Source organism: Rufibacter psychrotolerans, assembly GCF_016924645.1.
In the GTDB taxonomy this organism is placed as follows: Bacteria; Bacteroidota; Bacteroidia; order Cytophagales; family Hymenobacteraceae; genus Nibribacter; species Nibribacter psychrotolerans.
In genome coordinates this window covers 115,344-173,014 of record NZ_JAFFJV010000009.1, presented here as the reverse complement: position 1 = coordinate 173,014, position 57,671 = coordinate 115,344, and the positions used below count along the sequence as shown (strand labels likewise).

Annotated in this window: 46 protein-coding genes (2 of these 46 cut by a window edge); 18 read left to right on the top strand and 28 right to left on the bottom strand. The window is 57.6% G+C overall.

The window, feature by feature from the left end; translation table 11 throughout:
* The 3 genes from JT718_RS09805 to JT718_RS09795 all read right to left on the bottom strand — a co-directional run.
* Nucleotides 1–45: the 5' portion of a sensor histidine kinase gene (locus tag JT718_RS09805; protein ID WP_205502181.1), read on the bottom strand. It extends 1,464 nt beyond the left edge of the window; the window shows 45 of its 1,509 coding nt (coding positions 1–45); the start codon lies at nt 43–45; its stop codon lies beyond the left edge, outside the window.
* A gap of 339 nt (nt 46–384) precedes the next feature.
* Complete coding sequence (locus JT718_RS09800) at nt 385–1,470, bottom strand: FUSC family protein (RefSeq protein ID WP_205502179.1); 1,086 nt, start codon at nt 1,468–1,470, stop codon at nt 385–387.
* 156 nt (nt 1,471–1,626) lie between these two features.
* The gene (locus JT718_RS09795) at nt 1,627–2,286 is read right to left on the bottom strand and encodes a hypothetical protein (protein WP_205502177.1); all 660 of its coding nucleotides are present in this window, start codon (nt 2,284–2,286) and stop codon (nt 1,627–1,629) included.
* A 226-nt stretch (nt 2,287–2,512) separates the two neighbouring features.
* Between JT718_RS09795 and JT718_RS09790 the strand changes: the two genes are divergently transcribed.
* Together JT718_RS09790 and JT718_RS09785 are read left to right on the top strand one after the other, a co-directional pair.
* Nucleotides 2,513–3,769: a PQQ-dependent sugar dehydrogenase gene (locus JT718_RS09790; RefSeq protein ID WP_240337018.1), complete on the top strand. Its 1,257-nt coding sequence runs from the start codon at nt 2,513–2,515 to the stop codon at nt 3,767–3,769.
* Nucleotides 3,770–3,878: 109 nt separating this feature from the next.
* Nucleotides 3,879–4,832, top strand: coding sequence for an alpha/beta hydrolase (locus JT718_RS09785; RefSeq protein ID WP_205502175.1), 954 nt, complete (start codon nt 3,879–3,881; stop codon nt 4,830–4,832).
* A 196-nt stretch (nt 4,833–5,028) separates the two neighbouring features.
* Here JT718_RS09785 and JT718_RS09780 read toward each other — a convergent pair whose 3' ends face one another.
* The 6 genes from JT718_RS09780 to JT718_RS09755 all read right to left on the bottom strand — a co-directional run bounded on the left by JT718_RS09780 (nt 5,029) and on the right by JT718_RS09755 (nt 9,422).
* Nucleotides 5,029–5,922 carry a DUF5777 family beta-barrel protein gene (locus JT718_RS09780; protein ID WP_205502173.1) on the bottom strand — a complete coding sequence of 298 codons (894 nt, stop codon included), beginning with the start codon at nt 5,920–5,922 and terminating at the stop codon, nt 5,029–5,031.
* Entirely contained in the window at nt 5,919–6,491 is a 573-nt protein-coding gene (locus tag JT718_RS09775; RefSeq protein WP_240337017.1) for a YceI family protein, read from the bottom strand. The genes JT718_RS09780 and JT718_RS09775 overlap by 4 nt, the downstream gene beginning before the upstream one ends.
* 14 nt (nt 6,492–6,505) lie before the next feature.
* Nucleotides 6,506–6,898, bottom strand: a complete 393-nt coding sequence (locus tag JT718_RS09770; protein WP_205502171.1) for a cytochrome c — start codon at nt 6,896–6,898, stop codon at nt 6,506–6,508.
* 52 nt (nt 6,899–6,950) lie between these two features.
* On the bottom strand, nt 6,951–7,415 hold the full coding sequence (locus JT718_RS09765) for a CHRD domain-containing protein (protein WP_205502169.1): 465 nt from the start codon (nt 7,413–7,415) through the stop codon (nt 6,951–6,953).
* A gap of 107 nt (nt 7,416–7,522) precedes the next feature.
* Nucleotides 7,523–8,404: a porin family protein gene (locus JT718_RS09760; RefSeq protein ID WP_205502168.1), complete on the bottom strand. Its 882-nt coding sequence runs from the start codon at nt 8,402–8,404 to the stop codon at nt 7,523–7,525.
* A 451-nt stretch (nt 8,405–8,855) separates the two neighbouring features.
* Nucleotides 8,856–9,422 carry an RNA polymerase sigma factor gene (locus tag JT718_RS09755; protein WP_317195497.1) on the bottom strand — a complete coding sequence of 189 codons (567 nt, stop codon included), beginning with the start codon at nt 9,420–9,422 and terminating at the stop codon, nt 8,856–8,858.
* A gap of 446 nt (nt 9,423–9,868) precedes the next feature.
* On the opposite strand from JT718_RS09755, the gene JT718_RS09750 reads away from it, so the two are divergent.
* Nucleotides 9,869–12,211: a TonB-dependent receptor gene (locus JT718_RS09750; RefSeq protein WP_205502165.1), complete on the top strand. Its 2,343-nt coding sequence runs from the start codon at nt 9,869–9,871 to the stop codon at nt 12,209–12,211.
* 3 nt (nt 12,212–12,214) lie between these two features.
* Entirely contained in the window at nt 12,215–13,309 is a 1,095-nt protein-coding gene (locus JT718_RS09745; protein ID WP_205502163.1) for a PepSY-associated TM helix domain-containing protein, read from the top strand.
* 64 nt (nt 13,310–13,373) lie between these two features.
* On the opposite strand, the gene JT718_RS09740 is transcribed toward JT718_RS09745, so the two are convergent.
* From JT718_RS09740 to JT718_RS09700, 9 genes are all read right to left on the bottom strand, one after another.
* Nucleotides 13,374–16,304 (bottom strand): PAS domain S-box protein, encoded by a 2,931-nt coding sequence (locus JT718_RS09740; protein ID WP_317195501.1) that lies wholly within the window; start codon nt 16,302–16,304, stop codon nt 13,374–13,376.
* A gap of 390 nt (nt 16,305–16,694) precedes the next feature.
* Nucleotides 16,695–18,479, bottom strand: a complete 1,785-nt coding sequence (locus JT718_RS09735; protein ID WP_205502160.1) for a cytochrome c peroxidase — start codon at nt 18,477–18,479, stop codon at nt 16,695–16,697.
* Between the two features lie 99 nt (nt 18,480–18,578).
* The gene (locus JT718_RS09730) at nt 18,579–20,081 is read right to left on the bottom strand and encodes a PhoX family protein (protein ID WP_205502158.1); all 1,503 of its coding nucleotides are present in this window, start codon (nt 20,079–20,081) and stop codon (nt 18,579–18,581) included.
* A gap of 282 nt (nt 20,082–20,363) precedes the next feature.
* Nucleotides 20,364–21,671: an amidohydrolase family protein gene (locus JT718_RS09725; protein ID WP_205502156.1), complete on the bottom strand. Its 1,308-nt coding sequence runs from the start codon at nt 21,669–21,671 to the stop codon at nt 20,364–20,366.
* Nucleotides 21,672–21,728: 57 nt separating this feature from the next.
* Entirely contained in the window at nt 21,729–24,782 is a 3,054-nt protein-coding gene (locus JT718_RS09720; RefSeq protein WP_205502154.1) for an amidohydrolase family protein, read from the bottom strand.
* Nucleotides 24,783–25,086: 304 nt separating this feature from the next.
* On the bottom strand, nt 25,087–27,792 hold the full coding sequence (locus JT718_RS09715) for a T9SS type A sorting domain-containing protein (protein ID WP_205502153.1): 2,706 nt from the start codon (nt 27,790–27,792) through the stop codon (nt 25,087–25,089).
* 297 nt (nt 27,793–28,089) lie between these two features.
* Nucleotides 28,090–29,640 (bottom strand): amino acid permease, encoded by a 1,551-nt coding sequence (locus tag JT718_RS09710; protein WP_205502151.1) that lies wholly within the window; start codon nt 29,638–29,640, stop codon nt 28,090–28,092.
* 184 nt (nt 29,641–29,824) lie between these two features.
* Entirely contained in the window at nt 29,825–30,442 is a 618-nt protein-coding gene (locus tag JT718_RS09705; RefSeq protein WP_205502150.1) for a hypothetical protein, read from the bottom strand.
* Between the two features lie 132 nt (nt 30,443–30,574).
* A complete protein-coding gene (locus tag JT718_RS09700) occupies nt 30,575–31,333 on the bottom strand; it encodes a hypothetical protein (protein WP_205502148.1) in 759 nt (252 codons plus the stop codon).
* Between the two features lie 33 nt (nt 31,334–31,366).
* Here JT718_RS09700 and JT718_RS09695 point away from each other — a divergent pair, with 33 nt between their 5' ends.
* Nucleotides 31,367–32,620, top strand: a complete 1,254-nt coding sequence (locus JT718_RS09695) for an exonuclease SbcCD subunit D C-terminal domain-containing protein (RefSeq protein WP_205502147.1) — start codon at nt 31,367–31,369, stop codon at nt 32,618–32,620.
* 58 nt (nt 32,621–32,678) lie between these two features.
* Here JT718_RS09695 and JT718_RS09690 read toward each other — a convergent pair whose 3' ends face one another.
* Nucleotides 32,679–32,969 (bottom strand): GNAT family N-acetyltransferase, encoded by a 291-nt coding sequence (locus JT718_RS09690; RefSeq protein WP_205502145.1) that lies wholly within the window; start codon nt 32,967–32,969, stop codon nt 32,679–32,681.
* A 14-nt stretch (nt 32,970–32,983) separates the two neighbouring features.
* A complete protein-coding gene (locus JT718_RS09685) occupies nt 32,984–34,438 on the bottom strand; it encodes an NAD-dependent succinate-semialdehyde dehydrogenase (RefSeq protein ID WP_205502143.1) in 1,455 nt (484 codons plus the stop codon).
* A gap of 454 nt (nt 34,439–34,892) precedes the next feature.
* Here JT718_RS09685 and JT718_RS09680 point away from each other — a divergent pair, with 454 nt between their 5' ends.
* The 4 genes from JT718_RS09680 (at nt 34,893) to JT718_RS09665 (ending at nt 39,939) form a co-directional block, all read left to right on the top strand.
* Nucleotides 34,893–36,503 (top strand): catalase, encoded by a 1,611-nt coding sequence (locus tag JT718_RS09680; protein ID WP_205502141.1) that lies wholly within the window; start codon nt 34,893–34,895, stop codon nt 36,501–36,503.
* A 188-nt stretch (nt 36,504–36,691) separates the two neighbouring features.
* Nucleotides 36,692–37,552 carry a metallophosphoesterase gene (locus JT718_RS09675; RefSeq protein WP_205502140.1) on the top strand — a complete coding sequence of 287 codons (861 nt, stop codon included), beginning with the start codon at nt 36,692–36,694 and terminating at the stop codon, nt 37,550–37,552.
* 203 nt (nt 37,553–37,755) lie between these two features.
* On the top strand, nt 37,756–38,691 hold the full coding sequence (locus tag JT718_RS09670) for a pyridoxal-phosphate dependent enzyme (RefSeq protein WP_205502138.1): 936 nt from the start codon (nt 37,756–37,758) through the stop codon (nt 38,689–38,691).
* Nucleotides 38,692–38,880: 189 nt separating this feature from the next.
* The gene (locus tag JT718_RS09665; RefSeq protein ID WP_205502135.1) at nt 38,881–39,939 is read left to right on the top strand and encodes an NAD(P)-dependent alcohol dehydrogenase; all 1,059 of its coding nucleotides are present in this window, start codon (nt 38,881–38,883) and stop codon (nt 39,937–39,939) included.
* Nucleotides 39,940–40,036: 97 nt separating this feature from the next.
* On the opposite strand, the gene JT718_RS09660 is transcribed toward JT718_RS09665, so the two are convergent.
* Both JT718_RS09660 and JT718_RS09655 read right to left on the bottom strand, forming a co-directional pair.
* On the bottom strand, nt 40,037–40,996 hold the full coding sequence (locus JT718_RS09660; protein WP_205502133.1) for a WD40 repeat domain-containing protein: 960 nt from the start codon (nt 40,994–40,996) through the stop codon (nt 40,037–40,039).
* Between the two features lie 234 nt (nt 40,997–41,230).
* Nucleotides 41,231–42,082, bottom strand: coding sequence for a M28 family peptidase (locus tag JT718_RS09655; RefSeq protein WP_205502131.1), 852 nt, complete (start codon nt 42,080–42,082; stop codon nt 41,231–41,233).
* Nucleotides 42,083–42,260: 178 nt separating this feature from the next.
* Between JT718_RS09655 and JT718_RS09650 the strand changes: the two genes are divergently transcribed.
* Nucleotides 42,261–43,043 carry a transporter gene (locus JT718_RS09650; RefSeq protein WP_205502130.1) on the top strand — a complete coding sequence of 261 codons (783 nt, stop codon included), beginning with the start codon at nt 42,261–42,263 and terminating at the stop codon, nt 43,041–43,043.
* 162 nt (nt 43,044–43,205) lie between these two features.
* Here JT718_RS09650 and JT718_RS09645 read toward each other — a convergent pair whose 3' ends face one another.
* The 3 genes from JT718_RS09645 to JT718_RS09635 all read right to left on the bottom strand — a co-directional run bounded on the left by JT718_RS09645 (nt 43,206) and on the right by JT718_RS09635 (nt 45,881).
* Nucleotides 43,206–44,060, bottom strand: a complete 855-nt coding sequence (locus tag JT718_RS09645) for a universal stress protein (RefSeq protein ID WP_205502128.1) — start codon at nt 44,058–44,060, stop codon at nt 43,206–43,208.
* Between the two features lie 339 nt (nt 44,061–44,399).
* Nucleotides 44,400–45,458, bottom strand: coding sequence for a DUF6687 family protein (locus JT718_RS09640; RefSeq protein WP_205502126.1), 1,059 nt, complete (start codon nt 45,456–45,458; stop codon nt 44,400–44,402).
* Between the two features lie 114 nt (nt 45,459–45,572).
* Nucleotides 45,573–45,881, bottom strand: a complete 309-nt coding sequence (locus JT718_RS09635) for an HNH endonuclease (RefSeq protein ID WP_205502125.1) — start codon at nt 45,879–45,881, stop codon at nt 45,573–45,575.
* A gap of 121 nt (nt 45,882–46,002) precedes the next feature.
* On the opposite strand from JT718_RS09635, the gene JT718_RS09630 reads away from it, so the two are divergent.
* Entirely contained in the window at nt 46,003–47,232 is a 1,230-nt protein-coding gene (locus JT718_RS09630; protein ID WP_205502123.1) for an MFS transporter, read from the top strand.
* Between the two features lie 152 nt (nt 47,233–47,384).
* Here the strand turns inward: JT718_RS09630 and JT718_RS09625 are convergent, their stop codons facing one another.
* Nucleotides 47,385–47,627 carry a hypothetical protein gene (locus JT718_RS09625; RefSeq protein WP_205502121.1) on the bottom strand — a complete coding sequence of 81 codons (243 nt, stop codon included), beginning with the start codon at nt 47,625–47,627 and terminating at the stop codon, nt 47,385–47,387.
* Between the two features lie 274 nt (nt 47,628–47,901).
* Here JT718_RS09625 and JT718_RS09620 point away from each other — a divergent pair, with 274 nt between their 5' ends.
* From JT718_RS09620 to JT718_RS09595, 6 genes are all read left to right on the top strand, one after another.
* Nucleotides 47,902–48,261 (top strand): hypothetical protein, encoded by a 360-nt coding sequence (locus JT718_RS09620; RefSeq protein WP_205502119.1) that lies wholly within the window; start codon nt 47,902–47,904, stop codon nt 48,259–48,261.
* A 115-nt stretch (nt 48,262–48,376) separates the two neighbouring features.
* A complete protein-coding gene (locus tag JT718_RS09615) occupies nt 48,377–48,583 on the top strand; it encodes a hypothetical protein (RefSeq protein WP_205502117.1) in 207 nt (68 codons plus the stop codon).
* Between the two features lie 158 nt (nt 48,584–48,741).
* Nucleotides 48,742–49,101: a SpoIIAA family protein gene (locus JT718_RS09610; RefSeq protein ID WP_205502115.1), complete on the top strand. Its 360-nt coding sequence runs from the start codon at nt 48,742–48,744 to the stop codon at nt 49,099–49,101.
* Between the two features lie 166 nt (nt 49,102–49,267).
* A complete protein-coding gene (locus tag JT718_RS09605; protein ID WP_205502113.1) occupies nt 49,268–50,032 on the top strand; it encodes an oxygenase MpaB family protein in 765 nt (254 codons plus the stop codon).
* Between the two features lie 273 nt (nt 50,033–50,305).
* Nucleotides 50,306–51,295 carry a TIGR03885 family FMN-dependent LLM class oxidoreductase gene (locus JT718_RS09600; RefSeq protein ID WP_205502111.1) on the top strand — a complete coding sequence of 330 codons (990 nt, stop codon included), beginning with the start codon at nt 50,306–50,308 and terminating at the stop codon, nt 51,293–51,295.
* Nucleotides 51,296–51,586: 291 nt separating this feature from the next.
* Complete coding sequence (locus JT718_RS09595; protein ID WP_205502109.1) at nt 51,587–54,412, top strand: M16 family metallopeptidase; 2,826 nt, start codon at nt 51,587–51,589, stop codon at nt 54,410–54,412.
* Nucleotides 54,413–54,616: 204 nt separating this feature from the next.
* On the opposite strand, the gene JT718_RS20485 is transcribed toward JT718_RS09595, so the two are convergent.
* Nucleotides 54,617–55,213, bottom strand: a complete 597-nt coding sequence (locus JT718_RS20485; RefSeq protein ID WP_240337016.1) for a YqaE/Pmp3 family membrane protein — start codon at nt 55,211–55,213, stop codon at nt 54,617–54,619.
* Between the two features lie 537 nt (nt 55,214–55,750).
* On the opposite strand from JT718_RS20485, the gene JT718_RS09585 reads away from it, so the two are divergent.
* Nucleotides 55,751–56,959 carry a sensor histidine kinase gene (locus tag JT718_RS09585; protein ID WP_205502107.1) on the top strand — a complete coding sequence of 403 codons (1,209 nt, stop codon included), beginning with the start codon at nt 55,751–55,753 and terminating at the stop codon, nt 56,957–56,959.
* A 124-nt stretch (nt 56,960–57,083) separates the two neighbouring features.
* Here the strand turns inward: JT718_RS09585 and JT718_RS09580 are convergent, their stop codons facing one another.
* A protein-coding gene (locus JT718_RS09580) for a PAS domain S-box protein (protein ID WP_205502105.1) crosses the window boundary here: on the bottom strand, nt 57,084–57,671 show its final stretch. The gene runs 1,992 nt beyond the window's last position; only the last 588 of its 2,580 coding nucleotides appear in the window; its start codon lies off the right edge, out of view — the gene reads right to left on this strand; the stop codon is at nt 57,084–57,086.

Below are 57,671 nucleotides of genomic sequence, written 5' to 3'. Positions count from 1 at the left end.
CTCTACCTTGTTCAAAAAGCCTGGTTTATGCAGAAGGTCTTTCATTGCCATGTTAAAGGACACACTAGTTAGTTAAAATAAATGGGTTTGCCAGTTGCCTGGCGGCATTCTCTAAGGCAAGGTTAACGAGCCTGCTGCCCAACCCAAACTAAATGTGACGGATGCCCCTAAAAATGTGACGGACCAGCAGCTACCTGCCCAGAGCACAACTTTACCGGCGCAGATTGAGTTATTTCCTGTGCCTGAGAGCCAGCTACCTGTTCAGGGAAAGGCTGTTTCAGGCCTGTTTTCTTGAAAACTGCGCAAAAACAACAGCACGCGGGCCCACTAGAGAAGGCGAATGAAGAAAAGAGTAAATGCGCCGCTGATGCGGAAAAGAAAAGATTAGGCGGCGGTGGCGTTGGCCGAAGCGGTTGGGTGGGGCTGCGTCTCGGAGATAATCCGGCCCAGGTCGGTGAGGATGCTGCCGGTGTCGCGCAGGGTGGTGAGGGAGGTGATGGTGTGCAGGCTGTCCAGGCAGCGGGCCTGTTCGGCCTGGGCCAACCGGATGGCTTCCTGCAGGGCCGTCAGGTTGTCGGCGGAGCCCTGCACTCCCAGCAGACCGTACGCGGCAATGCACCGGGCGGTGGCTTCCATGGCCCGCTTGAGTTGCGCCACATTGGGCAGGCCCGGCTGAAAATGCTCGCTCACCTGCATGTCGGCCAGGCTGCGCCTGATACCCCTGATCTGGATGGTGATGCTCTCCAGCTGCAGAATGGTTTCGGTCAACTGGCCCAGCCGCACGCGCTTGTGGGTGAGCAGCGGGTTGTATTTCAGGCTCTGTTCGGCCAAACTAAGCGTTTTTCGGCAGTCCTGCGCTTCCTTGATGAGGGCGTCTACCTCAGAGCGGCCGGTTTTGCGGCTTACCCCCAGGTCATCCAGAATGGCCGCCAGGCTGGTGAGCGTTTGGGCCGAAAGGGCACTGTAGGTAAGGATACTGCGCTCCACGTCGGGCACGGCGTTCTGGGGCACAATGAGGGCGTTGATCAGCACCGCAATGCCCGAGCCCAGGATGGTCTCAATGATGCGCTCCACCGCGTACCCTTCGCGGGCCTGCCCAAACGCCAGCACCAGGAGCGAACTGATGGCCACCTGCGAGATTACCTGCGGGTTCAGGCGCAGGGCCTTGGCCAGGCTCATGCCCACCAGGATGATGAGGAAAATAGAGACCGCCCCCACGTTGAACCAGTGCCCCAGCAACATGCTCACCAGCACCCCGCCAATAATGCCAATGATGCGCTGACTGGCTTTGTCCACCGAGTCGGCCACGGTGACCTGCACCGTCAGGATGGCCGCCACCGCGGCGAAGTACGGATAGTCAGAGTCCAGCACGGTAGTGGCCACAAACCACGACAAAGCCGCCGCGAAGGCCGTTTTCACAATCTGGAGCGTGAGGCCAAACCTGGCCGCTATGTCTATTACTCTGTCCACAGCTTCTCTTACTCAGGCGCCGGGGGAAGGGTTGGGTCAGCAGCAGGGCTGCCCCTTTGTAAGCGGTGGCGCAGTTGCCCCGAAAGGCTCCCCCAAGGCTAATAAGTTCTGGCTTGCTGCGCCACCGCTGTTCAAAAGAAATGGGTGCTCAGAGCCTTACCGCTGGCGGCGGTAGCCAAACCCGAACAGGGTATGCACGGCAATGTTGGGAACGGTCACCGAGCCGCCACCCGCCAGAGGCATTCTGGCCCAGGCTGCGGTTAGTTTCGCCTCGGGCCGGAAGAACCAGTGCTCGGCTATTCCCAGGGGAGGCCCCACGGCCGCCTGCAGGCAAATCCCCGAGATATGGTACCCGCCGCCCAACAGACTTTTCACCGGATTGATGGTTTTCCCCCTGATCCTGCCCTCCGGATGCCCAATGACCAGCCCCAGCCCCACCCGGAACACCCCTGGGTTGCCACTGGCGGGAAAGGCGCGGCTCACCAGGGCCAGATTGTACCCATGCGACACCTCAAAATGCTCTATCTCCGGGGGCGGGTTTTGCAGGTACAGCTTGTGGTGCACCAGTTCGGCACTCCATTGCCGGTAGCCCAGCCGGTAGGCGTAGTACGGCGAACCTACCCAGGGGCGGGTACGGTACCGGGCCCGGAACTTGAGGGTGGCTTGGCCGGGCTGCTCCACCCTAAGCGTGGTGGGCACACTCCAGGCGGTACCGGCAAACACCTCGGCCGTCAAGCCCTGGGCCTGACCAGGTCCTCCCAAGACCAATGAGAGTGCCGCTGTGGCAATCAGCCCTTGTATCCGCCGTTGCTGCATCTGCTTTAACTAAACGTGTCTGAACCTTACAAGTTTAACGGCGCCGTTCAGGATCTGTTTTCTAAAAACGGGCCAGAAACCGGGGTTCCTCCCAACTAAACCACCGCCTGCGTTACCGGTTAATCAGAAGACAGGGCTGAACATTCTGCGCGCCTGCAGAGTAAAAGAAAGGCAGGGAAGAAGATGGAGCAGAGCGCCTTAGCACCACATTAAACCAACCAATACCATGGGTAAAACATCAATCTTCGCGCTAACGGTAGGGCTCATGGCCTGGGCCGCCACCGCCTGCCAACAAAAAGACATGCCGCAGGACGACCTCACGCAGACGCCTCCCACCTCGCCCAACTGCTCGCCCCTGGAAACACGCACCGCCAATGCCCCTGAGCAGAAACCGGCTTTTGCCGGGCAGACCCGCGCCTGCGCCATCACCACCACGGCCACCGTGCAGGTAGAAGTGCTGGCCAGGGGCCTGGAGAAACCCTGGGCCGTGGAGCCCCTCCCCGACGGCTCTTTGCTGGTAACCGAGAAACCCGGCCGCCTGCGCGTGGTATCGGCGGCGGGGCAGGTGGGACAGCCCATCACCGGGGTGCCGGCGGTGGATGCCCGGGGCCAGGGCGGCCTCCTGGACGTGGCCCTCAGCCCCAACTTCGCCACCGACCAGACCATTTTCTGGAGTTTCTCTGAGCCCCGGTCGGGTGGGAACGCCACCAGCGTGGCCCGCGGGGTCCTGTCTCCTGACCGCCGCAGCCTGAGCCAGGTCAGGGTCATTTTCCGGGCCCTGCCCACCTTCAACGGCACCATGCACTACGGCTCACGGCTGGCCTTTGGCCCCGATGGCATGTTGTACGTAACCCTGGGCGAGCGCTCCGATACCCAGATCAGGCCGCAGGCCCAGCACCTGGACAGCCACATGGGCAAGATTGTGCGCATCACGCCAGAGGGCGCCGCCCCGCCCGACAACCCGCTGGTAGGCCAAGCGGGCGCCCTGCCCGAGACCTGGACCCTGGGCCACCGCAATGTGCAGGCCGCCGCCTTTGACCCGCAGGGTCGGCTTTGGGTGGTGGAAATGGGCCCGCAGGGCGGCGATGAACTCAACCTCATTGAGAAAGGCAAGAACTACGGCTGGCCCCTGGTCACCTACGGCGAGGAATACTCGGGCAGGCCGGTGCCCAACGCCGTCACCGCCCGCGAGGGCTTTGAGCAGCCCGTGTACTACTGGGACCCCGTGATTGCTCCCTCCGGCGCGCAGTTTTACACCGGCAACGCTTTTCCTGAGTGGCAGGGTAACCTGTTTGTGGGCGGCATGAAAGACCGGGTGCTGGTGCGGCTCCGGCTGGAGAACGGCAAGGTGACCGGCGAGGAGCACCTGCTCAAAGACCGCAACCAGCGCGTGCGCGACGTTCGGCAGGGGCCCGACGGAGCCCTCTACCTGGTCACCGACCAATTGAACGGGGAACTCTGGAAAGTTACGCCCCGCCCGTAGGACCCATGGCCAGCCCGGCTGCCCTGGCTTGGGTAGTTTTCCGTTTACCGGCCGTTTTTCTCATTTGGGGACTAAACCCCACTATTATCCCACACTTAGCAACGAGCGCATGAAGAAGAGCACCACCCTTGCGGCGGCCGGCGCGGCCTCCCTCCTTTTATGGTCTGCAGTGGCGTACAGCAAGGGCCCCAAGGGCAAAAAGCAGCGGGAAAAACTCAAAGACTACCTCCGGAAGCAGATCACCCAGCGGGCTGCCCGCATCAAGAACCTTTCTGATCCGCCCAGGAGCCTGGCCAAGAAATACCCTTTTGAGAAGCTCATCGCCAACGGGGTGCCCGGCTACTGGATCAACAAAGCCAATGCCGGCAACGGCGTGTTGGTGTACCTGCACGGCGGCGGTTACCTGTTCGGGCCGGTAGCGCTGCAGTGGAAGTACATCGCGCGCCTGAGCAACCTCACCAACCAGGCTGCCCTGGTGGTAGATTACCGCATGGCCCCCGAGCACCCGTTCCCGGCGGCCCTGGAAGACACCGTGCTGCTGCTCACCCACCTGCAGGAAACCGGCCAGTTGCCCCACCACTACACCCTGCTGGGCGACAGCGCCGGCGGCGGTCTGGTGGTAGCCACTACCTACCGGTTAAGGGAGACCGGGAAGCCCCTGCCCAGGAAGCTGCTGCTCATTTCGCCCTGGCTGGACATTACCCTAACCAACCCGGCCTCGCAGCTGACCGCGCCCAAAGACGTTATCCTGGGCTTTGACTCGGTGAGGGCCGCGGCGCGCAAATACATCCAGGACCAGGACCCCAGAAACCCGCTGGTGTCGCCGGTGTTTGGGGATGTGAGCGGTTTGCCGCCTACCCTGGTGCAGATCGGCACCGCTGAGATTTTCCTGTGGGACAGCCGCAGCTTTGTGCAGAAACTCACCAACGCCGGGGTGCCGGTGCAGTATGAGGAGTATGAGAACATGTTCCATGTGTTCCCGCTGGTGCCGTTCCTGGCCCAGAGCAAAAAAGCGCTCAAGTCACAGATCGCTTTCCTGAACGATGATTCAGCCAATGCCTGAAAGTCCGCTTCCTCGTCCCCAAGGCCTGGGCCGTTTTGGGCCTGTTTTCCTGAAATCCGCTGAAAAACGGGCCAGGTGGCGCGCGCTTTTTCTCCGCCACCTCTCAGTAGAGCTGCATCTCTGGTAGGTTTACGCTGATCCGCGCAAAAAAAGGCCCCTGAACATCAGGGGCCCTTTCCACAACAACCTTTGTTCATCACCAACTCTGCTTGTCTTTGCCCAGCTGGAACACCCGGGAGATGTTGAACCCGAAGTAGATGTCGCCCGAGGACCAGCTGCCCGGGTTGCGCGGAATGAAGAACTTTTCTACCATGCCCTGTGCGTTGGTGAACATCAGTTGGAACACGTGGCCGCCGGTCTCCACGTCAACCCCCACCGACAGGCTGTTCTTGAACGCATCGGCAGCGCCGCCCGGCACCAGGTAATAGTACTCGGCGTTGAACGACAACCGCTTGCTCAGCTTGAAGCGCCCGCCTGCGCCCACGGCGAAGACATCGGGCTCCCCGAAACCGGTTTCCGCCAGGTTGCGGTGCACCAGGGTGGGCGCTACTTGCAGCGACAGCCGCTCAGAGAACTTGCGGGCCACCAGGGCCTGGTAGGTGTAGGTGAGGCGGTGCGCAAACTCGTAGTTGGCCTCAGAGGCGGGCCAGTCCAGGGTTCTGAGCGCCACGCTGGAAAACAAGGTGACCGTGAACGGAAAACCGTTGGTCTGCTGCGGCAGGAGTTTGTATTTCAGGAAACCGTCGTACGTCTTCTCCAGCGAGCTTCGGCCCGCGCCCACGGTAAACCGGTTGGTGATGCCGTACTCCAGCGCCAGCCGGATGGTAGACTGGTCCAGGCCCCAGAAGTTGTAGGCGCCGCTGTTGAGGGTGCCAAACCGGTGCGAGATGAGGAACAGCAGGGCACCGGCGCCGTTGGTTTCCACGGTGTGCCCGTTCACCAGGCGGGTGGCTTTGAAGGTAGCCGAAACGCTCTCAGGCTGTAGCGTATCTCCGGCCTGGGCCAGTTGCAGCAGGTCATCCTGGGCTGCCGCGTTTCTGGCCCAAACGGAGAGAAAAGCCACCAAAACAAGTTTTCTCCACTTCTTCATAGGCTCTTCTCCACGTAAGGGACATACACTACATTCACGGTAATAGCAATGCGCTTGGCAATGTGCTCGCGCACCAGGAACGGGATCTCAATGTTGAACTCCTGCGGGGTCACCGAGAAGGTAGACTTGCCCAGCAGCTGCTTGCCCTTCACCTCCAGGGTACCGTCGGTCCGGATGGGGCGGTCCACCCCATGAATGGTCAGCACGCCTTCCATCTGCACCTTGTACAGGCGGTCCTGGGCCAGGTTAACGGCCTGTATGTTCAGCACTTTGCCCTTGAAGGTGGCCTTGGGGTACTTGTCAGACTCCACGTAGTTCTCGTTGAAGTGCTCCTGCATGAGGGCTTTCTTGAACTGAAAGGCCTTCATGGGCACCGAAAAGACCATGTCGCCGGTTTTAAGGTCCAGGAAAGACACCACCTGCCGGTTCTGCGCCTCAATGTCTTCCAGGGGGGCCTTGGAAAAGAAGGAGATGAACCCGGTGCGGGTGTAGTACCTGGACTGACCGGTGGCTGGGCCGCACCAGCCCCACAGCACCAGCCCCAGCAGAAAAAAGCCTCTTGCCATCATAAAAACCGGTTACGTTAGTTGTTGGGAGCCCCTGCGTCTACCCATTTCTTGATCTTGGCAATGTTGCAGTCAGACAGCTTGGGCCCGCCCTGCGGCATGGCCGGGAAACCGCTGGCGTGCGTGATCACCCCCATCAGTTTCCCGTTGTCGGCTACCTGCTTCACGCGGGCGTAGGTGTCCAGGATCATTCCGCCGTTGGCCTGGGTGGCATTGTGGCAGGCAAGGCAGTTGGACGATATGATCCCCGACACCGTGCCGGAGTAAGTGACGGAATTGGTATCACACTGCTGCGGCTGCTGGTTGGGGTTATTGGGCGTGATCTCTTCTTCTTTGTCGTCTTTACAGGCCGACAACCCCGTGAGCAACAGCGTGAGGCCCAGGAGGCCAGAGCGAAGGTTCTTTTTCATAGGAACAAGTGGTTAGAAGTTCAGGAACTGATGACAGGGCCCAGACGGGTTGTTACTGGCGCACCACCTGCCCCCTGATCTCACCCCCTTGGAATGCGGCACTGTGGATGTTCACGAACCACCGGCCGGCCAACAGATCGGCTTCCTGGTCTTGGGTAAGGGGCGGCGTCTGGGCATTGATGGGGCTGGTGTAAGGCGCTGAGCCAATGGGAATGACCACGGGCCCGGGAGACCCCACCTCCCCTTTATGGAAGTGCATGTTGGTGGCGGTGAGCCCCGTCCAGGTGATGGTGTAGGTAAGAATCTTGGTGTCCTGGTTGTAAGTGCCCGAGAAGGTGCCGGTGGCGGTGGAATTGTTGGCCGGCACTTCCTTGGCCCCGGTAAGGGTGGTGTTCTGGAACTGGACCAGGTTGGTTGGTTGGGTGTCCTCGTCATCATCGCCGCAGCTTACCAGGGCAAAGGGCAGCACGAACAATAGCCCAAGGGCCAGGCGGAAAAATACAGTTTTGGTTTTCATGGTTGTTTTGGTTTGGTGAATGGAAAGTGCGCAAAAAAGCAGAGGCAATGCCGTACAACCCAGCACCTTGAGCGGGTGCTGCCACGGAGAGAAGAAATGGGAACAATCTAAGGTTTTAGCCTAAGGGTATAACCTGCCGAAAAGAACACGCCGGCACTGGTAAGCCTAACTTTTCCTGCCCCAATCCCCGACAGGGGAACTTTCACAAACGGCTCCACTCCCACTGAGAACAGCGGCGAAAGGGCCCGGGTGTACACCAAAGAGACATTCTGCACTTTAAACCAATGCTGGTTCTGGTTCTTCACCTGGTAGCGGTAGCCGTAGGCGCCGTAACCGCCGCCCGAGGTGTACTCTTCCCGCAGCATGAGGTAAGAGGAAAGCCCGGCCTGTACCGCCACGGCATTTTTCCCAGATTCCAGCACCGTGTACCGCAGGTTGAGCGGCAGGTCCAACACGGCACAGGTGGCGTCAATAGGGGAATATGACGTGTACCCGCCCGCGAAACTATACTCCTGCGGACTGGCCGAGTACTTCTTATTGGCCCACACTGCCCCGGTCACCAGGCTCAGCCGCCTGGTCAGCGGAAGCCCCACCAACACGCCGGCATTGGCACTCAGGCCCTCCGGCTGCCTGAACTTAACCGTAGTCAGGTCAGGGGCCACGGCTACCGCGATCTGAACAGACCGCAGGAACCCCGGCCCTTCTTCGGCCTTGTCCTGGCTGGACTCTTTGGCGGTAGTGTCCTGGGGCGCCAGTAGCACACTTTCCGCAAGAGGTGCCAGGGTAAGCTGCTCAGGTCTTCTTGCCTGCAGCTCATCCAGGAACAGGTGGCCTCTGGTTTGCATCAAGGGCTCTTCATGTACCAGAAGAGCGGCGGGCACAGGGTCTCTTTGGGTGCTGGTTCCATCAGCCTGCCCTCTGGCGCTTACGGCCAGGTATTTCTTCGTCTGGGTACCTCCGCGTAGCCCCGGCCGGGTTCCTGCAGCCACTGTACCAGATGTAGAGGCAGCTGGTTTCCTGAAGCTGTTCGCTCGGGGACTAGCGACTACCGCCTCCACCCTAATTGGCCGCTCCGCTGCTTTCGTCTGGCCGAGTTCCGGTGAGTTTCTCTCGATACTTTCCTCTCCGCTTCTGTGAGGGGCAGTGGAAATTTTCCTTGCAACGCTTTTTTCAGGCTGCGCCTGGGGAACGGCGGCGGACTGGGCGGAACTGGTTGCTGTAGGCTGTTTTTGGGGTGTTTTTACAGATTCAGGGGCAAACCGGTGAACAACAATCAGGCTAAGGAAGGTGAGCAATACCACCGCCGGATAGAATCTGGTGAACCAGCTGGGGCGCGGTTCCGCCTGCTGCAGCCGCTGCTCCATCGCCTCCCAGGCCTCGGGGTCAAAGGGAGGGTCGAAGCTCTCTGCCGAGTCCTTGAAAAGGCGGTCCAGCTCTTCGTCAGATATATTGTTCAACTTCATCTACTCTATTTTTTTTTAATACTTCCCGCAGGTTGGCCCTGGCTTTTGACAGATTAGACTTGGAGGTGCCGGGCGAGATGCCCAGCATTCCGGCTATTTCCTCATGGGTGTAGCCGTCAATGACGTACAAGTTGAACACGGTGCGGTAGGCCGGCGACAACTGCTGGATCAGGCCCATCAGGTACTCGTAGTTCAGGTCGCTGACCACGTCGGCGGTGGCTGCCACCGGCGGTGAGGTGTCCAGGTCGGCCGCGTGGTAGTGCTTGAGGTTGTGCCGGTAATTATCCAGCGCAGTGTTGATCATGATGCGCCTGATCCAGCCCTTGAAGGGTTTGTTGGGGTCATACTGGGCCAGCCGGGTGAAGACCTTCATGAACCCGTCGTTCAGCACTTCGCGGGCTTCTTCCACGTCTGCCGAGTAGCGCACACAGACACTCATAGCATACCCGTAGAAACGCTGATACAGCTTTCTTTGGGCTTCCCGGTCGTTCCTCAGACAACCGCGGAGCAGCTCTACCACTTCTATGCTTTCCGTCCCTATCACGTGTTCCGATTTTGCGTCCCCATCACGCACCGTTTAGAAAAAGGGTTGCCTTGCTTTGTAAAATTTAATGAAAATTTTTAACACCCTTTGCTAAAGCCAGCGAGAGACCAAGGTATGCTCAGGGAGAAGGCAGAACTGTTGAAATGATACTCTATTTAATAAGGAGGAACAGGGAGGATTGTGACCGGCCCGCCCTGCTTCTGCCCGGCTGATACGGACTGTGATTTTGCGCCCTTTCCACCAAAACAAGCCAAAAACGGTACGGCTTCTTCTCCATAACTTGTTAAGCACCCGAATGATAGCTTATTACCCTAGGATTTAACCACTTACCCCAGGAAGTATTCGCATAACATCTGTTTAGAATTATTCTTAATAAGCCTTGGTAATTCTAGATTCCTACACTAGGTTTGTGCCCTTGGTTAGAATTTGTCTAAATAAAAATAGTAATGAATGTAAAAATACTCTACGCCACTTTACTAGCCTTCTTGGTTCCCTTTGCCCTGTTAGCGCAACAAGGAGGCCGGTCTGTATCTGGGTTGGTGACCAACCAGGCCGGTCAGCCGGTGGAGTTTGTAACGGTAGCCCTGGAAGGGACTGTTCTGGGTACCAACACTAACGCAGATGGCTCTTTCCTTATCTCAGGGGTAAAACCCGGCACGTACACCTTACGGGTGGGCGGCGTAGGCTTCAGCGCTGTCACCCAAACCGTGGATCTTACCGGCCAGAACGCAGTTGTTTCCATTACTATCAAGGAAAACAGAAATGCCCTGCAGGAGGTGATCATCTCGGCAAACCGCTCGGTGGAGGCGCTTGATGAGACTCCTGCCTCGGTGCACGTCCTGGACCACCGCACCCTGCAAACCCAGTCTTTGGTTTCCTCCAACATTTCTAACATTCTGGCAGCTACCGTACCGGGCTTAGCGTTAAACAGCAACACCACCAGTAACGTTGGGCAGACCTTACGGGGCCGCAACGTGCTGATTCTGGTAGACGGCATCCCGCAGTCCACGCCCCTCAGGGCCGGGGGCCGGGAGGTGAGAACCATTGACCCTTCTGCCATTGAGCGGGTGGAAGTAGTGAAAGGGGCCACAGCCGTGTATGGCAACGGCGCAGACGGCGGTCTAATCAACTATATCACCAAGAAGCCCACCTTAACCCAGCCCTTTAGCGCCACCACCACGGTGCTTGGGACGGGCATGCTGTTCCATGGCGGCGATACCTTTGGCGGCCGCATCTCCCAGCAGGTGTCGGGTCAACTGAAAGCCTTTGACTACGTAGCCACCGGGGCTTTTGAAAGAACCGGAGTGTACAAAGACGGCGAAGGACAGGTAATCTCTCCCCTATATGGCCTGGGTGAAACCAACACCTACAATGCCTTTGCCAAACTGGGGTACAACCTAGGCACCAAACACCGCGTGGAGGGCATGTACAACTACTTTGGCAGCCGGCAGCAGACCGAATATGTGCTGCAGGAGGGCAAATATGCCCAGGCCCCCTCCATTGGGGTAAAAGGGGAGCAGCAGGGCGAAGATGAAGGAACCCGCTACAACCACAACGCCCAGCTAAGGTACACCGGCAAAAGCCTGTTTCTCAACACAGACCTAGACCTGAGCGCTTACGTGCAGAGCTTCTACACTATTTACGGCTATACGCCTTACTTTGAGAACGGGGGGCAGTCTACCATCCTCTCCAACAAGAAAGGCCTGCGCCTAAACCTGAATACGCCGCTCAACTTGGGCCCGCTGAAAACCAGCATCACCTACGGCGTAGACTACCTGCAGGATGTTACTTCCCAACCCTTGGTAGACGGCCGTATCTGGGTACCGGAGATGGACATGGTGAACCTGGCTCCTTACGCCCAATTGCAGGTGAACGCATTTGAGCACTTTATCTTCAAAGCCGGCTACCGGTACGACAATGTTTCCATTGACGTGCCTGACTTCCAGCAACTGCGCTTAAGCGCCGGGGGCGGTGGCAACGCCGTGCAGGGGGGCACGCTTGACTTTGATGCCCATACCTTCAACCTGGGCTTGCGCTACACCGCCATAGCGGCCTTTAAACCCTTCATCAGCTACTCCCAGGGCTTTTCCATCATTGATGTGGGCCGCTACGTGCGCGGGGCCAGGGAAAACTACATCTCCCAAATGGACATTGAGCCAGTCATCGTGAACAACTATGAGGCGGGTTTCCACAGCAGAATCGGCAAAGTGGCCTTCAGCGGCGCTTACTTCATCAGCACCTCTGAGCTGGGCGCCAACCTCAAGGCCAATGAGCAAGGCACTTACACCATTGAACGCGCCCCTGAGCGTATTGAGGGCTTTGAGGTAGTGGCCGATTATTTTGTGACTGACAAGATCACCATAGGGGCCAATGCCGCTTTCAGCGAAGGACGGGTAGACCTCAACAACAACGGAGCCTTCCATGATGAGGAGAACAACTACCTGAACGGCACCAGGATAGCGCCCCTGAAGATCGCCTCTTACCTCAGAGTGGAGCCGCTGGCCAAACTGAACCTGAACCTGCAATGGATCTACTCCGGCGAGAGAGACCGTTTTGCCCCTAATTCCAAGGGCGGGTATAACTCCGGCGAGGGGCCCGTACAGGATTTCCATGTGGTGAACCTTTCCGGCAACTACCAACTTACCCACAAACTTGGTTTTAACCTGGGCATTGAGAACCTGCTGGACGAAGCGTATTACCTGCCGCAAGCCTACTGGTACGGCCGAGACGATAACTTTACCCGGGCCAGTGGCGCAAGATTTCAAATAGGGGCAACTTATAAATGGTAAACCTTGGCTAAAAAGTTAAAACAGACCTTTGCCATTCACCATTGGTGCGGGCTGATTGCCGGAATCTTTATTCTGGTGATCAGCCTTTCCGGCGCGGTGCTGGTGTTTGATGACAATATTGACGAGGCCAGCTTTAGGCAGGAGTCCACGTTAACGGCTCCGGCCAATTCCTTGCGGATAGATGCTTCCTTTGAGCGGGTAAGGCAGCAGAACCCTGGCTGGGAAGTGAGAATCCCGTCATTGCCTGCTGCCCCTACCCAGGCGTTGCACTATGAGCTTCGGCAGGGCCAACTCAGAAAATGGATTTTTGTGCACCCGGTAACCGGCTCTGAGCAAGCCACGGTAGCGCAAGCCCACAACCGGTTCTCTTACCTTCTCCTGAACCTGCACTACAACCTGCTGGCGGGTACTGCCGGTAAAATAGTGGTGTTGCTGGCCGGTCTGGCCCTTCTGCTGCTCACCATTACCGGCTTTCTGCTGTATAGGAAGTCTATTCTCAAGGTACTTACTTTTAAGAAGCGCGTTTCCGGCAAGAACCGCCGGGCTTTCTTTTCCAGCCTGCACAACATAGTGGGGGTTTGGTCTTTGGTCTTCAATCTCTTTATGTGCGTCACGGGGCTGTCACTGGCCATTACCGTGGTAGGAAATGCCTTCAAGGGCGGCAAAAAAGAGATTGTCTCCCCGGCAATTCCGGTCTCCATTGATGCAATGCTCCTACACGCCGGGCAAACGTACCCAGCCTTTCAGGTGACTACCATCAGGTTTCCTAAGAATGCAGAGGGCAAGCTGCAACTGTTGGGCAGGCAGGCGTCAGACCCTGCCTATTACGGAAAGTATTACAGCTCTCTGCAGTTCAACTACAAGACCGGAGAAATGGGAAAGGCTGACTTCCTGAAAGACCAGCCGTGGTCCAAGCGCTTCCTCACCGTGCTGCATCCCCTTCACTTCGGCGATTATGCAGGGCTTTTTGTTCAGTTGCTGTATTGTGTGGGAGGTATTATGCCAGGGGTACTCTCCATCTCTGGGTTCATTCTCTGGCGGTTCCGCCCAAAGCGTACCACCCGCAAAGCGCCTGCCGCAGCTTATAAAACGGCATAAAAGCAGCGGGCTCGCCCTGTGCTCTTTTGAGGCTGTTCGATAAGGCAGGCAGACCTGCCGTTTCTTATGAATTCCTGATCCAGACGCGGAAGGTGGAGCCTTCGTTGAGGGTGCTTGTTACTTCCACGTAGCCGCCCAGTGCCTCGGCCTGGGTTTTGACCAGGTACAGGCCCAGGCCCCGGCCCGAGACATGGAAGTGGAACCGCTTGTACAGCCCAAACAGGTTTTTGCGCTCTTTTTCCAGATTAATGCCCAAACCGTTGTCGGTGACTGACAGGCAGACCAGGTTGGCCTCGGGGTGAAGCTGGACCGTGATGGAGAGGTGCAGCGGCCGGTGCGGCGACTTGTACTTCACGGCGTTGGTGAGCAGGTTGTTGAGGATGCTGCTCACGTAGCTTCTGATGGAGCCAATCTCCTCTACCCCGTTCAACTCCACGGTGGCTACCTCATAACTGTTGGCGGGCAGCACTTGTAAGGCCTGCTCCACCACCTCGGGCAAGAAGACCCGCTCGGTTTCCTGCAAAATTCCGGTCTGCAGGCTCAGCATCTCGTTCAGGTCTCGGATGATCTGGTCCAGGTTCTGCGCCGTTTGCCGCAGCTTGGGGGCAATGCTCGCCAACAGCTCGGGGTTCTTGCCGGCGCTCATCAGGTCGGTCAGGCCCAGGATGTTGGCCACCGGTGAGCGCAGGTTATGGGAGACAATGTAGGTGAACTGCTCCAGGTGGCGGTTGCGGCGCACCAGTTCCTCGGTGAGCTGCTGGCGTTCCTGCTCGGCCTTCTTCTGCTCGGTGATGTCGGTCTCAATCACAATGAACTTCTTGCCCTGGCGGCTGCCTTCCTCCAAAATGGGCGTCACGTCCAGCTTGGACCAGTACAGGTCCCCGTTCTTGTTGCGGTTCTGCACTTCCTGGGTGAACGGCAGGTCCAGCTGCAGCTTGCGGCGGATCTCGGCAACTTTCTCGGGGCCAGTCTCGGGCCCGGCCAACAGGTCTCCCGGCCGCAGGCCTTTTATTTCCTCCAGGGTGTAGCCCGAGAGCCGGGTAAAGCCATCGTTCACCCACTCAATGCGGGCAAACTCATCGGTGATGTACACTGAGTTCACCGTTTTGCTGGCTACCCAGGAGAGTTTTTCCAGCTCCTCCTCGGCCTGCTTGCGGGTGGTGATCTCCTTGAAGAACACTGAGAACCCTTCGTCTGAAGGGTACACGCTCATGTCCAGCCACTCCCCCACCTGCGCAGAGAACTGCTCATAGTGCACCGGTTCCTGGGTGGCCAGCGCCTGGCGGCATTTCTCCTGAATCACCGCCACGTCCTGCGCCACAAAGACATCTTGGAGGCTCCTGCCAATCAGCTCTTCCCGGCTCACCTGCATAATGGCCTCGTACTTGGAATTGACGAAGGTGAACCGCCCGCTGTGGTCAATGGCAAAGAACGCGTCCCGGATGCTCTCCAGGATGGTGTTTAGCCGTTGGGCAGTGGCCTCCAGCAGTTTCTGCTGGCGTTTGTTCTCGGTGGTTTCATGGGCTAGGCCGTGCACCCCCACCACTTCGCCGTTGACCTTGATGGGGATCTCCGTGAAGGTGTAATGGCGTTCCTGGTGGTCTGGGCTGAGCAGGGTGGTCTGGGTGGTCACGGGCTCACCGGCCAGCACCCGCCGGAAGCAAAGCTCATTGTGCTCCTTGGCGGCCGGGTGGGCAAACGCATTGAAATGCCGGCCCAAGATCTGCTCCTGGGGCAGGCCCACCATTTCTATGGCGTTTTTGTTCAACGAGGTGAAAAGCCCCTGCGTGTCCAGGGAGTAGGCGATGCCGGGGTTGTAGTCAAACAGGGACCGGTACCGCTGCTCGCTCTTCTGTAGCTCTACCTGCGCCAGGTACCGCTCGGTGACATCCCGGGTTGCCACCACAATGCCCTGGATGTCTGGATCGGTCAGCCGGTTGGTGAATATGGCCTCAAACCACCTCCAGCCGCTGGAGTCTGCCGTGGGGAACCGGTATGGTTGGGTGACCACCGTGTCTTCCTGCAGCGCCCGCTGGAACGAGGCCCACAGAGCCGCCTTGTCTTCGGGATGAACAAAGTCAAAGGCATTCCGCTCCAGCACCTGGTGGGAAGGCATGCCCATCACCGACTGCACCGACGGCCCGATGAACGCGTAAGACCCGTCTTCTTTCAGGATGATGATGGCATCTGAGCTGGCCCGCAGCAGCGCCTGCAGCTGCTCCTCTGCTCTGGCCTTGATCTGCTCGGCCTGCACCAGGTTTGAGATGTTACGGCCAATGCAGTACATGACCTTCTTCTCTTCTGAGAACACGGTAGACCAGTCCATGTACACCACGGAGCCGTCCTGGTGCAGGTACCGGTTGCGGTAGTTATGGTAGTGGGCGCCCGTAAGCACCTGGCGGCCGGCCTGGCGGGTTCTTTCCCGGTCCTCGGGGTGCACCAACTCCAGGATGTAGCGGCCCATGAGTTCTGCCTGGGGGTAGCCCCACATCTTGGCGCCGGCGGCGTTGATCTGGGTGATCTTTCCCTCTGAGCTGATGAGGCAGATCACATCCAGGGTGTTGTCCATGACCATCTGCAATTCCCGCAGGGCCATTTCCATTGCTGCCCGTTGCTGGCCAAGCTCCAGTTTGGCCGCCTGTTCGGTCCGCAGGTCGCGGATGTGCACGCTGGCCACCATTTTACCCGAGGGGGCCCGGAAGGCGCTGGTACTCAGCATGACCGGGAAGGAGCTGCCATTGGCGTGGCGGCACAGCAGTTCGCCCTTGAAATGGCCCGTCTTCCTGCGGGTTTCCAGGCAGACCTGTAACCGCGGATCAGACAGGTCCATGATGCCGGCCCGGCCTTCCCTGAGCAGGGTTGCCCGGTCTTTGCCCACCAGCCCACACATGGCCTGGTTCACCAAGATTACTTTGCCCTCCACGTACGTCAGGAGCATGGGCTCCATGCTGTGCTCAATCATAGAGCGAAGAAGCGCTAACTCTTCCCCAAGCACTCCCCCTGCCACCAGGGTATCTTCTCCCTCTACTGAATATATGTCCACCGTGTGCTACTCACTAATACGCTTACCTAAACTTGCTTCCTGTGCCGCTGCAAAAAGTCCAATTTCGGGCCCATAGGCCTACTGGATACTTTTTGGCCCGCAAAGATATCTACTTTAGGCTCAAGCAAAAAGCACTTTCACGCCCATTGCTCCGTATTTCTACCAGACACCCTGTTTTAATAGAGGGTTTTAGGGCTATTTTCTGAGGAACAGGCCCAAAACGCCGTACCGGTACGGCACTTCCGTTTTGGGCCTGGTTTCTTAAAAACCGGGCAAAAAGAGGTAACAAAAAAGACCTCCTGCGAACAGGAGGCCTCAAAAAAGCACCAAGTCAGGGCCTGGTCAAAGATCAGTTAAGGTGCCCAGAAAAGCGATGATGGCTTTCTGCTCTTCAGGGCTCAGGTCCAAAGGGTCTGAGGGCAGCGTCTGGTGTTCCAGGTCCAGGCCCAGCCCTGCTCCCCCGCCCCGGTTGTAGAAGTCCATCACCTGCTCCAGGGTCTTATAACTGCCGTTGTGCATGTATGGGGCGGTTTGGGAAACGTTGCGCAAGGTAGGCGTTTTGAAGGCGAATTTCAGCCCTGCCAGTTGGTTGTGGCGGTAGCGGCCCTCATCTGGGTCAATGACCGGCTTGCTGTTATTGGGTGATTCCAGCACGCCCAGCACCTCGCCCTCCGTGCTGGAGAAGGCTGGTCCGGCGGTACCGTTGAACAAAGGCATAAAATGACAGGTACCGCACTTGGCCTTTCCCATGAACAGGTTAAATCCTTTGATCTCTTCTGCCGTCATTTTAGCCGTATCACCCCGCATGTAGTGGTCAAACCTGGACTTGAACGGCGAAAGCGACCGGATGTAGGTGGCCAGGGCCATCATGACGTAGCGGGGCTTGATCGCCTTTTCCATGGTAGGGAACGCCTTCTGGAAAGCGCTCACATACGCCGGTTGCTGGTTCAGCCGTATGGCTGCGGCTTCCACCGAGCCGTGCATTTCATCTTTGTTGGCAATCACATCCATGGCCTGGTTCTCTAAGGTGGGCGACCGCATGTCATAGAACTGGGCGTGCTGCAGGCCTGCATACAGCAAAGTAGGGGCGTTTCGGGTTACAAACCTGCCGGGGTGCAGGGCGGCGCTTTTAGGCAAACCGTCGGTGAAGGCCAATGCTGGTTGGTGGCAGGTGGCACAGGTACGGGTACCGCCGCTTACAATGGGGTTGTGGAACAGGTCTTTGCCCAGGCTCACTTTCTCTGGGCTGGTGCGGGCTTCCAAGTTGCCCACAAAATAGTCCTGGTTGAGGGCGTCTTCCTCAAACAGCGTCCCTGCGGTGGGGTTCACAGCAAGGGCCGTCTCCAGCGGAGCAATATTCAGCTCCTGTTGCCATTTGGTGATGGCTTGGGTGACGGGGTTTGCGTGCTGCGTGATAAACTGCATCCGGTCAAAGCCGTTGAAATCCTGGCCTTGCTGCGCGTAGGCGACGGCGCTGCCCAGCAGGTCTTGCAAGGCGGTGTTCTCCCCGAAATGGGCCAGCACTTCCTGCACCGAGGCCAGCGCCACGGCCGCTTCCTGTACGCCGGTCTGCACCAAAGGCGTGTCAAAACCGGAGATGCCCAGGATCATGGTTCTGAAAACTTCCTGCTTGCAGGCGTCCAAGATGTGGGCCTCGGTCAGGACAGATTCCTCCAGGATCAGCCTTGTCCGTTTGAAGGTAGAGAGAAAGGCTTTTACCTGGTTCACCAGCTCGCCCCGGTTTTCTTCTGCCAGCTCAGGGTACACCAACTCTTCTATCACCTGCAGGCCCGAAGGCTCAAAGACCCGTGTTTCCTCCAGCTCAAACTCTGGCAAGGGCGGGCCATTGAGTTCCTTACTGGCGGTAGGCGCATAGTACTCGGTGAACCACTCTATCTGTTTGTAGGCCCTGCGGGTACGCAGGAATGCCGCCAGGACTTCTTCTGGCTCTCCGTTGGTAGCCGTTTGCAACAGTTCCTCCTCGGCCACTTGCTGCAGCAAATCAAACCGGGCTGCCACGTGCTCCTTTACTGCTGCCGGCACAGCGGGCTTTTTCTCTTCCTGGGTACAGTAGTAGAGGAGGCTGATCAGGAGGAAAAGGCTGGATAGGAATACTACTCTTTTCATTACCAGAAATGGGGAGAAAGCAGCAAAAGCCTCCCAAGGGAAGGCTTTTGCCTTGTCAGACAACAACAGATAAAATAAAGTATAAAATTTGGGATAGAATTAGCGTGCCACTCCGGTCAAAATCACGGTCTGCCCACCTTCTTTGTTGTTCACTACCCCGCTGCCATCGGCTCCTTTTCCGCCGGGGGCAAAAGAATCGCTGGTCCAGGTGTGGGGGTGAATGTTCACCAGGAAGGTGCCGGGTTTGCCCACCAGATCAGAGATATCCATCATGGCCCCGTACTCCCAGGAGCTCAGGCGGGTGCTGTTGCTTGGGTTGTATTTGGCGTTGAACACAGGATCTTCCCTCCGGTGGCTCATCTCCAGCATGGGCTTAATCTGTTTGGTGGCGATTTCATATTGCCAGATGCGGCCGTCGTGCTTGTTGTCACGGTAAAAGGAGTCGCCGTCTTCCTGGATGTACACGTAATTCTGCGTCACGCAGATATTGTCTGGGTTCACGATGCTGTTCCCCGGGTCAACCCCTCCGTCAATTAGTGCGGTTAGTTTCCCCTTCAAAGGATTGTTGGCATCCAGTTCCAGTTTGTACACCCGGCCCCACATGGTAAGACCGGTCACTGGGGTAACTTTATCGCTCTGGCTTACGCCAGTGGAGGTGAAATACAGGGTACGGTTAGCCGAAGCACTGCCTTTGCCGTAGTCCAGGTCTTCTACCCGGGCAAACTGCAGGGCACCCTGCGCCACGGTCTGGGCAGCCAATTGAGAACCCGTGCTGGTGGCTACGTTTTCATACTCCACAAACTCCACGTCATAGGCAGTATTCACTTCCATGTCGGTCTCTACCGTGTTGCGGTTGGTGCGGCGCAGCATGTACAGTTTGCCGCCTTGCAGGTCACCGGTGGAGTTGGAAAGGTACAGGTTCACCTGCCCTAAGCTGTTGGCAGCACTGCTTTCATCTTCGCCAATGAAGATAGCGGTCTTGCCTGGGTAAGCTGCCTTGGGAAGCGGCACCGCGTTCTCGGCGCTGCACTTGCCCAGGGCGGGCAACACCCGGTTAGGGTTATTTTTCTCAGTTTCCAACCCAAGCGGGTTGATGGCATGGATCATGGATTCAATCCCGCTTTCACCGGCAGTTAAGAACGTTGGGCCAAAACCGTGCTCTTCGGGGGTAGCCAGGGTGGCGGAGCAGAGTCTCCAGCGCCCGCCGGTGCCGTCTACAATGTACTCGCCTTTTACCGGCTTCAGGTTCTGGTCTAGGTACACCCTTGACACCGACTGCAGAATCTCATGGTTGGTGATTAGGAGATAGCCCTTGCCGTTGGGATCTTTCATGAGGCCGGCTCCATCTGGCTGAGCCCCGTAAATAAAGGAAGGCGAGCCCTCCAGTCGGTCATCGCTGCTGATAAGCGGGAAGATATTCACTCCGTCAAAACCATTTAAAGTTTTCACCAGAGACGGCGTTACCGAGTGGGCTTTGACTTCCAGGTTAGTATCAACCGCCGTGTTCTCTTCTGCAGAATCGTCCTCATGGCAGGCGGTCATGAACGTAGCGGCAGCCAGGCCTACAGCCAGGGAAAAGTGTTTAGTAACAAATGGTTTCATGGATTTCCTTTTTCGTTATCCAAAGCTACCATCGGCCTGTTACCCCTTCATTAGCCTTGTTTTAAGCCTGTTTTAAGTTAAACCCTTGTTTTTCAAGCTTTAGAAACATTGCCGTAACGCGCTGACTTTTGCTCCTACTGGCATGGTACCAGGGGAAAGCAGGTGAAAAACGGCTTACCCTGTTTTGAGCCTGTTTCCCAGAAAACTGCTTTGAAACGGTGTAAAACAAAAAAGAGCCACCTGAAACCAGGTGGCTCTTTCTAACAGGCTGCATTGGAAACCCTATTGCACTTGCTTCTTCTCAGCTTTGTACTTGCCGTCAAACTTCTCGTACAGGTACTGCTGTTTGTCGGTGAGGTTGAGCTTGCGGCCCTGGATGAACGCGTGGCTGATTTTGTTGGTGCGCATGTCCAGGATATCGCCATCAGACACTACCAAACTGGCGTCTTTGCCTACTTCCACGGAGCCAAGCTGCTTGTCTACGCCTAGGATTTTGGCGGCATTCAGGGTCACCGAGGACAACGCTTGTTCTTTTGGTAAGCCGAAAGCCACCGCAGTACCGGCAATGAACGGCAGGTTACGGGAACCGTGCAGGCTGGCGTCATAGTCCAGGCAGAACAGAATACCGGCTTGCTGCAATAGGCCCGGCATTTTGTACGGCAGATACACATCATCTCCGGAGCGGGTAGGCAGGGCGTGTACGCCGGAGTACACCACCGGAATGTTATTCTCCTTCAGGAAATCGGCTACTACCAGGGCATCGCCACCACCCACGATCACTATGTCCTTCACGCCGGCTTTATGCGCAAACCGCACCGATTCCACAATCTCTTTGCCGTAGTTGGTGTGGATGAACAGTTTTTTAGAACCATCAAACAGGCCTACCAACGAAGCCAGTTTCAGATTCTCGCGGTCGTGTTTCTGGTCTTTGTACACCTTGGCTTCGGCCAGCAGAGACTCCAGTTCATTAAGACTGCTTTGGCGGGCCTGGCGGCGTTGAGCCATCACGGGCGAGTTGTCACCGGCCTGCACCATGGCTGGCCAGCGCAGATGCACGCCGCCATCGGCTTTCACCAGGGCGTCTTCCCAGTTCCAGGCATCCAGCTGCACTACCGAGGAAGACCCCGAGATCATGCCGCCTACAGGCGTTACTTGGGCCATCAACACCCCGTTGGAGCGCAAGGTGGGCGTGATGTCTGAATCGGTGTTATAGGCCACCACCGAGCGTACATTGGGGTTGAACAACCCCACTTCCTGCTGGTCCAGCGTAGCCCTAACTGATTCAATCTCATTCAACCCGATCTGGCTGTTGGGCAGGATCATACCCGGGTAAATGTGCTTGCCACTCACGTTCACGGTCTCGTAAGACGTGCCACCCGCGTTGAACCCGGAGGCCGGACCCGCATAGGTGATTTTGCCGTCTGTGAACGCCACGGCGGCTTTTTCCACTACCTGGCCGTTGCCCACGTGCAAGGTGGCCCCGGTGAGCAGAGTGGCTTTGGTTTGTTTGGCAGCCGGCACCGGAACCTGGGCCCAGGCGGCTGTGGTGCTCACGAACAAAGCCGCCGCAAGCAATAGACGATGTTGCATGTTTTTAGGGGTAAGGCGTACCACAGATTTCTTTACAATTGACATAGCTGGGTCTCCTTATTTTTGGCTGTACTCAGATTCTTGGAAGGTTTCTTCACCCTCGGTGCTCAGGTCTTCGCAGTGCAGCACCTGAGCCGCCCCGCGGCGCGATGGCGCGGCGTTTTGGGTACGCTCTCCGCGGGCTTTGGCGGCCAGCATTTTGTTGATCAGGCGCAGGCGCTCTTTCTCCTGCTCTTCCTGCAGTTTCTGGTCCTGCTCCAGGTCAAAGTAGGCGATGCCGTCCACGAAGGTCTTCTCCGGACGCGCGTAGATTGACAGCGGATGCTCGTTCCAGATTACCACGTCGGCATCTTTTCCGGCTTTCAGGCTGCCTACTTTGTCATCCAGGTGCAGAAGTTTGGCCGGGTTCAGGGTCACCATTTTGAGGGCGTCTTCCTCAGAAACTCCGCCGTACTTCATGGTTTTGGCGGCTTCCTGGTTCAGGCGGCGAGCCATCTCGGCATCGTCTGAGTTGATGGCGGTGGTCACGCCCACGTTGTGCATGATGGCGGCGTTATACGGAATAGCGTCTTTCACCTCCATTTTGTAGGCCCACCAGTCAGAGAAAGTAGAGGCGCCAATGTTACGGGCCTTCATCTTATCGGCCACTTTATAGCCTTCCAGAATGTGGGTGAAGGTGTTCACTTTGAAGCCCATCTGGTCGGCCACTTTCATGAGCATGTTGATCTCAGACTGCACGTAAGAGTGGCAGGTGATGAAGCGCTCGTCTTTCAGGATCTCAGACAAGGTCTCCAGCTCCAGGTCGCGGCGCGGGGCCGGAGTTTTGGCTTTGGCTGATTTGGACAGTTTGTTGTAGCTGGCCCAGGCTTTCTGGTATTCTTTGGCGCGCTGGAACGCATCTACCATTACCTGCTCCACGCCCATGCGGGTCTGCGGGAAACGCACGTTGTACTGCGGTGAGCGGTTTGAGTGCTTCACGTTCTCACCCAGCGCGAATTTGATGAACGGATCTGCCCCCTCAAACAAGAGTTTCTCCGGCGCCTGGCCCCACCGCAATTTGATGATGGCCGACTGCCCCCCGATGGGGTTCGCCGAGCCGTGCAGCAACTGCGAAGTGGTCACCCCACCGGCCAACTGGCGGTAGATGTTCACCTGCTCGTGGTTCACCACATCGGCCATACGCACCTCGGCGGTGACGGCCTGTGTACCTTCGTTCACGCCATCCAGCGCGATGTGCGAGTGCTCGTCAATGATGCCGGGCGTCACGTGTTTGCCGGTTCCGTCAATGACTCTGGCCCCGTTGGCCGACAGGTTTTTACCTACCTGCGCAATCTTGCCGTTTTTCAGCAGCACATCGGCGTTCTCCAGTTTGCCTTCTTTCTCGTTGGTCCAGACGGTGGCGTTTTTGATGAGGACGGTCTCAGCCTTCGGTAGTTCGGTTCTGCCGAAGGCCGCAAACGGGAAGGTCAGTTTGCCCATGTCCAGGGCGTTGTTGGAGCGGGAACGGGCGGTGTCGCGCTTAGCTTGCTGGGTGGCGGCTTCAGAAAGCAGTGCGGTCCATTTCACGGTTTGGGCATCGGGCAACTGCGCCTCGCCCTGGAAGCCTTTGCCAGTGTACCAGCCGGTTAACCGAATGCTTTCTTTTCCGTTCTTGGCGGGCGCAAACGCCATGGTCAGCAGTTCGCCGCTTAAAGAAAGAGAGCCTTTGAGAGTATCCTGCGCTACTACTTTCAGTTCGGGTTTCTCAGGAGTACCGCTGATGAGCATGCGGCGCTCGGGCTGGTTGCCTACTTTGAGGGTGTACACGCCCCGGAAATCGCCGGGCGTTTCGGTGATTTTATAGCCCTGGCCCTGCACCCAGTTTTCCAGCAGCAGCGTGGAAGGATCAAACAGGTTGCCGGAAGCTACCACGAAGTTGGCTTGCATGCCCTCGCGCAGGCTGCCCACGTATTTGTCGGCTTTCAGCAGCTTGGCGGGCGTGTAGGTAAGGGCTTTCAAGGCTTCCTGCTCGGGCAGACCGTATAGGGTTGCTTTACGCAAATTGGGCAGGAAACGGCTTTTGTCGCGCAGGTCAGCGGAAGTGAATGCAATGGCAACGCCTTCTTTCACCAGCAAAGCGGGGTTGGCCGGGGCCATTTCCCAGTGCTTCATGTCGCTGATGTCAATGCGGCGGGCATCATAGGGATCTTCCACGTTGTAGGCATCGGGGAAGTTCACGTTCAGGATGTAGGCGGCGTTGGTGGCTTTGATCTGGGGCAACATTTGGTACTCATCGCCCTGGCCTTTGAAGATGTACTGGTACCCGAATTCATCGCCTACTTTGTCGGCGCGTACGGCGTTCAGTTTGTTGCTTACCTCAAAAATCTGGGGCAGGTTGTTGGCCTCGTTGAAGGCTTTCAGGGAGATGTTCTGCTCTTTGTCCCAATTTTTGGCGTTCCACTGGGCATCCAGGTAGGTCTGGCGCAGCAAAGCTATGGAACCCATTAATGAGTTAGGGTATTCCTGGGTAGAAGAACCTTTGTCCAGCGACAGGGCAGCAGCGGCTTTGTCCAGCAACACTACCTGGTTTTCGCGCTTATCGGCTAGGGCCACCAAGGAGGCGGTACCGCGGGCAATCCCGTCCTGATGAATGGTTAATACCGCTCCAAATCCCAATTTACGCAATTCCTCGGCGGCCTTGGCGTCTACCTTGAACAGTTCCACGGCATTGGTCTCGGGCCGGATGGCCTGGTTCCAGTTAAAGGCTCCCTCCTTCTTCGACTCGGCCTGGGGTGGGCTGTTGAAGCTGAACGAACGAGCCGGCGGCGTAGGCACACCGTAACTGGTGAATGGGTCCACGAAGCCCGGGTACACGGTTTTGCCTTTCAGGTCGGTGACCATGGCGCCCTGGGGCACGGCTACCTTGGTGCCCACGGCCACTACTTTGCCGTCTTTGATCACCAGCGTGGCGTTCTCCAACTTGGTTTGGTAATCCACGAAAATGGTGGCGTTGGTGAAGGCCCGCAGTCCGGAGCGTTCATCGTACACCCCATTGCGCGGGAACGTCTCCTGTGCCCGGCTCTGCAGCGACATGGCCGCTACCACCAGCACGGAGAGAAATACTTTTTTCATGAGAGCTTGTGTAAAGGTTTGTTTGTGCGAAAGGAAGGTCTGCAAAATGGAAAAGTAGGAAAAAAATCTGCCTTTAGAAAATAGCCCCACGCGTTAGTATGTTTTAGGGCCGTTTTCACCAAAACAGCCCCAGAACCCTTTGGGTACCCCCACAGAAAAGCCCGGCCAACACCTGACCGGGCTTTTCTGTGGAGTTGAGATGCCATGCTTCTGCAGACGCTCTGCAATTATAAAGGCTGGGCTGGAAAAAACGCGAACCAGGACCAGGTTCCTGGCTGCCTGACTGCTACGTGAGTCCTCGCCCCTACTGCACCACCAGTTTCTCCAGCTGCTTGCCTTTGTTGGTGTAAATCTCGGCCAGGTAAAGCCCGGGGGTCAAAGGGAGGCTGGGCAGGTGCCACTCCAGCGTGGGCGCGAATCTTTTTTCCAGCAGAATTCTTCCGTTCAGGTCACGCAGCACGAAGCCGGTGATTTGGCTTTTCTGCCCCAGCACCCGGATGCTGCCCGCCGTGGGGTTGGGATACAGGAGGGCCACCCTGGGCTTGGTTGCGCCCGCCTGCTCCAGGGGAACCGACTTGATGACGCCCGGGTCCCGCCAGGTAGTGAGGCCATAGGCAGGTTTGCCCCCGGCCAGGGTGAAATTACCGCCTATCCACAGCTGGTCTTCCACCCCCAGCATGCTGTGCGCAGATCCGTTGGCGCCGCTGCCCATGCTCTTCCAGTCGCCGGCCCGGTTCAGGTAGGCCATGCCGTTGACCCCGGTCAACGCTCCGGCATTCTGGAAAACGCCCCCCACAAACAGGAGCCCGTTGTGCCGGTACAAGGAAGTAACTACTGCCACGTTTCCGCCGCTGATGTTGCCCACTGATTCCCACTGGCCGTCGCCGGTTCCCTTTACCAGGGCGCCGGTGGTAACGCGGTTCACCTCGGTGAATCTGCCGCCCACATACAAGACATTGTCTTCCTGGGTGATGGAACGGATCACGTGGTCAAAGTGCCCTATGCTGCTCCACTGCTGCCCGTCCCACTTCGCCAGGTCAGACATCAAGGTTTGGTTGCCGGGCAGCCTTATTCCGCCGCCGGCGTACAGCTTTCCCTGGTGGTACAGCAGGCTATACACCATGCCGTCCAGGTCCAGCCCGGGCCCTAAAGAGCGCCACTGCTGGCCGTTCCACTGGGCTATGTTGGCAATGCTCACGTGCGTACCATCGGGGTTGCCCGCCGATTCCAGAAGGATGCCCGCCACGTAGAGGTGGGTGCCGTCTGTTTCCAGGTCTAACACTTCTGAGTTTTGGTAACCGCCCACCCCCTGGCCCAGGCCATGCCATTCGGAACCGTCCCAGCGGGCAACCAAATGGCTGGTGGTTTTATCCTGGTTAGGCAGGCCAAACCACCCGCCCACGTACAGATCGTTGCCAATGGTGACCATGTCGTTGATGTACCCGTTGCCCACCCCACTGCCCAAGGGCATCCAATGCCTCCCGTTCCAGCGGGCAATGTCCCGTACTTTGTCATGGCCTATCCTGCTGAAGGATCCCGCCACGTACAGGTCTCCTTTGTGCACCAGGATTTTTCTGATGTAGCCATCGGTTCCGAAAAACGGTTTGCCCGAGAAGGTTCGCCAGAGTATTTCTGAACCGGCGGTCTCTGGGGTAAAGGTGGCCCGCGCCATGCCGTACACCGCAGTGTCTCCCGCGTTGAGGTAAAAAGAACCATTCACCTCGCCCTTCACCAATCCGTTGGCGGTGACCGCCCCGCCAAAGGCCATGATTTCATTCGCCCGGATGACTAACTCACTCACCCCTCCCAAGCCTGTTCCAATGGGTTTGATGCCGTTTTCTTTGGTGTAGAGGGCTACGCTGTTGGCCTTTACCCCGTACGCCTCGTCAAACGCTCCCCCCAGGTAAATAGCTCCGTTTACCACCTTGATGGTGGCCACCTCCCCAGGGGCTCCTTCATACATGACCCCGGTTTTTCCGCCAGTCTGAAGCGGAGACCAGGTGTTGGTTGCGATGGAGTAGCGGGCTATGCCGTTGAGTGCAACGCCGTCTATGGTTCTGAAGGTGCCGCCCGCCAGAAGGGTGTTATCTGCTGCGCTTTCCAGCACCAACTCGTTGATGGATGAGTCTGGCCCGTCTGGGGTGGTGCCCAGCTGGTGCCATTCTCCGTTGTGCAGGTACGCTGCGCGCTTGATGGACTTACCGCCCGCGTGCAGAAAGCTACCGCCAATGAACACTTTTCCCTGGTGCACCAGCAGCGCAGACACACCGCCGTCTGCTCCCCCACCCACGCTGGCCCAGGTTGCCCCATCCCAGACGGCCAGGTTACTGGTGCCTTCTACCTCATCTACCTTGCTGAACGAACCGGCGATGTACAGCTTCTGGTTGGCCTCATCTGAGAAAAACTCGCCTACAAAACCGGAGTTCAGGCCGGGCCGGTGGGCACTGTTTCCAACCGGATGCCATTGGTCCCCGTCCCACCGGGCGATGCCGTACACTCTTACCCCTCCCGCCTCAGAGAAATTACCCCCTATGTACAGTTCGCCCCGGTGCCACACCAGGTCTGTGATAGGAAGATTGGTGCCGCTCCCAAGCGCATGCCACGTCTGCCCATCCCACATGGCAATGTTCCGGGCCACCGTATTCCCAATAGAAGTGAATTGCCCGATCACGTACAGCTTGCCCTCGGCCTCCAGCGCCTTCCTGATGTGCCCATCGGTCCCACTCAGGTTGAATCTGTCGCTCCAGAAAGCATCGCCCTCTACCCCGGCGTGTTGGGTACCGGTAACGGAGGGTTCCAAGTCCCGGGCCCCCAACGGCATCCGCTCGCCTTGGGGCACGGTGAACTCCAGCCCTTTTTGCAGGGAGGAGATTCCTGTTTTCTGACGTGGCGGTGGGCTTTTGAGCTTCCAGGCCTGCGCCTTTGCCGCACCTGCTGTAAGGAAAAGAAAGCCACCCACCATCAGCAGAGCGTAAAATGGCTTGCAGAAAATCTTTAGGGAAAATCTCATCTTGGTAGAAGCCCAAAGGCCAACTGTTAGATTGCTGTTTTTCCTATAGACAAGGCATTGCCGCTTTTCCCTAGCTACTTTTTAAAGAAAATCTAAAATGAAGGGTTCTTCCCGGCCCGAGTTCCCCTGCGGGAATACCTGCTCCCTCCATAAAGAAAGGCACAGCGCCAGCGAAACAGACAAACGCCCCCGTTTTAAGGCCTTTTTCCTGAAATTAGCCCCAAAACGCGCTGGGCCAGAAAACCAGAAAGCCCATTCCTTTGCAGGACTGGGCTTTCTGAATGAGAGTGGGAAAGGTTACAGGTTGTTTTCCTTCCGGATTACGCTGTGTTTCTTGCCATACATGAAGTAGATGGCAATACCAATGGCCATCCAGCCCAGGAGACGGTACCAGGTTTCGGCTGGCAGACCCGCCATCATGCCCAGGCAGACCAGGATACCCAAGATAGGCACCAACGGCACCAACGGGGTCTTGAACGGACGCGGACGGTTAGGCTCTTTCACACGCAGGTACCAAACGCCAGCACACACAATCACGAAGGCCAGCAAGGTTCCGATGGACACCAGGTGCCCCAGTTCGTCTACCGAGAAAGCACCCGCTACCACGGCGCAAACGGCCCCGGTTAAGATGGTGCTCACGTGCGGGGTTCTGAACTTAGGGTGCAAACGCCCGAAGATAGGAGGCAGCAAGCCGTCGTTGGCCATGGTAAAGAAAATACGCGGCTGCGACATGAGCATCACCAACATCACCGAAGAAAGACCGGCAATGGCACCTATCTTGATCAGGTCACGCAGGAAGGTGTAACCGGTTTTCTCAATCCCGATGGCGATGGGTTCGGCCACGTTCAGCTGGCTGTAGTGCACCATGGCGGTGAGGATACCAGACACCAGGATGTAGAGCACGGTACAAACCACCAGAGAACCCAGGATACCGATAGGCATGTCTTTCTGGGGGTTCTTGGCTTCCTGGGCGGTGGTGGAAACGGCGTCAAACCCAATGTAGGCGAAGAAGATCACCCCCGCAGCCCGGATTACCCCGCTCCAGCCGTACTCGCCAAAACCGCCTTTGTTCTCGGGCAGGAACGGCGTCCAGTTCGCAACGGCCTCGGCCTGGTGGCCAAACAGGTATTTGGCGCCGGCCAGGATGAACAGGATCACCACGCCCACTTTAATGATCACGGCAATGTTGTTGAACCGGGCAGACTCGCTCATGCCGCGCACCAACAGAATGGTTACCAAGGCAATGGCCACGGCGGCCACCAGGTTGAAGATACCAATGGCATGCGGCAGGGTAGTAATGTCTACCCCTTCAGCGGCCAGGGAAGTAGCCAGTTGCTCGGTCACGCGCACCCAGGAGTTGGTACCGGGCAGCTGCACCAGTTCCACGCCGCTGGCGTTGCTCCACTCCGGTGGTACATTCACGCCCAAGTCGCGCAGGAAAGAGACCACGTAGCCAGACCAGCCCACGGCCACGGTGGCCGCCCCGAAGAGATATTCCAGAATCAAATCCCAGCCAATGATCCAGGCCACAAACTCGCCCAGGGTGGCGTAGCCGTAGGTGTAAGCAGACCCGGCAATGGGGATCATAGAAGCGAACTCGGCGTAGCAAAGCCCCGCGAACGCGCAGCCTAAGCCGGCCAGGATAAACGCCAACACAATTGCTGGGCCGGTGTATTGAGCCGCCGCACTACCCGTGAGCACGAAGATACCGGTACCAATGATGGCCCCGACCCCCAGCGCGACCAGGTTAACCGGCCCCAGGGTTCGTTTCAGGTTGTGCGCCCCCTCACTGAAGGCGTCTGCGCTAAGCTTGTCAATTGACTTCCTAGCGAAAAGTTGGTTTGCCATAAATGCGTAAAAGTTAGGGAATAGTTTGTTTGTAGTTCGTTTGTAAAAGGCTTGAAGGGGCTAATATAAGTACTTTTCGCAAGAAGCCATGCAGCTACGCAGGTTTTAGGGGCGGCCGCGCGAACCATGAAAACCCGGCGGCCAACCGTTTTGAGCCCCTTTCTGGAAAAAGGCCCCCAAAACCCTACCACGTGAGGGCCACGCCCCCGTTGAGCACGCCATGGAACCCAAGCCCGAACTCGGCATAGCCCGCCACCCGCTTGCCGTACTGGAAGCCAATGGCGTTGAGGTGGAAAGCGGCCCGGTGAACGGTCTCGCTCCGGGGCTCCCTGTCTTCCTGCCAGCTGTCTATCTTCCTGAAGTGCCTCCCCAACGCCACCCCGCTGTACAGCTTCAGTTTGTGGGTGTGCAGCCAGTTGTACTGCACGATAGGCATCATGGCGTAGAACCTGGACTTTTCCTGGGCGATGACCTTGTCGTAGTCCAGGGCGGGCGCCGTAGGGTCTGGCTGGTCTGGTTGGAAGTGGCGCCCCTGCAGGGTAGCTTGGGTGTACGAGAGGGCCAGGCCCACCTCAAAATTAGGAGTAACGGCATAGCTGTAAGACGCCGCCAGGGGCCCAAACTCCCTGCCCCGGTTCCGGGTCCAGTCAATGCCGGTGAAAAGGCCCTTGAAGAACCCGTTGAATTCCCGCTGCACCGAGGCCACTCCGTAGCCCACCCTAACGGTATGGGAACGGGTCTGCGCCTGTGCGCCGGCACCCACCAGAAGGCATACTACAAAAATCCGGAAGAATGTAGCCATGGGGTTTTCAAGCAGTTTCCCCAGAAAAATAGCCAAATCCTGGTAAACCCCGGCATTCTGGGGCGGTTTTCAGAGAAATAGCCCCAGAAGAGAAAGAGGCCAGGCTACCCAATGGTTTACGCAGTGATTCTCTTATAATTTCAGAAAAACACCACCAATACCATAGCCGGCGTATCCAAATCCTAACTCAACAAATACTCCTCTAGTATTGCCTACTTTCGCCCCTAAAACGGTTACCTGGTAGGCCAATTCTTTTAATCTAATCGTTTCACTTAACTCTACACGGGCATTCTCTTTGATGGACTCTTCCCTGACATCTACCCCCATGAGCAAACTGGAGTAAACCTGGCCGTCTTTTTTGTCATACCATTTGTAAGATACCTCAGGCATCATGGCCCATGACGTTATTTGTTCCAGTCTGTATTCATGGCTGTAACCTGGGCTACGCGATACGTACACTTCCTTGATGTTTAGGTAAGAACAGGTCACTCCTATTTGCATCCGTTTAGACACGTCCAGAGAATACCCCACGTTGATGGCGCCAATAGACCGTATGCTTTCTCTTTCCCAAGGCGATCCCCATCCTCCTGTACTGTTTATCTTGCTGCTGATCTGGAGGACAGGATAAAAGCCATAACTCACGTCAAACGCATGTGGCCGTTCACGGGGCAGTTCCTGCGCCATCAGGGCTGTAGAGGCCATGGAGACAAAGACAACCGTAACAAAGAGAGAACACCTCATAGGGGAACATTGACTTGGCCTTATGGTAAGTAATGTACAATAAATTTTGGCAAAACCACGGCCCTCAGCATCAGGCTGGTGCCACAAGACTTCCCCAAGCAGGTCCAGATTTCCTCCCGAATATTTTAGGGCTTTTGTATCTTCGGGCATCAGAACTACAGCGAAGCGAGGGACAACGGCACGATGAGAGTACTACACACAGCAGACTGGCACCTGGGCCAGCGTTTGGCCAATCAGGAGCGCACCGAGGAGCACCGCCTTTTTCTGAAATGGCTCTGCCAGACCATCTGCGACGAGAAGATTGACCTGCTGCTCATTGCCGGCGACATCTTTGACACGGGCTTCCCCTCCAACACCGCCCTCAAGCTCTACTATGACTTCCTGCGCGAGGTAAAGGACACCTGCTGCCAGGAGGTGGTGGTCATTGGCGGCAACCATGACTCGGTTTCCACGCTCAACGCGCCCTCCGAGCTGCTCAGGCACTACATGGTGCACGTGGTGGGCGGCGCCCCCGCCGATTGCCAGGACCAGGTGATTGTGGTTACCTCTGAATCAGGCGAGCCCCGGGCCGTGGTGTGCGCCGTGCCGTTCCTTCGCGACAAAGACGTGCGCCTCTCGGTGCCCGGCGAGACCTCTGAGGAACGCGAAACCCGCCTGAAACAAGGCATCTGCGACCATTACGCCCAGTTGGTGCCCCACATTCTGGAATACAAACGCCAGGGCATACCGGTGCTGGCCACCGGGCACCTGTTTGCGGCCGGCAGCAGCGCCTCAGACAGCGAGAAAGAGATTCACGTGGGCAACCTGGGCCAGATTGCCGGCGACCAGTTCCCGGTGGAGTTTGACTACGTAGCCCTGGGCCACCTGCACCGCCCGCAAACCGTAAACCAGATGCCGCACATCCGCTACAGCGGCTCGCCCATTCCCTTGAGTTTCTCTGAGATCACCGACCGCAAGCAGGTGGTCATCCTGGAGTTTGAGCAGGGCAAGCTCACCCAAATTCTGGAGAAGCCGGTGCCGTGCTGGCGCAAGCTGGTGCGGTTCAAAGGCACTATTGACAAGGTGTTCCCCAAGATCATGGCCTATGACAACGGCGACCTGGCTTTTCCGGCCTGGGCCGAGGTACAGCTCCAGTACGAGCACAACCTGCACGACCACACCGCCAAACTGCACGAGGCCTTTGCGCTGCAGCCCAGCGTGCAGTTGCTCATCCACCGGCCGCTACGCACCATCACCCACCAGAGCCTGGACCAGCAGGTAGCCCCCGAACAGGACCTGGCCGACCTCAAACCCAAGGAGGTATTCCTGAAGAAATGCGAAGAAGCCCTGGGCGAAAACACCCCTGCGGAGCTGGTAGCTACCTTTGACGAACTGCTGGAACTCATGCCCCAGCAGGAAGACGCCTTGGTGAAAAGCGCCGCGGCGGTAAGCCTATAGCCCCATTTTAGACTTGTTTTACAGAAAAAAGCCCTAAAACAGCACCAAACGGCAAAGGCTATAGTTCCTTCTGCCAGACATCGGCGTACTCATAGGCGTGCCGCTGGAAGTGCCGTTTCACGAAGGGGCAATAGGTGAATACTTTGAGTTGGTGCTCACGGGCGTGGGCCACCATGGCGTCAATGAGGCGGGTGCCCAGGCCGCGGCCCTGCGCGCTTTCCAGCACCCCGGTATGGTACACAGACAAAATGCCCTGGTTGATGTCAACAATCATTTCGGCAATGCGCTGGCCGTTCTCCTCTAACGCGAAAGCGTCTTTGTCCTTGGGTTTGTATTGGATTGGGTTCATTTGTAGTCAATTGGTTATCTACTCGCCTCTACCCCACCAAAGCAAAGATACTTTATCTCCATGAAATAGTCCATGCCGTACTTGGAGCCCTCACGCCCGAAGCCGCTTTCCTTGATGCCGCCAAACGGGGCCAGTTCCGTGGAGATCAAGCCCTCGTTAATGCCCACCATGCCGTACTCCAGGGCCTCGGCCACGCGCCAGCAGCGGTTCACGTCTTTGCTGTAGAAATAGGCCGCCAGGCCATACTCGGTGTCATTAGCCATCCGGATGGCTTCCTCCTCGGTGGAGAACCTGAAAACAGGAGCCACCGGCCCGAAGACCTCTTCCCGCGCAATAAGCATCTGGGGCGTGGCACCGGCCAGCACAGTGGGCTGAAAGAACAGGCCTTCCTGGGGGGCTCCGCCGGTGGTTACCCGGGCCCCTTTCTCCACGGCGTCTTTGATGTGCTCCTGTACCTTGCCCAGGGCTTTCTGGTGAATGAGCGGCCCCACCTGCACGTCTTTCTCCAGCACATTACCGGTCTTGAGCCCCCGCACGGCTTGGGTGAATTTCTCCAGAAACGCCTCATAAACGCTGTCCTGCACCAAAATGCGGTTCACGCACACGCAGGTTTGCCCGTTGTGCCGGAACTTAGACACCAGCGCGCCCTGCACCGCCGCGTCCAGATCAGCATCTTCAAACACCAGGAAGGGCGCATTGCCGCCCAGCTCCAGCGACAGTTTCTTGAGCGTGGAAGCGCATTGCTCCATGAGCAGTTTGCCCACCGGGGTAGAGCCCGTGAAGGAGAGTTTACGAACGTGGGGGTTCTCGCAGAGTTCCTTGCCCACCTCGCTGCTGTTGGCCGAGGTCACGGTGTTGTACACGCCCTTCGGGAAACCCGCCTGCTCCGCCAAATACGCAATGGCCAAGCCGGTGAGCGGAGTCTCAGAGGGCACTTTCACCACCACCGGGCTGCCCGCCGCCAGGGCCGGGCCCACTTTGCGGGTGATCATGGCCAGGGGGAAGTTCCAGGGCGTGATGGCCGCCACCACGCCCACCGATTGCTTGATCACCACCAGGCGCCGGTCTTTGGTGTGCGCCGGAATCACGTCGCCATAGGTGCGTTTGGCTTCCTCACTGAACCACTCTATAAAGGAAGCGCCGTAATTCACCTCGCCCAGGCTTTCAGCCATAACCTTCCCCGATTCAATGGTCATGAGGTAGGCCAGGTCTTCTTTGTGGGCCAGGAGCAGGTCAAACCATTTCCTGAGCAGGGCCGCGCGTTCTTTGGCGGTCAGGTCGCGGTAGGCGGGCCAGGCGGCGTGGGCGGCGTCAATGGCCTGGCGCACGTCTTCGCGGCTCATGTCGGGCACGGTGCCAATGACCTGGCCGGTGGCCGGGTTGGTGACCTCAAAGGTTTTTCCGCCGGTAGCGTCTACCCACGCGCCGTTCACAAAGGCTTGGTGTCTGAGGAGGCTGGTCTGGTTCATGGTTTTCTGGGGGTTGAGGTGGGGCCCACGGTTCTGGTGAGCCAAACTCCTGGCTCCTGTCTTTGGGCCCGTTTTCTGGAAACCGGCCCAAAACAGGTGGTGCTCCCTGCCGTATACGCAGGTGCGGCAAAAGTTCTGGGGTAAAGGTAGGAAATCTGCTTGCATTGCAACCAGCCTAAGGCCTGCCGGGCAGAGCCTGTTTCGCAACGGGGTGCGCCACCTCTCCTGCTGGTTTATAGACGCGCTCTATCACGCCATAAGCATTATCAATTTGAAAGACAGTAACAAAGCCGGCACCTTTGAGTATATATAGGAGATAGGCCAGTGGCCCCGGAATTACTTTTTTTTCCGCTGGGCCGGCCCTACCGCTACCACCAGGAATCCAACGCCGGCAACGGCTGCAGTACGCGTACTACATTACTTTCATTCATCCTCAACCACAAACAAACTTTGTATGGTGAACGACAAAAACCAACCCACCAACGGCCAATCCCAGAACGGCAAAGGAGGCAACACCCTTACCACCCGCCAGGGACACCCGGTAACCGACAACCAGAACATCAGAACCGTAGGCAACCGGGGTCCGGCCACCATGGAGAACTACCACTTCATTGAGAAAATCTCCCATTTCGACCGCGAGCGGGTGCCGGAGCGCGTGGTGCACGCCCGCGGGGCCGGCGCGCACGGCGTGTTTGAGGCCTACGGAAAAGTTGGGGATGAACCCATTGCCAAGTACACCCGGGCCAAGCTGTTCCAGGAGAAAGGCAAGCAGACGCCGGTGTTTGTGCGCTTCTCCACCGTGGGGCACGGCGGCCACTCGCCCGAGACCCTGCGTGACCCGCGCGGTTTTGCGGTAAAATTCTACACCGAGGACGGCAACTGGGACCTGGTGGGCAACAACCTCAAGATCTTCTTCATCCGGGACGCCATGAAGTTCCCCGACCTGATCCACTCGCAGAAGCCAGACCCGGTGACCAACATCCAGAGCGGTGAGCGCATCTTTGACTTTATCGCCAACACCCCAGAATCTACCCACATGGCCACGTTCCTGTTCTCGCCGTGGGGCATTCCGGCCAACTACCGCCAGATGCAGGGTTCGGGCGTGAACACGTACAAGTGGGTGAACGCCGACGGCGAGGCCGTGCTGGTGAAATACCACTGGGAGCCCCTCAAACAGGGCATCCGGAACCTGACCCAGGCCGAGGCCGAGGCCATTCAGGCCAAGAACTTCAACCACGCCACCCAGGACCTGTTTGAGGCCATCAAGGAGGGCAACTTCCCTGAGTGGGAGCTGTGCGTGCAGATCATGAGCGATGACGAGCACCCCGAGCTGGACTTTGACCCGCTGGATGACACCAAACTGTGGCCCAAAGACCAGTTCCCGTTCCTGCCCGTGGGCAAGATGACCCTCAACCGCAACCCCGTGGACTACTTCAACGAGGTGGAACTCTCAGCGTTTGGCACCGGGGTGCTGGTAGACGGCCTTGACTTCTCAGACGACAAAATGCTGCAGGGCCGCACCTTCTCGTACTCAGACACCCAGCGCTACCGTGTGGGCGCCAACTACCTGCAACTGCCCATAAACGCGCCCAGAACGCACGTGGCCACCAACCAACGCGGCGGCCAGATGTCGTTCAAAACCGATTTTGCCGAAGGGCAGAACCCGCACGTGAACTACGAGCCTTCGTTCCTGGGCGGCTTGCAGGAAGCACCTAAAGCCGGCAAGGAGTACACGCCCCGCTATGAGGCCAACCTGGTACGCCAGAAAATTGACCGCACCAATGACTTCAAGCAGGCCGGCGAAACCTACCGCAACTTTGAGGACTGGGAGCGCGATGACCTCATCAACAACCTGGTGAACACCCTGGCCACCTGTGACAAGCGCATCCAGGACAAGATGATTGAGCACTTCACCTTAGCCGACGAAGACTACGGCCGCCGGGTAAGGGAAGGCCTGGCTAAAACCAGCAAGTCCATGGAGGACAAAGGCCCTATTGGTGCCACTTCGCCCAAAGAGGGCGTGGAAGACGCCAAAGCTAAGTCGCACTCCGCAGATCCTTATTAAGCAGTTTTTTCTTAAAATCTACCGGAAAGCCGCCTCCCCTGAGGCGGCTTTTTTTGTGGCAAATTTCAGAAAAACAGCCAGGAAACAGGTTCACCGCAGGTGGTATCAGTGTATCCTTTCTGGCGCAGCTTCAACCCCGCGCCGGGGTTTCCGTTCTCTTTAGCAGAACCAGTGTACCACCCTACCTTATGTTTTCAATCAAAGACAAACGCCTGCAATGGGGCCTGGGCCTGGCGGCGGCGGGAGCCCTGGGCGTTCTGCTTGACTCGTTTTTCCTGGAGAAATACTTCTTCGCCGTAAAGACCTTTGACCTGGGCAAGCCCACCGGCGGCAAAACCCTGCAACTGCTGCACCTCACCGACCTGCACCTGCAAAAGCGCCTGCACCCGCAGCACCGCAAACTGGCCGCCAAGATCAACCAACTGCAACCCGACCTGCTCCTTTTCAGCGGCGATACCCTGGATTCCAGCGGGCACGTGGCGGCGGTGGAGCAGTTTCTGGGGTTGATCGCCCCCCAGATCAGGAAAGTGGCCATTCCCGGCAACCACGATTACCTGGCCGCCGACCCGGTGGCGGAGCTGAAGGCAACGTTTGAACGACACAACGGCCACTTCCTGGTCAACCAATCCCAAGCCTTTACCCTGCGGGGCGTAAGGGTCATGGTCACGGGCCTGGATGACTTTGTGGAAAGCGAAGGCAACCTGGAGAAAGCGGTACAGAACGTGGGCCACGAACCTCACCACCTGCTCCTGCTCCACAGCCCGCTGCAGCAGGAAGAAACCAAGGCTGCCCTAACGAAGATCAACCAGCGCAGAGCCCCCGCCGAGCGGCTGAACATCCAATACATCTTTGCCGGGCACAACCATGGTGGTCAGATCAGGCTGCCGGGCTACGTACCGGTGCTGCCCAAGAAATCCGGCTCATACGTGCAGGGCTGGTACAACACGCAGGCACCGTTCCTGTACCTGTCGCGGGGTTTCGGCACGTCCAGAATCCCCTTCCGGTTCTTCGCCCGGGCCGAGATCACCTTGTTCCGGTACCACGTCTGAGGGGGCGGGCCGTTAGCTGTCTCGCGCTGGGGTCCAAGTCTGGACTGAGGGTTTCGGGGGTGTTTTCCAGAAAATAGGCCCGTCACCTTCCATCGCCCCGGACGGAAGGTGACGGGCCATGGCCCACGCGCTTTTCACAAGTATTTGCTTCCTTTGCGGAAGACTACCCGGGAGCGCTGGCTCCCATTCCTTCGTACCAGACTATGACTAGAGAAGACCTTACCGCCACCCACACCCGCATTGCGCCGTACATTCACCGCACGCCGGTGCTCACCTCCCGCCTCTTGAACCAGATCACGGGTGCCCAGGTGTTCTTCAAGTGCGAGAACTTCCAGCGGATGGGCGCTTTCAAGATGCGCGGGGCCGTGAATGCCGTGCTGCAGCTCTCCGATGCCCAGAAAGCCAAAGGGGTGGTGACGCACTCGTCCGGCAACTTCGCGCAGGCCCTGGCTCTGGCGGCGCAGAGCGTGGGCGTGAAGGCCTACATTGTCATGCCCCAGAACGCCCCGCAGGTGAAGAAAGACGCCGTGCGTGGGTACGGCGGCGAGATCATTGAGTGTGCCTCCACCCCCATTGCGCGGGAAGAGGTTGCCGCCCAGGTGGAGCAGGAAAAAGGCGCCTACTTCATTCACCCGTCCAACGACCGCGCGGTGATCCTGGGGCAGGGCACCGCCGCCCTGGAACTGCTGGAAGACCACCCCGACCTGGCCTACCTCTTTTCGCCCGTGGGCGGCGGTGGGCTGATTGCCGGCACCGCGCTGGCCGCCCACTTCTTTGGGCAAGGTTGTAAAGTGATTGGGGGCGAGCCCTTCGCCGCCGATGATGCGTATCGCTCGCTGCAAAGCGGGGTCATTGAGTCAAACCTGAGCACCAACACCGTGGCCGATGGTCTCCGGACCCAGCTGGGCGACCTTAACTTCCCCATCATCCGGGAGCACGTGGCAAAGATCATCCGGGTGGAGGAAACCGAGATCATCGGCGCCATGCGCCTGGTCTGGGAACGCATGAAACTGGTGGTGGAACCTTCCAGCGCCGTGGCCCTGGCCGCCCTGCTCCGGGAAAAAGAAGCCTATGCGGGGCAGAAGGTGGGCGTCATCCTATCAGGGGGCAACGTGGATCTGGGCCAGCTGCCGTTTTAGGCCCGTTTCCACTAAAATAAGCCCGAATCGGAACGCAAATGGGCGCCTGGTTTTCTACACCACAGCCACTGAGGCCCAGGGCATTCGCCTTTGGTGGTGCATTGCCCCAGAACGGGGGCATATCTTACCGGCGTTCTTCCCGTATCTTTAGGGTACTACCCTATTTTCTGAACTACTAACCATAAAACTATGATAGAAACCAAAGGCTACGCCGCGTTTGACCCTAACTCACCACTGGCCCCCTTCAACTTTCAGCGCCGCGACGTGGGTCCGCACGACGTGTTGATTGAAATCCTCTTCTGCGGGGTTTGCCACTCAGACCTGCACACCGCCAAAGGCGAATGGGGCGGCGCCATGTACCCAGTGGTGCCCGGCCACGAGATTGTGGGCCGCATTGTGCGCGTGGGCGACCACGTGAAGAACTTCCAGGTGGGCCAGATGGCCGGTGTGGGCTGCATGGTAGACTCTTGCCGCACCTGCTCCAGCTGCCAGGAAGGCCTGGAGCAGTACTGCGAGAAAGGCTTTGTGGGCACCTACAACAGCCCCGAAGCCGGCCTGGACACGCCCACCTACGGCGGTTACTCCAACCAGATTGTGGTGGCCGAGGAATATGTGCTGCGCATCCAGGAAAACCAGGACCTGGCCCGCGTGGCCCCGCTGCTGTGCGCCGGCATTACCACCTTCTCGCCCCTGCGGCACTGGAACGTGGGCCAGGGCCACAAGGTAGGCGTGGTGGGCCTGGGCGGTCTGGGCCACATGGCCGTGAAACTGGCGGCCTCCATGGGTGCCGAGGTTACCGTACTTAGCACCTCGCCCAACAAAGAGGCCGATGCGCAGGCCTTGGGCGCCCACAAGTTTGTGGTGACCAAAGACCAGGCGGCCCTGAAGCAGGTGCGCGGGTACTTTGACTTTATCATCAACACCGTGTCGGCGAAGGTGAGCCTGGATATGTACGCCGGCCTGCTCAAGCGCGACGGCACCATGATCCTGCTGGGCGTTCCGCCCGAGGCCCCCGAGCTGCACGCCGGTACCCTTATCTTCGGGCGCCGCCGCATTGCCGGCTCCCTCATCGGCGGCATTGCCGAGACCCAGGAAATGCTGGACTACTGCGCCCAGCACAACATCCTCTCAGACATTGAGGTGATCAACATCAACCAGATCAACACCGCCTATGACCGCATGCTGGCCGGCGACGTGAAATACCGGTTTGTGATTGACATGAGCAGCCTGGAGAACACCAGCGTCTAACTTTTGGGCACTTCATACAAACAGCAAGGCCAACTCCTGGTAGGAGTTGGCCTTGCTGTTTAGGGGCTATTTTCCCTAAAGCTGCTCTAAAACCCACTTAGTGCACAGTGAGCACCTGAATGGCGTTGTTGGTTTTGGCGGTGAGGGCCACCTTTGAATCATCTTTGGAGATAGAGGCCCTGGCCCCCGGCCCCGACTTAAGCACGGCCGTGTTGGTGCCTTTCTCCAGGTCAAAGATCTTGTTGGAGTTTGCCGCCCGCGAGTAATACAGCAGCTTGTTGCTGGTGTTGAAGAACGTGAGCCCGGTGGCCTGGTCGGCGGAGCCGTTTTTCTTCACCGCTTTCACCAGCTTCAGATTTTTGGTGCTGTAGATGCGCACAATCTCAGCGGTCTTGTCAAAGCCCACCGCCAGGTAGGCGTTGTCTGGCGACACGGCCAGGTCCTGGGGGGTGCCGTAGTTGGTGTTGAACATCTGAATCAGTTCCCCGTCTTTGGCCGAGATGATGTACACCCGGCTGGAGAACCAGGCGTAGAACCGGTCGCCGGTGCTGCTGAACACAATGCGGGAATCATGGGCGGCCACCCGGGGCTTGCCCACCTGCTCCCAGGTATCGGTGTTGTAGAGCCTGATCTCGTTGTTCTGCAGGAGGGCCACCATGCGGTTGCCGGCCAGGGCCAGTTCCTTTACCGGCGCGGGCAACCCGCCAATGCTTTTCACCTCGGCCAGGCCAATGGTCTGGAAAATCCGGATGGTCTTGTCCTCGCCCCCGGTCACCACGTAGCGGCCGTCGGTGGAGTAGGTGCAGGCCAAGGCGGGGCCCTTGTGCACCTGCTTGAAATCTACGGGGTACGACTGCCCCACGTCCCAGAGGTAGAGCATGCCCTGGTTGCCCACGGAAACCAGCTGGTTGCCTTCCGGCGAGAACGCCACATCTTGGAACTTCAGGTCCTCCTCATGCTTCAGCAAGGTAAGCGCTTTAAACCTGGTCTGGCTGAACGATAAACTACTGGCCAGCACCAGGTTAGCCAACAGAAACAATCCTTTCCTATTTATCATTGATACTTAATTTATATAATTAATGATATTATAAAGTATATTTTCAGCACTAATATAAAAATACTAATCTAAAACATACTTAATACCATATTATTTCTACTTGAATAGGGCAAATGCAGTATAAGTACGCACAGCATACCCCCGTTACGGCCAGACCAGTTCTGAGTTATCTCCAATGTTGACCCTTGCAGCACGGCACACGTACCCCCTCAGAATAACTAGTTGGGCTTTCCCTTAGAAGTTGAGCATGGCGGCATAGACCCCGCGCACTACTTCCACCATTTTATCGAAGTCCAGCTTGTCAATGGTGTCGGTGCGCTGGTGGTAGTGCGGGTTGCGCAGGAAAGACGTATCATTGATCATGACGGCCTGGTAGCCTTGCGCCCAGTAGTTGCGGTGGTCTGAGAGCGACACGCCCGGCAGGCCCTGCGGGGCGGCAATGGACTGCACGTCAATGCGGGAGTGCTCCTGCATGAACTGCTGCACCCGTTTCACGGTGCGCTCCTGCCCGGCCTGGCCCACCACCACAATAAAATTCCCGGTGCTGGGGTACAGCTTCCGGAGCGACTCATGCGGAAACTCCTGCGAGTTGGGCTTGTCAGTAAAATACCCGATCATCTCCAGGCAGATCATCAGCTTTACGTCTACCTTGTCCCGCTTCAGGGACCGGGCATGCACCGCGCTGCCCATCTTTTCGGTGGCAAAATACGGCGGCTCCTCAAAGTTGAAGGCCACAAAATCCAGCCGGTGCTTTGCCTCCGGCGCTTCTTCGTGCACCACCCGGGCCAGCTCCAGCAAACCCGCCACGGCGCTGGCGTTGTCGTCGGCACCGGGGGTATCGTCGCAGACATCGTAGTGGGCGCCAATGATCACCCGTTCGCCCTGCTCGGGTCCGTAGGAAAGAATGAGGTTGTGGAAGCCCTGGTGCAGGGCCTGCTTGCTCACCCGGCCGCTCAGCTTGCAGAACTCGGCCTCTATGTAAGCCTCCGCCTTGCGCAGGGACTCAGGGTACCCAATGCTGCGGGGCGGGTTCAGGGAGGTGAGGAATTGGACATCGGCGTAGAGGCGGTCGCGTTGTACGGGCATGGCAGACAGGGTTGGTGCTTGTACCTATGTACTGTTTAAGGGTGCGGGAGTTGCTGAAGCCCCGCTAGAATTAATACGGTTTCTGGCCTGCGTTTCCACGGCATTTGCGGCAAAGGGCCCTGGCGGGCTTAACCTGACTGGTTGCGCCCCGTACCCAAGGCACCTAACGTATACTGCCATGAAAAAAACCTGCCTGATCTTCCTGCTTGGCTTGTTCCAACTGGGGGCGTTTGCCCAGGAAGCCGACCCCGAATTTGAAACCGACAGACCCACCCGGTCTGAGGCGTCCAGCGTAGTTCCCCGGGGGTATTACCAACTGGAAACCGGCTTCCAGTACCAGAAAAGAAAAGCTGGGGGTCTGGAGAAGAAGCAGTGGCTGTACCCGCAGGCCCTGCTCAGGATTGGGGTGTTGCAAGGGGCCGAACTGAGGGTGGAAGGAACGTACCGCCGCGAGGAGTACCGCCGGGCCGAGGCGCTCCAGCAGCAAAACAAAGGCCTGAGCACCGTGCGGGTGGGCACCAAGGTACGCGTGGTGGAGGCCAGGGGCGCCGTGCCGGAGGTGGCCGTGCTGGGCATGCTGGAGCTCCCCTGGGCGAAGGATAGCTTTGAGCCCCGCCACGTTGCCCCCGCCGCCAAACTCCTGTTCACCAGCAAGCTCACCGACAAACTGAAGGTGCAGTACAACGCCGGGTTCAGGCGGCAGCAGGAAGAAGGCGAAATGGAAAACCAGCTCCAGTACGCGGTTTCCCTTAACGGCAAGCTCACTGACCAACTCACAGTGTTTGCGGAGTTCTTTGGGGACAAGCCCAAAGGCAGCCCCGCCGAAAACCAACTGGACGCAGGCTTGGAATGGCGCGTGTTGCCCAATCTGCAATTAGATGCCATTGTAGGTACCGGCGTTTCTTCCCAGGCACCGGAGCTGTTTGTGGGCGGCGGGGTGAGCGTACGCCTGCCCCGGTAAACCACCCATTCCCAGCGTGATTATTCCTGAACAACGTTCGCCCGTTCCAAGGGCGTTTTGCCAGAAACAAGGCCAAAACAGAGACCCGAGGTTACTGCCCAGTAATGGCAGCGAAAGCCGCTTTCCTGAGCAGAAATCTCTGGTGGTTTCCGGTTTATCGGGTTACTCGGCGTCTGCGTGGAGCACCAGCAAGGGGAGCTTGGTCTGGTAGGTCATTTTCTCGGCCAGGCTCATCCCGAACAGGTCTTTGAAGAAGCTGCGCCGTTTCTTCAGGATGGCCAGCATGTTGCTGTGGGTGCGGCCGAGGTACTCCTTGAGGCCGGTCTCCTCCTCTTCGTGCACCACTTCCTGGAAACGCACCGGAAACCCGTTCAGCTCCGCCTGCAGCCTTTCTATGAACTCGGTAGCCCGGCGCGCCTCCCCGGAACCTGCTTTCCTGGTGACGTGCACCACCTCCACCTCGGCCTGGAACACCGCCGCCAGCCCAATCACCTGGCCCAGGGCTTTGGAGTCCTCGGGTTGGTAGTCTGAGGCGTACACAATGCGGTGAATGTCTGGAAAGCTGGCCTTGGCCGGAATGGCCAGCACCGGGCACTTCACCCTTGAGATCACGCTCTCGGTGTTGCTGCCAATCATGATCTCCTCCAGGGTATTGCCGCCGCCGGTGGTGCCCAGCACCACAAAGTCAAAGCCCTCCTCGCGCACCAGGCGCTCCACGGCATCGGCCAGGAAAGCTTCCTGCACCTTGGAGTCGGTGACGAAGGTGGCCCCGCCCACCTCGCCAAACAGGTTGCTCAGGTGCAGGGTCAGGGAATGCAGCTTGTCGGCGGCCCGCTGGCGCTGTTCATCCAGCACCTGGCTGGCCATCAGCGCCGATTCTGAGGTGTCCATGAGGGGCAGGTGCAGCACGTGCAGGAGCGTGAGCGAGGCATTGGTGCGCTGCGCGATGTGGGCCGCGTACTCGGCGGCCTTATTAGAGGTTTTGGAGAAGTCTACGGGGCAAAGAATCTTTTTCATAGTCGCGGTTTAGAGTGGAAATGAGTTCAGGCGCAAGCATCTGCCTGGGCCAGCGCAGAAAACCCTCTGGTACCGTTTTCGGCCGGTTTTCGCCAAAACACCCCAAAATTGGGGCATTGGCCAAGCCAGATACCGGGCAAGTTCAACCTGCTCTGGTGCCGCCCGGACAAGGACGGGAAGGCTTCCTGCCTTCTCAAAAACGGGAAATATAGCATTTTGGTTATACTCCAGGCCCGCTCCCTAGAGAAAGGTCCGGTGACTTCCCATGGCCCGCACTTCCGTGGAGCCCCAAAGGTCCCGCCTGCCCCCGTTTCTGAGGCTGGCTCAGGTTTACACCGTTCATTTGTTGAAACTCTTTACCTCGGCCCAGGTCCACCGCTTTTTGGGCGCTACTCCGGCAAACGCCTGCTCCAGGTAGGCAACCACGGTCTGCACCAAAACATCGGGCGGAAGGGACGAAGCCGGGATGGCCCGCTCCGTGGGGTGGCCGTACCGCTGGGCCTTGCTCAGCGGCTTTTCCTCCAGGCGCAGCAGCGGGCCGGTGTCGGTGACCCCATCGGCCGTCCAGGCCAAGCCCGATTGCTCCAGGGCATTGAGCGCCTGAGCCAGGGGGCGCAAGTCGGGCCGGGGCAGCGTGGGGCGGCTTTCCAGGTCTACCCAGGTAGTGTACTTGCATTCCAGTTCATACCGCTGGTGCGCGTAACTGGAGAGCACCAGGTCATACCCGGCGGAGGGGCTGAACAGGGCGTAGTAGTGCACCGGCTCGGGAGTTTCCACCACCAGAAGCCCCAGCGCCGGATAGCGGCTAAGGCGGGTCTGGGCGCCGTGGATTTGCTGGTATCCTTGCTTCACCGCCTCCACCTCAGGGGCCCACACTGCCTTGCCTTTCTCAGGGTTGAGGAGTACCTCAGTGAACGCCTCCAGAAAATAGCGGAACTTGGGGATAGAGGCGATGACTTCACTCTCCTCCAGGTCCTCGGCCCCGAAGGGCGGGTAAAAGCGGGCTTTCTCTTCCTGGTTGATCCAGCAAACCAGGGGCAGCGCTTCTTCCGCGCCGGGCGCCGCCAGGTCCAGCTCCCGGAAATCACCAATGAGGGCCATCTGGCGGAGGGTTGCTTCGTGCTCCAGGGCCAGGGCGGGGTTTTGCAGAGCCCAAACGCCCACCAGCGCGTCAATGTCAAAGTGGTTGGCGGTCACGTAGGCGTAGTCCTGCAGCTGGGGCCAGTTTTGCCTGAGGGCCTGCAGCACCATGCCGGCACTGGTGTCTTCCCGCAGGGGGACCGGGGTGGGTGCCTCGCGCCAGTGCGAGAGCACCAGCCCGTTGGGGTGAAAGCTGTCTACCACCACCGCGGGGGTTTGTTTTACTTCTGGGAAAGGCAGGTACTTGAACGGTTTCATACAAGGGGGACTAGCGTGTGAAAGGAGGCGCAGCTTGCGCAAACAGATGCGGCCGGGCCTCCCTGTTTCGGGGCAGTTTTGGGGAAAACAGCCCCGAAAGCACAAACCTAGAATTTATTTCCGTTTTCCGCGCCGGTTGGTGATTTTATCCAGCCGCTTGTTCTTCACCCAATGCAGGTATTTCTGCAGGCCCTCTGCCTGGCGCAGGGCAGGAATGGAGTTGTAGAGGACCGCCAGCTCCCGGTTAGAGTAGGTAAGGTGCACGGTGCTGTGGCAGGGCTGGCACAGGGGCGCGGTGGGCCCGTGGCGGCCTCCCTCCTCGCGCGGCACCAGGTGGTGCAGCGTGGTAAAGCCCACCTCCCGCTCGCACAGGGCGCACACGGGGTCGGCGCTTTCTTCTTTCTTTTTCCCTTTTTTGGCCATCTTTACACGCTTTGCTGCAAGCCCACCTGGCAAGCCCCGGCAAGCATTTGCGCCGGTGCCCCAACTTGCCGGGTTTACGGCCGTAAAGCTTTTTCTTTAGGACTTTTGTACCGCCAACCCTATGGATTCTTCTTCTTCAATGGCCCACCAGACCTCGGCCCCCGCGTTACGCGAAAGCTGGTTGCTGTTTATCCTGGCGGCCATCCAGTTTACGCACATCATGGACTTTGTGATCATGATGCCGCTGGGGCCCCAGCTGATGCGGGTGTTCCAGATCAGTCCCCGGGAATTTGGGTTCCTGGTGTCGGCCTACACGTTCAGTGCCGCCGTTTCCGGGGTTCTGAGCGCCTTCTTCATTGACCGGTTTGACCGCAAAAGCGCCTTGCTAGGCCTGTACCTGGGCTTTACCCTGGGCACCTTCGCCTGCGCCCTGGCCCCTACTTTCAGTTTCCTGCTCATTGCCCGCGTGCTGGCGGGTGCGTTTGGGGGCGTGCTGGGGGCGTTGGTGCTGGCCATCATTGGCGATTCCATTCCTGAGGAAAGGCGCGGCGCGGCCACCGGCAAGGTGATGGCGGCGTTCTCCATTGCCTCCATTGGCGGCATTCCCGTGGGCTTGTACCTGGCCAGCCACGCCAGCTGGCACGCGCCTTTTTACCTGCTCACGGCCCTGAGCGTGCTGGTCTTGCTGCTTGCCTGGCGCATGCTGCCTCCCATGCGGCAACACCTGCTGCACCATGTGCCACAACACCCGGCCCAGGTTCTGGGCACCATCTTCAGCCGCGTGAACTGCCTGTGGGCGTTTACCCTGATGGTGACGCTCTCGCTGGCCGGTTTTACCGTGGTGCCGTTCCTTAGCCCCTACATGGTGGCCAACGTGGGCTTCGCCGAGGCCGAGCTGAGCTACATTTACCTGTTTGGGGGCTTGGCCACGGTGGTGACCTCGCAGCTGGCCGGCCGCCTGTCTGACCGCTACGGCAAACGGAAGGTGTTCATGTGGGCGGCGCTGTTGTCTATCCTGCCCATTCTGGCGGTGACGCACCTGCCGCGGGTGCCGCACTGGCAGGCCTTTGTGGTGACCACCTTCTTCTTTATCTTCTTCGGGGCCAGGTTTGTGCCGGCCATGTCTTTGATCACCTCCAGCGTGGAGCCGCGCCTGCGGGGGTCGTTCATGAGCGTGAACTCTTCGGTGCAGCAGTTGGCCTCGGGGTTGGCGGCCTTCCTGTCGGGGTTGATCATCACCAACGTTCCCGGCTCGGCTGAACTCCGGCATTTTGGTACCGTGGGGCTCATCGCCACGGTGTTCACGCTGGTGTCTATGTGGGTGGTTACCCGCCTGAAACAGGTGAGTTAGCGGGCGCTGCGCGAATATGTCGTCCAACTAACCTTCGCCTGCCTCGCTAATATTTTATAAAACAGAAAAGCCGCTGCAACCTGGGTTACAGCGGCTTTTCTGTGTCTGGCCGGCTGGCGCGGGGCCTTTCCTGGCCAGAAATCTGGGCCTGGTTATTTAATCCAGGTGCGGCGGCTTTCAAAGTGGTTGCAGCCGAACTGGGCCCCGGTCACCATCTCAAACGGTTTGGGCTGGCTGGCGGGCATCCCGGGCTCATGCACCACCGGCAGCACGTACTCGGGGTTCATGGCGGGCTTGCCAGAAAGTTCATCGCACACCCCAAAATCGTTGCTTTGTACTTCTACAACTTTCTGGTCCTGGATCCAGTGGTTACAGTGATTGCAAGTAGCTTCCATATCTTTATCGGTTTAAATTCAACAAAAGGTGTAGACTAGATTATACCTACCCTGGCCTGCCTTATGTTTCATGGAAACCACTCTTTTAGATAATTTAGAATATGACTAAATAAAGACCACTTATCCTGCTTCCGGAGCCCTTTTGCTGCTTTCGGGTTGGTAAGCGGGTACCCTTTGCCGTCCTATTTCACAGCCTCTTCCCCCACCAGAAAACATTACAAAACCGTAACCCTGGGGTTACCTCCAGGTCATCTGGGATGGGCATATTTACGGCATGCAACACCTGCTCCTTTTTTACCTGGTTTTACTTCTGCTGCTGGTGGGGGCCACGCTGGTCCTGCTGCTCTGGCAGGAAGAGCCCTCCGCCGAGAACCACCTCTCTGCCAAAGACAAACTCCTGCTGGCCAGCGCCACCGGCATTGGCGGCGTAATCTTAGGGTTGATCTGGCTCCTGGTGCCCTGGGGCGCGCCCCCGCAGAACCAGTTTGGTTTTTACCTGCAGTTGGGGGTGATTGTGGTGGCCTGTTTGGTACCGGCCTGGCTCCTGTTTCAGGTACTGCGGCCCGCCCGCAAAAAACTCAGGTGGAAGGTGTACGTGAACGGCCATCTGGTGACCCGGTACCAGCCCAACTAGGACCCATGTGATCATTATTGAGCCGGTCGGTTTAGGGGCTGTTTCGGCGAAATTGGGGCTAAACAAAACCAGCCACCCAGAATGCCGTAGGTAGACTGTCATTAAACCTAAAACTATGGACTCAAACGAAACCACCCAAAGGCTCTCTAACCTGTTGAAAGACCCGTCGCAGATTATGGCGCTTATCTCTAATCCGGGCAAGACGGGCATGGACCTGTACCGTTCGCTTTCCAACAAAGACAAGCAATATGTGGCTTATGCCGCCGGCGTAGGGCTCCTGATCTACGGCTATATCCTGAGCAGACAAAACAAAGCCGCCTAAACCGGCCCCGACCCAAGCAGCCGTTTTAAGCCTGTATTTCTGAAATCGGGCTTAAAACGGCTTTCTCTTTTTCCTAAAGCCCCGGTAGGTCCGCCGGGCTGGCGCGGTCAACATCCCCGGGACTGGGCACGTACCTATCCTAAAAAGAGCAGCACACCATGGTAGAGATCCTGAACACCCAGAAACCAGATTTATTTGCCGCCCGCCTGAGCGGGAAAGTGGGCAAAGAGGAATATGACCTGATTGTGCCCGCCCTGGAGGCCCAGATTGCCCAGCAAGGCAAGATTGACCTCTACTGGGAAATGACCGATTTTGAAGGCTGGTCGGCCGGGGCCATGTGGGAAGACATCAAGTTTGATGTAAAGCACGTGAACAGTTTCAGGAAAGTGGCTATTGTGGGCGATGAAACCTGGGAGAACACAATCACCAAATTGATTAAACCGTTCACCACCGCTGAGGTACAGTTCTTTCCTGCCACCCAACGGGCAGAGGCCATGGCGTGGGTAAACCTGCCTTAAACCAGTTTCTTCAGCAATCCCGGGCGTTGCTTTCCAGATGTAAGCAGAAAAGCGTTCCTTTACCGCGGCGCCCACCAGGCAATTCCGTTCCAGGATCCGCGTTTTCTGTTTAGCGGCTACTTTAAGAAAACGGGCCTGAAACTATTCATCAGACGAGAGACAAGTCATGCAATTCTTTGTTGAGAAGGACTCAGTGGTACGGGAAATCTGGGGTAAAGGCGATACCATCCTCTTTATCTTCGCAGGCTCGGCAGCCGAGTTCGCCTTGAACAAAGCGGTGGATTGGCTTTACTTCACCGGCCGGTTGCCCGCCGATCCCCTGGGCCGACTTTTCTCCACGGTGGCCTACGCCCGCCAGATTGTGTTCTCCCCCTTGGAGGCGGCCAATAAAACCATTGACAAGATGGCCCACATTCATGCCGGGGTAGAAGCCAAAAGAGGCGCCAAAATCCCCGACTGGGCCTACCGCGACGTCCTGTTCATGCTCATTGATTATTCCATCCGGTCTTACGAGGTGTTGGAGCGCGAACTTACCCTTTCTGAGAAGGCCGAAGTCTTTGATGTGTTTTACCGGGTGGGCTACCGCATGGGCTTGCAGGGGCTGCCGCAAACCTATGAGCAATGGCTGATTTCCCGCGAGGAGCACCTGCAGCAGGATCTGGCCTCAAGCCATTACACCCAGGATCTGTTCAAGCAGTACCAGAAGCATTTGGGTAACATCAGGTACCGGCTGCTGTTGGAGGCTCAGATCATGGTAGTGCCAGACCGCGTGAAACAATTGCTGGGCTTCCGGAAAATCTCCCTGATTTCGCCGCTTCTGCAGAGCTACAAAGTGTCGCGCTACCTTAAACTGGATTGGTTCCTGAAATCGGTGATTCTGCCCGATGCCTACAAAAAGCAGATCAAAGACCTGGACCAGGCGCCCGCCTGATGCATTCTAGTTGCCCAATACATCCTGTTAGTGCGTAAGTAGCTGTTTTCACCCGGTTTTGCTGAAAACAGATTAAAATCGGCTTGCCGGAAAGGTTGGTTTCTATAACTCCAACCGGTACTCCCCGTACACCTTCTGAACAAACAGAGCAGTGGCTTTTCCTGACAGAGCAAGCTGATCCTGATCTGTTTACCTATTCAAGATTTCACCTGTAAAACGCAACGGAAACAAGAAAGGAAACCCCACGGGTCTTCCCGAAACAAGCTATATCCTATGGACAACAAGAACATCACCATTGGCTACCACAACTCCCATGAGCAGTTTAAACCGAGCCACCTGTTAGCGCTGGTGCAGAAAGCCGAGCTGGCCGGTTTTACCAACGCCCTCTCCTCAGACCATTTCTACCCCTGGAGCGAAAACCAGGGCGAAAGCGGGTACGCGTGGAGCTGGCTGGGCGCAGCCATGCAGGCCACGTCGCTGCCGTTTGGCGTGGTGTCAGCGCCGGGGCAGCGGTACCATCCGGCCATTGCGGCACAGAAAGTAGCCACGCTGTGCGAGATGTTTCCGCACCGGTTTTTCCTCTGCGCCGGCAGCGGGCAGTTCCTGAACGAGCGCATCACGGGGCAGAAATGGCCCAACAAACAGGAGCGCAATGAACGCCTGAAACTCTGCGTAGACATCATGCGGGCGCTCTGGCGCGGCGAAACGGTGTCACATAAAGGCCTGGTGGAAGTGGAGAACGCCAAACTCTACACCCGCCCCGACTACATGCCGCCGGTCATAGGTGCCGCCATTACCCCGGAAACCGCCGAGTGGGTGGGCAGCTGGGCCGATGGGATGATCACTATCTCTAAACCCGCCGATGAACTGCAGAAGATGGTGGAGGCTTTTCACCGGGGCGGCGGCGAGGGCAAGCCCATGCATCTGAAAGTGCAGCTTTCTTACCATACCACCAAGGAGAAGGCTCGCCAGACGGCCCACGAGCAATGGAAAAACAACGTGTTCCCCTCGGCCCTGCTCTCAGACATCCCCACGGTGAAAGGCTTTGATGCTGCCGGCACCATGGTGAAACCCGATGAACTAGAGCCGCACGTGCGCATCTCAGACAGTGCCCAGGAACACATTGACCTGCTGGCCAAAGACCTGGAACTGGGATTCACGCACCTGCACCTGCACAACGTGAACCTGGAGCAGGAACAATACATTGAGTTCTTCGGGGAGCGGGTGCTGCCAGATCTGAAGAAGATAGCGGCACAGCTCTGAGGGAGCATATTGTATTTCACTACCGGCGTGTGTTTATCCCTGACTAGGAGAAGCACACGCTTTTCTTTTGCCCAATTCTCCCTTTCAGGATTTCCTGTTTCAGGGCTGATTTCCCCAAAATGGCCCTAAAATCCTACGTCTTTCACCAGCGGCAGGAACAAATTTCCCTCCTGGTAAAGGCAACCCATTCACTATCTTACGGACTGTGTTACCTTTGCCACTGGCATAACGTGACGTGCCCTAGTTCAACGAAACCAATACCAACCCATCAGCAGACAATCATTTTTCTACATGCGATTTAACAGATCCCTTTCGTTCCTCTTCCTCTTTTTCCTGGCCCTGTTCTCGTGCCAGCGGCAGAGCAAATCTAAAACCGAGAAACAGGCTTTTCAGGTAGATTTTGAGAAGTTCACCCTGGACAACGGGCTTACCGTGGTTTTCCACGTGGACAAATCTGACCCGGTAGTAGCCGTGGCCCTCACCAGCCACGTGGGATCGGCCCGTGAGAAGGAAGGCCGTACCGGGTTCGCCCACTTGTTTGAGCACCTTTTGTTCCTGGAGTCTGAGAACCTGGGCAAAGGCGGACTGGACAAAATGAGCGCCCGCATTGGGGGCTCCGGGGCCAACGGTTCCACTTCCCGCGACCGCACCAACTATTACCAGACCGTGCCCAACGATGCCTTGGAGAAAATGATCTGGGCCGAGGCCGACAAACTGGGCTTCTTCATCAACACCGTGACCGAGCAGGTGTTGTCCAAAGAAAAGCAGGTGGTGAAAAACGAGAAACGCCAGAGCTATGACAACGCCCCGTACGGCCACACTTCCTACGTGATTGACCAGAACCTGTACCCCAAAGGCCACCCGTATAACTGGCAGGTGATTGGTTCTCTGGAAGATTTGCAGAACGCCACCCTGGAAGACGTGAAGGAGTTCTACCGCCGGTGGTACGTGCCCAACAACGTGATTCTGACCATCTCCGGCGACTTTGATCCGGCCCAGGCCAAAGCGTGGGTGGAGAAGTACTTTGGCGAGATCAAGAAAGGCGAGAAAATCCCGGCCTTGGAGAAGAAGCCTGTGACGCTTGCCCAAACCAAGAAACTGTACCACGAAGACAACTTCGCCCGCTTGCCTGAGCTGACCATGACCTGGCCGAGCGTGTACATGTACCACCCAGATTCTTACGCGCTGCGCACGCTGGCCACCTTGCTGAGCGACGGCAAAAAGGCTCCGTTCAATAAAGTGATTGTAGACGAGAAACAACTGGCGGGCCGCGTGAACATGTCACAGTACGGTTCTGAGTTGGCGGGTCAGTTTACCATGAGCATCCGGGGCTACGAGAAAGTGGACCTGAACAACCTGCACGCCGCCGTGGAAGAAGCGTTCCAGCGCTTTGAAAAAGAAGGCTTCTCTGATGCCGACCTGAACCGCATCAAAACCGCGCAGGAAGTAAGTTTCTATAACGGGTTGTCCAGCGCGCAGGGCAAAGGTTTCCAGTTGGCGCAGTACGCCATTTTTGCCGGAGACCCTGGCTTCATCAGCAAAGACATTCAGAACATGCTGGCCGTGACTCGCGAGGATGTGATGCGTGTGTACCAAAAATATATTAAAGGCAAAAACTACGTAGCCACCAGCTTTGTCCCTAAAGGGCAGACCAACCTGATTCTGGCCGGATCGCAGAAGGCCAGCGTGGTGGAAGAGAAAATTGTGGAAGGTGCCGAGGAGAAATTCGATGCTTCTACCCAGGCTTCTTACACCCGTACCCCTTCCAGCTTTGACCGCACCAAAGAGCCGCCGTACGGCAAAACCCCTGAGACCCGCGTACCCAACGTGTGGGAAAGCAAACTGGGCAACAACCTGAAACTGGTAGGCATCACCGACCGGGAAGTGCCGCTGGTGCAATTTAACCTGCGCATTGCCGGGGGCTTGCTGCTGGAAGACACAGCCAAAGTGGGCGTTTCTAACCTTTTGTCTGAGTTATTGCTAAAAGGCACCAAAAACAAAACCACCGAGGAACTGGAGGAAGCCATAGAAGCCTTGGGCGCTTCCATCAGCATCAACGCCAGTGAAGAGAGCTTTACCATCAGCGGCCGCACGCTGGCCAGAAACTACCAGCCTACCATGGCGCTGGTGCAGGAGATTCTGTTGGAGCCCCGTTGGGACGCAAAGGAATTCAGCCTGATCAAACAACAGGTGGAAAGCCAGATCAAGCAGCAGAAAGCCAACCCTAACTCCATCGCCGATAACAACTTCAGGAAACTGCTGTACGGCAAAAACCACATTCTGTCCCGCAACATCCTGGGCTCAGAGGCCTCGGTGAAAGCGATTACGCTGGAAGACCTGAAGAATTACTACACCGCCAACCTGTCTCCGTCTTTAGCCTCCTTCCAGATTGTGGGTGCCGTAGACCAGCAGGAAGTGATCAACTCCCTGGCCGGCCTGAACCAGAACTGGAAAGCCAAAGAGGTACGCTTGCCACAGTATCCTACCCCTGCCGCCCCCACCAACTCTACCGTGTACTTCTATGATGTGCCGGGCGCCAAGCAGTCGGTGTTGCGGTTTGGGTACCTGGCCTTGCCGGCCACGCACCCAGATTTCTACCCGGCGCAGGTGATGAACTACATTCTGGGCGGCGGCGGTTTCGCGTCGCAGCTCACGCAGCAACTGCGCGAAGGCAAAGGCTATACCTATGGCATTGGCTCTAACTTCTCGGGTTCTGTTCTTCCGGGTCCGTTCGTGATCCAGAGTGGGGTGCGGTCTAACGTGACCTTTGAATCTGCCGATCTCATCAAACAGATTCTGCAGAACTACGGCCCTACCTACTCGGCCCAGGACCTGGAGGTGACCAAAGGCTTCCTGATCAAGAGCAACGCCCGGGCGTTTGAGACCATGGGAGCCAAGCTGGGCATGCTTAACAACATCAGCACCTTTGGCTGGCCGTATGACTACGCCAAGCGCCGCGAAGCCCTGGTACAAGGCATGACCGTAGCCAAGATAAAGGAACTGGCCCAGCAGTACGTGAACCCGAACAAGATGTACTACCTGGTGGTAGGCGATGCCGCCACCCAGCTGAAGAAACTGGAGCAATTAGGCTTCGGAGAACCGGTTATGCTGAACTAGTTTCCTCACCCAAACAGCCCTAAAACAACAAACCCCTCCGGTATCCTCCGGAGGGGTTTGTTGTTTTAGGGCTGTTTGGGGCAAACGGAGGCAAAAACGGGATTTACCCCATGCATCATAAAGCAGAACGGCCCCTGGCGGAGGAGCCTAGGGCCGTTCTGTCAAGGGTCTTTGTCCAGGTAACTGGCAAGAAGCCAGTCCTGGTTAGATGGAGTCGGTTACCACCAGCAGGGCGTAGATGACCCCCGGCAGGAATAACAGCAAGGTGAGCAGCAAGCTGATCCAGAACCTGCTGCCTAAGCCCTCATGCAGGAACACGGCCAAGGGCGGCAGCAAAATGGCCAGGATGACCTTAACCACGGTACCCACTTCATTGGTTTCGCGCAGGACCTTCTTCACCTCTTTCTTGAATTCCTTCTTCTCAGCCTTGCTCATGGCCGACAACCGGGTCTTGGCAGCCTCCAGCACCGTGGACTCATCGGCGCTGAGGGTGGGTTGGGTGGCTACGGGAGCTTTGGCGGGCACTACTTTTTTGGTCTCAAACAAGACCGGCACGGGTGCGGCCGTGCTGGCTTCCAACACGGGCTCAGGTTCGGTTGCCAGGGCTTCGGCCGGGGCTGGGGCTTCCGCTTCGGCCGGGGCGGCGGCTGGGGCCTCCACCGGATCAGCCTTCGCCACGGATTTGTGGTACGTTTCTGGTTTTACTGAGGCAAACCTGTAATATTCTGCCGTGCTACAGGCAAACAGGAACTGGCCCGCTAATACAACAAGTACAAACTGTAGTAAAGACTTAAACTTCATAGTTTTAAAGGTTTATGTGAAAAGAAAGTGATTTACGCATGCGTTTACATCCGCCTACAGCTGTCCTGTCAATTCCCCTCTGGATGGTAGCGCTCGGTTAGCCTACCCCCATTCATACTATGCTTGTCTACATTTTGTTATAAATTTTAGCGCTACTACCGCCTAAGACAGCCTAAAAAGGGCAACTCTAATACGCATCGCTTTGCAGGCCCTGTGCCCCAAACGGTTGGCATGCACCAGGTGGAGTGGCTAACTGAGCAAACAAGTAGTTCCTCTACCTTTAACTTATTAGAATAAGTCAATCTAAAAATAAGAATTATCGCTTTTCTGATTTTACCTTTGAAAGTAAACCTGTGCTACTGCGGCTGGTTAAGTATTTCCTCCAATAAGCTTCAAAACAAGTAAAATCGGCTTTTTGGGGCGTTTTTCAGATTTCTACCCCTAAATAGGGGCGTAAACGTTCCACCGAACGGGGCAATCTGCTACCTTTGCAGGTGCTAGCGCACAACTTGTTATTTTTATAAATCTGCTACAGAGATGATCAAGCCCCCTCTTCCTGAAAACGAAGCCCAGCGGCTCAAGGCGCTGGAGCGCTATCAGATTCTGGACTCCTTGCCAGAAAAGAACTTTGATGATCTTACCATGATGGCATCGGCCATTTGCCAAACGCCCATCTCCCTCATTACCCTCATAGACGCCAACCGGCAGTGGTTTAAGTCGGTGCTGGGGGTGGAGGCGACCGAAACGCCCCGCGAGATCGCCTTCTGTGCGCATGCCATCAACGAGCCCGCCGCGCCCTTCATCATCCCAGACGCCACCAAAGACGCGCGCTTCCAGGACAATCCGTTTGTGACCGGTGACCCCAACGTGGTGTTCTATGCCGGGGTTGCCCTCAATTCGCCCGACGGGTATGCCCTGGGCACCATCTGCGTCATTGATTCTAAACCCAAGCAGTTGTCTGAGGCGCAGGTAGCGGCCCTGAAGGCCCTGGCCAACCAGGTGGTCAGTCTGCTGGAGTTGCGCAAGAAAAATCGCGAACTCACCCAGCTGAACCAGGAGGTGAGCCGGCTGAACACCAGCCTCTCGGAGTTCTCGTACCGGGTGTCGCATGACTTACGGGCGCCTCTGCGGGGCATCAACAACCTGGCCGAATGGCTGCTGGAGGAGCATGCCTCCGGGCTGAACGAGGACGGAGCCCAGTACGTGCGCCTGATCCACAAACGGTCATCCCAGTTGCAGCACCTGATAGACGGCATTTTGCTGTTCTCCAAGAACACCCACCTCTCTGCCGACCATCACCAGCCCGTGGACCTGAAGGAGCTGCTGGAGCAGGTGCTGGACCACTGTGAACTGCCCCCCAACTTCTCTGCCCGTTACCCGCAGGAGCCCCTGGTGGTGCATTCCTCGCGCATTGGGCTGTACCAGATCCTGCAGAACCTGGTCACCAACTCCATCAAATACAACGACAAACCCACCGGCGAACTCACCGTTGAGTACCAGCCCCTGGGCCAGGGCTTCAGGGTGAAGGTAACCGACAACGGCCCCGGCATACCAGCTGACCAGCGGGCGAAGGCGTTCCACCTTTTTGAGACCCTGGCCAGCAAGAAAGATCAGCCCAACGGCAGCATGGGCGTTGGCCTGGCCACCGTGCAGTCCATCACTACCAAACTGGGCGGTTCGGTCTCCATCACAGACCGGGAAGACGGCCAACCCGGCGCCTGCTTCCTGCTGGAGTTTGGGCAGTAGGAAAACAGCTCCCCCGGAGCATACCCCCATAAAACCTAAATCCGCAGCGCTTAAAAATAAGGAGCGATTCGGGGCAGATTTCCGGAAATCTGCTCTGAATCGCTCCTGGCTTGTTGGGGTTTCCTTACTTGGTCAAGGTGACGGCCTCTGGCAGGGTGATGGAGACGCTGGTGCCCTGGTTGGGCTTGCTTTCCATCTCTATGGTGCCGCCCATGCTCTCCACGTGGGTTTTTACCAGGAACAGGCCAATTCCCCTGCCCTTTTTGTTGACGTGGAACCGTTTGTACAGCTTAAAGATGTTGCCGCCGGCCTTCTCCATGTCAAAGCCAGAGCCGTTGTCGGTGAACAGGAGGCGGGCGCCGCCCTGGGCTAAGGTCTGGCAGGAAATGCTTATCCGCAGCGGGCGGTCCTCGGCCTTGTACTTGATGGCGTTGGAGAGCAGGTTGTAGAAGATGCTGTAGATGTACGCCCGGTTGGCCCGCACCTCTATGTCACAGTCTATGTTGATGCCCACCTTGCCGTTATGGCTGGACAGTGACTCCTGGAAGTACTGCACCACCTGCTCACACACCTCGTTCAGGCTCACCGTTTCAATGTCCTGCACGTCCTGCTTGTCGCGCACCGAAAGGATGAGATTAAGGTCGCGCAGCACGGTGTCAAGCTTGAAGATACTGGTCTTGAGGTAACTCAGCGAAGTATCATACTGGGCCGA

Excerpts from the sequence above, each read along its gene's own strand:
- JT718_RS09795 (WP_205502177.1), bottom strand. The coding sequence starts at position 2,286 with ATGCAGCAACGGCGGATACAAGGGCTGATTGCCACAGCGGCACTCTCA.
- JT718_RS09790 (WP_240337018.1), top strand. The coding sequence starts at position 2,513 with ATGGGTAAAACATCAATCTTCGCGCTAACGGTAGGGCTCATGGCCTGG.
- JT718_RS09785 (WP_205502175.1), top strand. The coding sequence starts at position 3,879 with ATGAAGAAGAGCACCACCCTTGCGGCGGCCGGCGCGGCCTCCCTCCTT.
- JT718_RS09780 (WP_205502173.1), bottom strand. The coding sequence starts at position 5,922 with ATGAAGAAGTGGAGAAAACTTGTTTTGGTGGCTTTTCTCTCCGTTTGG.
- JT718_RS09775 (WP_240337017.1), bottom strand. The coding sequence starts at position 6,491 with ATGATGGCAAGAGGCTTTTTTCTGCTGGGGCTGGTGCTGTGGGGCTGG.
- JT718_RS09770 (WP_205502171.1), bottom strand. The coding sequence starts at position 6,898 with ATGAAAAAGAACCTTCGCTCTGGCCTCCTGGGCCTCACGCTGTTGCTC.
- JT718_RS09765 (WP_205502169.1), bottom strand. The coding sequence starts at position 7,415 with ATGAAAACCAAAACTGTATTTTTCCGCCTGGCCCTTGGGCTATTGTTC.
- JT718_RS09750 (WP_205502165.1), top strand. The coding sequence starts at position 9,869 with ATGAATGTAAAAATACTCTACGCCACTTTACTAGCCTTCTTGGTTCCC.
- JT718_RS09735 (WP_205502160.1), bottom strand. The coding sequence starts at position 18,479 with ATGAAAAGAGTAGTATTCCTATCCAGCCTTTTCCTCCTGATCAGCCTC.
- JT718_RS09730 (WP_205502158.1), bottom strand. The coding sequence starts at position 20,081 with ATGAAACCATTTGTTACTAAACACTTTTCCCTGGCTGTAGGCCTGGCT.
- JT718_RS09725 (WP_205502156.1), bottom strand. The coding sequence starts at position 21,671 with ATGCAACATCGTCTATTGCTTGCGGCGGCTTTGTTCGTGAGCACCACA.
- JT718_RS09720 (WP_205502154.1), bottom strand. The coding sequence starts at position 24,782 with ATGAAAAAAGTATTTCTCTCCGTGCTGGTGGTAGCGGCCATGTCGCTG.
- JT718_RS09715 (WP_205502153.1), bottom strand. The coding sequence starts at position 27,792 with ATGAGATTTTCCCTAAAGATTTTCTGCAAGCCATTTTACGCTCTGCTG.
- JT718_RS09710 (WP_205502151.1), bottom strand. The coding sequence starts at position 29,640 with ATGGCAAACCAACTTTTCGCTAGGAAGTCAATTGACAAGCTTAGCGCA.
- JT718_RS09705 (WP_205502150.1), bottom strand. The coding sequence starts at position 30,442 with ATGGCTACATTCTTCCGGATTTTTGTAGTATGCCTTCTGGTGGGTGCC.
- JT718_RS09700 (WP_205502148.1), bottom strand. The coding sequence starts at position 31,333 with ATGCCCGAAGATACAAAAGCCCTAAAATATTCGGGAGGAAATCTGGAC.
- JT718_RS09695 (WP_205502147.1), top strand. The coding sequence starts at position 31,367 with ATGAGAGTACTACACACAGCAGACTGGCACCTGGGCCAGCGTTTGGCC.
- JT718_RS09690 (WP_205502145.1), bottom strand. The coding sequence starts at position 32,969 with ATGAACCCAATCCAATACAAACCCAAGGACAAAGACGCTTTCGCGTTA.
- JT718_RS09685 (WP_205502143.1), bottom strand. The coding sequence starts at position 34,438 with ATGAACCAGACCAGCCTCCTCAGACACCAAGCCTTTGTGAACGGCGCG.
- JT718_RS09680 (WP_205502141.1), top strand. The coding sequence starts at position 34,893 with ATGGTGAACGACAAAAACCAACCCACCAACGGCCAATCCCAGAACGGC.
- JT718_RS09675 (WP_205502140.1), top strand. The coding sequence starts at position 36,692 with ATGTTTTCAATCAAAGACAAACGCCTGCAATGGGGCCTGGGCCTGGCG.
- JT718_RS09670 (WP_205502138.1), top strand. The coding sequence starts at position 37,756 with ATGACTAGAGAAGACCTTACCGCCACCCACACCCGCATTGCGCCGTAC.
- JT718_RS09665 (WP_205502135.1), top strand. The coding sequence starts at position 38,881 with ATGATAGAAACCAAAGGCTACGCCGCGTTTGACCCTAACTCACCACTG.
- JT718_RS09660 (WP_205502133.1), bottom strand. The coding sequence starts at position 40,996 with ATGATAAATAGGAAAGGATTGTTTCTGTTGGCTAACCTGGTGCTGGCC.
- JT718_RS09655 (WP_205502131.1), bottom strand. The coding sequence starts at position 42,082 with ATGCCCGTACAACGCGACCGCCTCTACGCCGATGTCCAATTCCTCACC.
- JT718_RS09650 (WP_205502130.1), top strand. The coding sequence starts at position 42,261 with ATGAAAAAAACCTGCCTGATCTTCCTGCTTGGCTTGTTCCAACTGGGG.
- JT718_RS09645 (WP_205502128.1), bottom strand. The coding sequence starts at position 44,060 with ATGAAAAAGATTCTTTGCCCCGTAGACTTCTCCAAAACCTCTAATAAG.
- JT718_RS09640 (WP_205502126.1), bottom strand. The coding sequence starts at position 45,458 with ATGAAACCGTTCAAGTACCTGCCTTTCCCAGAAGTAAAACAAACCCCC.
- JT718_RS09635 (WP_205502125.1), bottom strand. The coding sequence starts at position 45,881 with ATGGCCAAAAAAGGGAAAAAGAAAGAAGAAAGCGCCGACCCCGTGTGC.
- JT718_RS09630 (WP_205502123.1), top strand. The coding sequence starts at position 46,003 with ATGGATTCTTCTTCTTCAATGGCCCACCAGACCTCGGCCCCCGCGTTA.
- JT718_RS09625 (WP_205502121.1), bottom strand. The coding sequence starts at position 47,627 with ATGGAAGCTACTTGCAATCACTGTAACCACTGGATCCAGGACCAGAAA.
- JT718_RS09620 (WP_205502119.1), top strand. The coding sequence starts at position 47,902 with ATGCAACACCTGCTCCTTTTTTACCTGGTTTTACTTCTGCTGCTGGTG.
- JT718_RS09615 (WP_205502117.1), top strand. The coding sequence starts at position 48,377 with ATGGACTCAAACGAAACCACCCAAAGGCTCTCTAACCTGTTGAAAGAC.
- JT718_RS09610 (WP_205502115.1), top strand. The coding sequence starts at position 48,742 with ATGGTAGAGATCCTGAACACCCAGAAACCAGATTTATTTGCCGCCCGC.
- JT718_RS09605 (WP_205502113.1), top strand. The coding sequence starts at position 49,268 with ATGCAATTCTTTGTTGAGAAGGACTCAGTGGTACGGGAAATCTGGGGT.
- JT718_RS09600 (WP_205502111.1), top strand. The coding sequence starts at position 50,306 with ATGGACAACAAGAACATCACCATTGGCTACCACAACTCCCATGAGCAG.
- JT718_RS09595 (WP_205502109.1), top strand. The coding sequence starts at position 51,587 with ATGCGATTTAACAGATCCCTTTCGTTCCTCTTCCTCTTTTTCCTGGCC.
- JT718_RS20485 (WP_240337016.1), bottom strand. The coding sequence starts at position 55,213 with ATGAAGTTTAAGTCTTTACTACAGTTTGTACTTGTTGTATTAGCGGGC.
- JT718_RS09585 (WP_205502107.1), top strand. The coding sequence starts at position 55,751 with ATGATCAAGCCCCCTCTTCCTGAAAACGAAGCCCAGCGGCTCAAGGCG.